Annotated in this window: 36 protein-coding genes and 1 other RNA gene (1 of these 37 running past the window's edge); 25 read left to right on the plus strand and 12 right to left on the minus strand. The window is 61.4% G+C overall.

Annotated elements, in window-relative coordinates; translation table 11 throughout:
* On the minus strand, nucleotides 1–489 hold the start of the coding sequence (locus tag AC3WKX_RS13745) for a methyltransferase (RefSeq protein ID WP_102604707.1). Its footprint begins 510 nt before the window's first position; only the first 489 of its 999 coding nucleotides appear in the window; it begins with the start codon at nucleotides 487–489; its stop codon lies off the left edge, out of view.
* Nucleotides 490–519: 30 nt separating this feature from the next.
* Nucleotides 520–1,485 carry a 2-hydroxyacid dehydrogenase gene (locus AC3WKX_RS13750; RefSeq protein ID WP_102604708.1) on the minus strand — a complete coding sequence of 322 codons (966 nt, stop codon included), beginning with the start codon at nucleotides 1,483–1,485 and terminating at the stop codon, nucleotides 520–522.
* 84 nt (nucleotides 1,486–1,569) lie between these two features.
* Here AC3WKX_RS13750 and AC3WKX_RS13755 point away from each other — a divergent pair, with 84 nt between their 5' ends.
* The 5 genes from AC3WKX_RS13755 to AC3WKX_RS13775 all read left to right on the plus strand — a co-directional run bounded on the left by AC3WKX_RS13755 (nucleotide 1,570) and on the right by AC3WKX_RS13775 (nucleotide 10,654).
* On the plus strand, nucleotides 1,570–2,202 hold the full coding sequence (locus tag AC3WKX_RS13755; protein ID WP_003216169.1) for a LysE family translocator: 633 nt from the start codon (nucleotides 1,570–1,572) through the stop codon (nucleotides 2,200–2,202).
* A 131-nt stretch (nucleotides 2,203–2,333) separates the two neighbouring features.
* Nucleotides 2,334–4,016, plus strand: coding sequence for a fatty acid--CoA ligase (locus tag AC3WKX_RS13760; RefSeq protein WP_003216170.1), 1,683 nt, complete (start codon nucleotides 2,334–2,336; stop codon nucleotides 4,014–4,016).
* Between the two features lie 331 nt (nucleotides 4,017–4,347).
* Nucleotides 4,348–6,207: a DUF1302 domain-containing protein gene (locus AC3WKX_RS13765; RefSeq protein ID WP_102604709.1), complete on the plus strand. Its 1,860-nt coding sequence runs from the start codon at nucleotides 4,348–4,350 to the stop codon at nucleotides 6,205–6,207.
* A gap of 43 nt (nucleotides 6,208–6,250) precedes the next feature.
* Complete coding sequence (locus tag AC3WKX_RS13770) at nucleotides 6,251–7,615, plus strand: DUF1329 domain-containing protein (protein WP_008434250.1); 1,365 nt, start codon at nucleotides 6,251–6,253, stop codon at nucleotides 7,613–7,615.
* A 309-nt stretch (nucleotides 7,616–7,924) separates the two neighbouring features.
* Nucleotides 7,925–10,654: a winged helix-turn-helix domain-containing protein gene (locus tag AC3WKX_RS13775; RefSeq protein WP_102604711.1), complete on the plus strand. Its 2,730-nt coding sequence runs from the start codon at nucleotides 7,925–7,927 to the stop codon at nucleotides 10,652–10,654.
* Between the two features lie 9 nt (nucleotides 10,655–10,663).
* Here the strand turns inward: AC3WKX_RS13775 and AC3WKX_RS13780 are convergent, their stop codons facing one another.
* The 5 genes from AC3WKX_RS13780 to AC3WKX_RS13800 are packed head-to-tail and all read right to left on the minus strand — an operon-like array spanning nucleotide 10,664 to nucleotide 14,477.
* A complete protein-coding gene (locus AC3WKX_RS13780) occupies nucleotides 10,664–11,008 on the minus strand; it encodes a hypothetical protein (RefSeq protein WP_003216175.1) in 345 nt (114 codons plus the stop codon).
* Nucleotides 11,009–11,031: 23 nt separating this feature from the next.
* Complete coding sequence (locus AC3WKX_RS13785) at nucleotides 11,032–11,586, minus strand: PqiC family protein (protein WP_008434246.1); 555 nt, start codon at nucleotides 11,584–11,586, stop codon at nucleotides 11,032–11,034.
* 17 nt (nucleotides 11,587–11,603) lie between these two features.
* A complete protein-coding gene (locus AC3WKX_RS13790; RefSeq protein WP_003216179.1) occupies nucleotides 11,604–13,259 on the minus strand; it encodes a PqiB family protein in 1,656 nt (551 codons plus the stop codon).
* Nucleotides 13,240–13,884, minus strand: coding sequence for a paraquat-inducible protein A (locus AC3WKX_RS13795; protein ID WP_003216181.1), 645 nt, complete (start codon nucleotides 13,882–13,884; stop codon nucleotides 13,240–13,242). The genes AC3WKX_RS13790 and AC3WKX_RS13795 overlap by 20 nt, the downstream gene beginning before the upstream one ends.
* Nucleotides 13,881–14,477, minus strand: a complete 597-nt coding sequence (locus AC3WKX_RS13800) for a paraquat-inducible protein A (RefSeq protein ID WP_008434242.1) — start codon at nucleotides 14,475–14,477, stop codon at nucleotides 13,881–13,883. The genes AC3WKX_RS13795 and AC3WKX_RS13800 overlap by 4 nt, the downstream gene beginning before the upstream one ends.
* 179 nt (nucleotides 14,478–14,656) lie before the next feature.
* On the opposite strand from AC3WKX_RS13800, the gene AC3WKX_RS13805 reads away from it, so the two are divergent.
* The gene (locus tag AC3WKX_RS13805) at nucleotides 14,657–15,301 is read left to right on the plus strand and encodes an MBL fold metallo-hydrolase (RefSeq protein ID WP_003216184.1); all 645 of its coding nucleotides are present in this window, start codon (nucleotides 14,657–14,659) and stop codon (nucleotides 15,299–15,301) included.
* Nucleotides 15,302–15,519: 218 nt separating this feature from the next.
* Nucleotides 15,520–16,290, plus strand: a complete 771-nt coding sequence (locus AC3WKX_RS13810) for a YiaD family glycine zipper/OmpA-like lipoprotein (protein ID WP_032899265.1) — start codon at nucleotides 15,520–15,522, stop codon at nucleotides 16,288–16,290.
* A 67-nt stretch (nucleotides 16,291–16,357) separates the two neighbouring features.
* Here AC3WKX_RS13810 and AC3WKX_RS13815 read toward each other — a convergent pair whose 3' ends face one another.
* The 4 genes from AC3WKX_RS13815 to AC3WKX_RS13830 all read right to left on the minus strand — a co-directional run bounded on the left by AC3WKX_RS13815 (nucleotide 16,358) and on the right by AC3WKX_RS13830 (nucleotide 19,804).
* Nucleotides 16,358–16,939, minus strand: a complete 582-nt coding sequence (locus AC3WKX_RS13815) for a BON domain-containing protein (protein ID WP_087692852.1) — start codon at nucleotides 16,937–16,939, stop codon at nucleotides 16,358–16,360.
* A complete protein-coding gene (locus tag AC3WKX_RS13820; protein WP_003216190.1) occupies nucleotides 16,936–17,529 on the minus strand; it encodes a phosphoheptose isomerase in 594 nt (197 codons plus the stop codon). The genes AC3WKX_RS13815 and AC3WKX_RS13820 overlap by 4 nt, the downstream gene beginning before the upstream one ends.
* 92 nt (nucleotides 17,530–17,621) lie before the next feature.
* Nucleotides 17,622–17,993: a YraN family protein gene (locus AC3WKX_RS13825; protein WP_003216193.1), complete on the minus strand. Its 372-nt coding sequence runs from the start codon at nucleotides 17,991–17,993 to the stop codon at nucleotides 17,622–17,624.
* Nucleotides 17,993–19,804 carry a penicillin-binding protein activator gene (locus tag AC3WKX_RS13830; RefSeq protein WP_102604712.1) on the minus strand — a complete coding sequence of 604 codons (1,812 nt, stop codon included), beginning with the start codon at nucleotides 19,802–19,804 and terminating at the stop codon, nucleotides 17,993–17,995. The genes AC3WKX_RS13825 and AC3WKX_RS13830 overlap by 1 nt, the downstream gene beginning before the upstream one ends.
* Before the next feature lie 176 nt (nucleotides 19,805–19,980).
* On the opposite strand from AC3WKX_RS13830, the gene rsmI reads away from it, so the two are divergent.
* The 18 genes from rsmI (at nucleotide 19,981) to lpxC (ending at nucleotide 39,489) form a co-directional block, all read left to right on the plus strand.
* A complete protein-coding gene (gene rsmI, locus AC3WKX_RS13835; RefSeq protein ID WP_161635740.1) occupies nucleotides 19,981–20,886 on the plus strand; it encodes a 16S rRNA (cytidine(1402)-2'-O)-methyltransferase in 906 nt (301 codons plus the stop codon).
* 95 nt (nucleotides 20,887–20,981) lie between these two features.
* An RNA gene (gene rnpB / locus AC3WKX_RS13840) (RNase P RNA component class A) lies at nucleotides 20,982–21,335 on the plus strand.
* Between the two features lie 355 nt (nucleotides 21,336–21,690).
* Nucleotides 21,691–22,146, plus strand: coding sequence for a division/cell wall cluster transcriptional repressor MraZ (gene mraZ / locus AC3WKX_RS13845; protein ID WP_003171868.1), 456 nt, complete (start codon nucleotides 21,691–21,693; stop codon nucleotides 22,144–22,146).
* Complete coding sequence (gene rsmH / locus AC3WKX_RS13850; RefSeq protein ID WP_003216201.1) at nucleotides 22,143–23,090, plus strand: 16S rRNA (cytosine(1402)-N(4))-methyltransferase RsmH; 948 nt, start codon at nucleotides 22,143–22,145, stop codon at nucleotides 23,088–23,090. Before mraZ ends, rsmH begins: the two co-directional genes overlap by 4 nt.
* Complete coding sequence (gene ftsL / locus AC3WKX_RS13855) at nucleotides 23,087–23,380, plus strand: cell division protein FtsL (RefSeq protein WP_003216203.1); 294 nt, start codon at nucleotides 23,087–23,089, stop codon at nucleotides 23,378–23,380. Before rsmH ends, ftsL begins: the two co-directional genes overlap by 4 nt.
* Nucleotides 23,380–25,122 carry a peptidoglycan D,D-transpeptidase FtsI family protein gene (locus AC3WKX_RS13860; RefSeq protein WP_166742205.1) on the plus strand — a complete coding sequence of 581 codons (1,743 nt, stop codon included), beginning with the start codon at nucleotides 23,380–23,382 and terminating at the stop codon, nucleotides 25,120–25,122. The genes ftsL and AC3WKX_RS13860 overlap by 1 nt, the downstream gene beginning before the upstream one ends.
* Nucleotides 25,122–26,585 (plus strand): UDP-N-acetylmuramoyl-L-alanyl-D-glutamate--2,6-diaminopimelate ligase, encoded by a 1,464-nt coding sequence (locus AC3WKX_RS13865; protein WP_003216207.1) that lies wholly within the window; start codon nucleotides 25,122–25,124, stop codon nucleotides 26,583–26,585. Before AC3WKX_RS13860 ends, AC3WKX_RS13865 begins: the two co-directional genes overlap by 1 nt.
* On the plus strand, nucleotides 26,578–27,948 hold the full coding sequence (locus AC3WKX_RS13870; protein WP_102604713.1) for a UDP-N-acetylmuramoyl-tripeptide--D-alanyl-D-alanine ligase: 1,371 nt from the start codon (nucleotides 26,578–26,580) through the stop codon (nucleotides 27,946–27,948). Before AC3WKX_RS13865 ends, AC3WKX_RS13870 begins: the two co-directional genes overlap by 8 nt.
* Entirely contained in the window at nucleotides 27,948–29,030 is a 1,083-nt protein-coding gene (mraY, locus tag AC3WKX_RS13875; RefSeq protein ID WP_008434230.1) for a phospho-N-acetylmuramoyl-pentapeptide-transferase, read from the plus strand. The genes AC3WKX_RS13870 and mraY overlap by 1 nt, the downstream gene beginning before the upstream one ends.
* 6 nt (nucleotides 29,031–29,036) lie before the next feature.
* The gene (gene murD, locus AC3WKX_RS13880; protein WP_076014386.1) at nucleotides 29,037–30,383 is read left to right on the plus strand and encodes a UDP-N-acetylmuramoyl-L-alanine--D-glutamate ligase; all 1,347 of its coding nucleotides are present in this window, start codon (nucleotides 29,037–29,039) and stop codon (nucleotides 30,381–30,383) included.
* Nucleotides 30,380–31,603 carry a putative lipid II flippase FtsW gene (gene ftsW, locus AC3WKX_RS13885; RefSeq protein ID WP_003216215.1) on the plus strand — a complete coding sequence of 408 codons (1,224 nt, stop codon included), beginning with the start codon at nucleotides 30,380–30,382 and terminating at the stop codon, nucleotides 31,601–31,603. The genes murD and ftsW overlap by 4 nt, the downstream gene beginning before the upstream one ends.
* On the plus strand, nucleotides 31,593–32,663 hold the full coding sequence (murG, locus tag AC3WKX_RS13890) for an undecaprenyldiphospho-muramoylpentapeptide beta-N-acetylglucosaminyltransferase (protein ID WP_003216217.1): 1,071 nt from the start codon (nucleotides 31,593–31,595) through the stop codon (nucleotides 32,661–32,663). Before ftsW ends, murG begins: the two co-directional genes overlap by 11 nt.
* A complete protein-coding gene (gene murC, locus AC3WKX_RS13895; RefSeq protein WP_102604714.1) occupies nucleotides 32,656–34,101 on the plus strand; it encodes a UDP-N-acetylmuramate--L-alanine ligase in 1,446 nt (481 codons plus the stop codon). Before murG ends, murC begins: the two co-directional genes overlap by 8 nt.
* Nucleotides 34,098–35,054, plus strand: a complete 957-nt coding sequence (locus AC3WKX_RS13900; protein WP_003216220.1) for a D-alanine--D-alanine ligase — start codon at nucleotides 34,098–34,100, stop codon at nucleotides 35,052–35,054. The genes murC and AC3WKX_RS13900 overlap by 4 nt, the downstream gene beginning before the upstream one ends.
* Before the next feature lie 4 nt (nucleotides 35,055–35,058).
* Nucleotides 35,059–35,925 carry a cell division protein FtsQ/DivIB gene (locus tag AC3WKX_RS13905; RefSeq protein ID WP_023659197.1) on the plus strand — a complete coding sequence of 289 codons (867 nt, stop codon included), beginning with the start codon at nucleotides 35,059–35,061 and terminating at the stop codon, nucleotides 35,923–35,925.
* Between the two features lie 15 nt (nucleotides 35,926–35,940).
* Nucleotides 35,941–37,203 carry a cell division protein FtsA gene (gene ftsA / locus AC3WKX_RS13910; RefSeq protein WP_003216224.1) on the plus strand — a complete coding sequence of 421 codons (1,263 nt, stop codon included), beginning with the start codon at nucleotides 35,941–35,943 and terminating at the stop codon, nucleotides 37,201–37,203.
* 65 nt (nucleotides 37,204–37,268) lie between these two features.
* Complete coding sequence (ftsZ, locus tag AC3WKX_RS13915; protein WP_003216225.1) at nucleotides 37,269–38,465, plus strand: cell division protein FtsZ; 1,197 nt, start codon at nucleotides 37,269–37,271, stop codon at nucleotides 38,463–38,465.
* 112 nt (nucleotides 38,466–38,577) lie between these two features.
* Nucleotides 38,578–39,489: a UDP-3-O-acyl-N-acetylglucosamine deacetylase gene (lpxC, locus tag AC3WKX_RS13920; RefSeq protein ID WP_003216227.1), complete on the plus strand. Its 912-nt coding sequence runs from the start codon at nucleotides 38,578–38,580 to the stop codon at nucleotides 39,487–39,489.
* A 103-nt stretch (nucleotides 39,490–39,592) separates the two neighbouring features.
* On the opposite strand, the gene AC3WKX_RS13925 is transcribed toward lpxC, so the two are convergent.
* Nucleotides 39,593–41,070, minus strand: a 1,478-nt coding sequence (locus AC3WKX_RS13925) for a diguanylate cyclase (RefSeq protein WP_102607471.1), incomplete at its 5' end; no start/stop codon positions are given.

A 41,070-nucleotide genomic window follows, 5' to 3' on the forward strand; every position in this document is an offset into this window, starting at 1 on the left:
CTTGAGCGGGCCCTCAGCCAGCGGCACCTCGAACACCTGCGCCAGGCTCTCCAGTTCTACCGGCTCGGGGGCGTTGGCCACCGTCACCAGCCACAACTGGCAGTGCCGCGCGTTGTCGAGCTTGCGCGGCTTGCCGAACGGATTCAGTTGCTTGGCCGCGCTTTCGATGCCGCCTTTCTTCTCCCCCACCAGGTACAACTCCTTGCCGGGCAAACGCGCCGCCACGGCATTGAGCAGGTAGTCGGTGAGGTCCTTGGACTTGGGCAGGAACACCACCGCGGTCTCGAACGAACGCTCGGGCACGTTCACACCGAACTGGCTGCGCTCGGCAAAACGTGCGTCCAGTGCGGCCTGGTCGCCGGCGTGCCAGCTCCAGCCATGGGCATTGGGCAGGCGGCCCAGCAGGTCGCCGGCGGGCAAGCCCACCAGCAGCACGTCGCCTTGAAAAAGTTCGGCCTGGCGAAGCAGTACTTCACTGCGCGGATCCATGGTCTGCTCCTTGAAAAGGGGCGCAGTTTATCAACTGACGACACGCAGCGGGGCGCCGCTGAAAAAGCCCTGAGTGTTTTCGATCAATTGGCCGACGATCCGCTGCCGGGCTTCGCGGCTGCCCCAGGCGTTGTGCGGGGTGACGATCAAGCGCGGGATGTCGCCGGCCAGCAATGGGTTGCCGTTCACCGGCGGTTCCACGCTCAATACATCGGTCGCCGCGCCGCCCAGGTGCCCACTGCGCAAGGCATCGGCCAGGGCCTGTTCGTTGATCAAGCCACCACGGGCCGTGTTGACGATAAACGCGCCGGGCTTGAGCAGCGCCAGTTCGCGGGCACCGATAAAGTCGCGGGTGTGTTCGTTGAGCGGGCAGTGCAGGGTCAGTGCGTCGACCTGCGCCAGCAACTCGTCCAGCGGCACGCGATCGGCACGGGCCGGGCGGCCTGGAATGGCGCCCAGGATCACGCGCATGCCAAAGGCTTCAGCCAGGCGCGCAACGGCACCGCCCAATTCACCATGGCCCAGCAGCCCGAGGGTTTTGCCTTCCAGTTCGACGATCGGGTAGTCCAGCAGGCAGAACTGCTTGGCTTGTTGCCAGTGCCCCGCCTGCACATCCCGTTGATAGTCGTTCAGGCGCGTCGCCAGGTTCAGCAGCAGCATGATCGTATGCTGCGCCACCGATGGCGTGCCGTAACCCTGGCAATTGCTCACGGTAACGCCGTGGGCGCGGGCGGCGGCGAGGTCGACGTTGTTGGTGCCGGTGGCGGTCACCAGGATCAGCTTCAGCTCGGGGCAGGCCGCCAGGGTCTCGGCATTCAGCGCGATCTTGTTGCTGATGGCCACCTGCGCGCCTTGCAGGCGTTCGATAATGTTTTCGGGTGTGGTCTGCTGGTGCAAGCTCAGCTCGCTGAAGAGTGCCTGCAACCCGCTGAGGTCCAGGTCCCCGAGGTCCAGGGAAGGGTGATCAAGGAAGACGGCGCGGCGATTGTTCGTCATCAACTGTACCTTTTGCGGCGGGATTCGAAGGCGTAATCTGCCGAGCCTATCAGATGAAATAATCAGTTACTTCCTGGAGTGTGCATGTACCTCACCGAGTTCTTGACCGTGGCACTGATTCACCTGTTGGCGGTGGCCAGCCCTGGCCCGGATTTCGCCGTGGTGGTACGTGAAAGCGTGACCCATGGCCGACGTGCCGGCACCTGGACGGCGTTGGGCGTCGGTTCGGCGATTTTCCTGCACGTGGGGTATTCGCTGCTGGGCATCGGCTTGATCGTGTCCCAGTCCATCGTGCTGTTCAATGCGCTGAAATGGGCGGCGGCGGCCTACCTGCTGTACATCGGCTTCAAGGCCCTGCGCGCCCAGCCGGCCAAGCCTGCCAGTGAAGAAGACCTGCACCTGGAAGCGGGCGAGCGCACTGCCCGTGGTGCGTTTACCTCAGGGTTTGTCACCAACGGCTTGAACCCCAAGGCCACGCTGTTCTTCCTGTCGCTGTTCACCGTGGTGATCAATCCCCACACGCCGTTGGCGGTCCAGGCCGGTTATGGCGTGTACCTGGCCGTGGCGACCGCGATCTGGTTTTGCCTGGTGGCCATGCTGTTCAGCCAGCAACGCGTACGCGCCGGTTTTGCACGCATGGGCCACTGGTTCGACCGCACCATGGGCGCGGTGCTGATTGCCATCGGTGTGAAGCTGGCCTTTACCAGCATGAAATAAGCCGGATGCTGGCTCAAAGCTAGCATTCATTGGGTTCTGCAAATCATTCCTTTGGCTGATTTGGCTGAAACATAAGCGCTCTAAAGTGCAGATGTTTCAGCCAAGACCGTGCAGTCAGATAAGGGATTCGTATGTTGCAGACTCGTGTTATCCCGCCCGCCGAAGGCGCCTACCAATACCCGCTGTTGATCAAACGCCTGTTGATGTCCGGGACACGCTACGAGAAGACCCGGGAAATCGTCTACCGCGACCAGTTGCGCTACACCTATCCGACGCTGATCGAGCGCGTCGCCCGCCTGGCCAATGTGCTGACCGAGGCCGGGGTCAAGGCCGGTGATACCGTGGCCGTGATGGACTGGGACAGCCACCGCTACCTGGAATGCATGTTTGCCATTCCGATGATTGGTGCGGTGATCCACACCATCAACGTGCGCCTGTCCCCGGAACAGATTCTGTACACCATGAACCACGCCGAGGACCGCTTTGTGCTGGTCAACAGCGAGTTCGTGGGGCTCTACCAGGCCATCGCCGGCCACCTCACCACCGTCGACAAAACCCTGCTGCTCACCGACGGCGCGGACAAAACCGCCGAGCTGCCGAACCTGGTGGGTGAGTACGAAACATTACTGGCGGCGGCGAGCCCCCGCTACGACTTCGAGGATTTCGACGAAAACTCCGTCGCCACCACCTTCTACACCACCGGCACCACGGGCAATCCCAAGGGCGTGTACTTCACCCACCGCCAACTGGTGCTGCACACCATGGGCGTGGCGACCATCATGGGCAGCGTCGACAGCGTGCGGCTGTTGGGCACCAACGACGTCTACATGCCGATCACTCCGATGTTCCACGTGCACGCCTGGGGCCTGCCGTATGTGGCGACCATGCTCGGCTTGAAGCAGGTTTATCCAGGCCGCTACGACCCCGAATACCTGGTGGAGCTGTGGCGCAAGGAGAAGGTCACCTTCTCCCATTGTGTGCCGACCATCTTGCAAATGGTGCTCAACGCCAAGGCCGGCCAGGGCGTGGATTTCGGCGGATGGAAAATCGTCATCGGTGGCAGCGCCCTCAATCGTTCGCTGTATGAAGCCTCCAAGGCCCGCGGGATTCAGCTGACCGCGGCGTACGGCATGTCCGAGACCGGGCCGCTGGTGTCCTGCGCCCACCTCAATGAAGAACTGATGGCGGGTACCGAAGACGAGCGCACCACCTACCGCATCAAGGCCGGCGTGCCCGGGCCATTGGTGGAAGCGGCGATCATCGATGGCGAGGGCAACTTCCTGCCCGCCGACGGTGAATCCCAGGGCGAGCTGGTGCTGCGCGCGCCATGGCTCAGCGAAGGCTATTTCAACGAGCCGCAGAAGGGCGCCGAGCTGTGGGCCGGCGGCTGGATGCACACCGGCGATGTGGCCACCCTCGATGCCTTCGGCGTGATCGATATTCGCGACCGCATCAAGGACGTGATCAAGACCGGCGGCGAGTGGATCTCCTCGCTGGCCCTTGAGGACCTGGTCAGCCGCCACCCGGCGGTACGCGAAGTAGCGGTGGTGGGGATTGCCGACCCGCAGTGGGGCGAGCGCCCGTTTGCGTTGCTGGTGGTGCGTGATGGCCATGTGATAGGGGCCAAGGAGCTCAAGGAACATCTCAAGCCATTCGTGGAGTTGGGCCACTTGAGCAAGTGGGCGATTCCAAGCCAGATCGCCGTTGTTACGGAAATTCCCAAGACCAGCGTCGGCAAGCTCGACAAAAAACGTATCCGTGTCGACATCATCGAATGGCAGGCCAACAACAGCACCTTCCTCTCTACTCTCTGACGCTGCTTGCCGTGCCCTCGTGGGCACGGCAGCGCTCTAGTCCAAGCCTTCACTTGTGATTTGCCAATTTTCAGCCATCCTTCCGTCGCTGACCTTCGTCAGCATGGCGAAAAGGACTGTGGCAGACGGGTTGGTGATGCAAATCACACTTTAGAGGGATCAAGCGGTACCCCCTGCTGGCTATAGTTCATCCCAGAGTTTTTCAAGGTGCGGTGCTGTGAGCCCGGCGGGTTCATGTGTTCGCCCGGCATTGGAATCGTTGTATTCCGGCCGTTACAAGCCCTTGGAAACGACTCACTGCCATAACAATAATGCACATGGAGTAGCGTCGATGATCTCAGCACACCAGTTCTGGCGCCGGGCAAAACTGCCCTTGGCCGTCAGCCTCGCCTCTACGCTCGCCGGGCCTGCATTCGGCGTCAGTTTCAACATCGGTGAAATCGAAGGCAGCTTTGACTCGTCCCTGTCGGTCGGGGCCAGTTGGTCGACGGCGGGTCGCAATAAAGACCTGATCGGTGCCAACAACGGTGGCAGGGGGTTGTCGCAAACCTCGGATGACGGTCACCTGAACTTCGACAAAGGTGATTCCTTCTCGAAGATCTTCAAAGGCATTCATGACCTTGAGTTGAAATACGGCGACACCGGCGTGTTTGTCCGGGGCAAGTACTGGTATGACTTCGCGCTGCAAAACGAAGACCTGGACTTCAAGAATGTCAGCAACAACAACCGCAAAGAGGGCGCCAAGTCTTCTGGCGGGCAGATTCTCGATGCCTTCATCTATCACAACTACACCATTGCCGATCTGCCAGGTAACGTGCGGTTCGGCAAGCAGGTGGTGAGTTGGGGTGAAAGTACCTTTATTGGTGGCGGTATCAACTCCATCAACCCGATCGACGTGTCCGCATTCCGTCGTCCCGGGGCCGAGATCAAGGAAGGCCTGATCCCGGTCAACATGTTCTATGTGTCGCAGACGCTGACCGATAACTTGTCGGCAGAAGCGTTCTATCAGTTGGAGTGGGACCAGACGGTGACCGACAACTGCGGGACGTTCTTCTCGCAGCCGGATGTGGTTTCCGATGGTTGTAACAACAACCTGCGGGTGTTGAACAAGCGCTCCACCATTCCTGGCGCTGCACTGCCTACCCTTGGCGCCCTGGGCGTGGACGTGAACGAAGAAGGCGTGCTGGTGCGCCGTGGTCCGGACCGTGACGCCCGCGACAGCGGCCAGTTCGGCGTGGCCATGCACTACAACTTCGAGCCGCTGGATACCGAGTTCGGCGCCTACTTCATGAACTACCACAGCCGTGCGCCGATCTTCAGCGCCCAAGGCGCTCCAGCTTCGGCCTACACGCGGCCTCTGGGGCCTTTGGGAGCACTGCGGCCGCTGATTGTTGCGGGCAGTTCCAATTACTTCATCGAATACCCTGAAGACATTCGTCTTTACGGCTTGAGCTTCTCCACCACGCTGCCTACCGGTACTGCCTGGAGCGGTGAGTTGAGCTATCGGCCAAATGCGCCAGTACAGTTAAGCACCACCGACATTCTTTATGCGGGTGTCACGCCGATTCCGGGCTACGGGAATGCCTCGGTGCTGAAGGGCACGCCAGGCCAGGATCTGCATGGCTACAATCGCAAGGAAGTGACGCAGTTCCAGACCACCTTTACGCACTTCTTTGATCAGGTCATGGGCGCCAGTCGTTTGACCACGGTCGGTGAAATTGGCGTGACCCACGTCGGTGGCCTGGAAAGCAAATCCGACGCACGTTATGGCCGAGATCCGGTCTTCGGTCCTGGCACGCTGCCAGGCGGGTTCTGTAACGCCCTTAACAACTCGACGGCCAACGGCGCCGGTCTGCCGAACGCCGCTGGCCTGAACACCAACTGCAACAACGACGGCTACACCACGGCCACCTCCTGGGGCTATCGCGCTCGTGCCATCTGGGAGTACCCGGACGTCTTCGCCGGTGTAAACCTCAAGCCCAACGTGGCGTGGTCCCATGACGTCAAAGGCTACTCGCCAGGTCCTGGCGGCAACTTTGAAGAGGGGCGCAAGGCCGTCAGCCTGGGTGTCGATGCCGAGTACCAGAACACCTACACCGTCAGCCTCAACTACACCAACTTCTTTGGCGGCAAATTCACCACGGTGGATGACCGTGACTTTATCGCCTTGAGCGCTGGCGTGAACTTCTAAGCACACTCTCTTTAAGCAGTATGTTTTAAGGAAGAACCAGAACATGAAAATAACTAAAAATCTGTTGCAGGTGGGTGTGCTGGGGCTGTCGATCATGGCGGGTAGCGTCATGGCGGCGGTCTCGGCGGATGAAGCCGCCAAGCTCGGCACGACTCTGACCCCGATGGGCGCCGAAATGGCCGGTAACGCGGCCGGCACCATCCCTAAATGGTCGCCGCTGCCCACCAACGCCGGTGCCGTGGATGCCCGTGGCTTCCTGGCCAACCCGTACGCCAGCGAACAGCCGCAATTCACCATCACCGCGCAGAACGTCGAGCAGTACAAGGACAAGCTGGCGCCGGGGCAGTACGCGATGTTCAAGCGCTACCCCGACACCTTCAAGATGCCGGTCTACCCGACCCATCGCGGCGCCACGGTGCCGGCTGATGTGTTCGCCGCCATCAAGAAAAACGCCACCAGCACCAACCTGGTGTCCGGCGGCAACGGCCTGGAAAACTTTGAAACCGCCGTACCGTTCCCGATTCCGAAAAGCGGCGTTGAAGTGATCTGGAACCACATCACCCGCTATCGCGGCGGCAGCGTGACCCGCCTGGTGACCCAGGCCACGCCGCAAACCAACGGCTCCTTCAGCCTGGTGTATTTCCGTGATCAGTTCGTGTTCCGCGACAAGATGAAGGACTACGACCCGAAAAACCCGGGCAACATCCTGTTCTACTTCAAGCAGCAAGTGACTGCGCCGGCACGTCTGGCCGGTGGTGTGCTGCTGGTGCACGAAACCCTCGACCAGGTGAAAGAGCCGCGTTCGGCGTGGGTCTACAACGCCGGCCAGCGTCGTGTGCGCCGGGCACCGCAAGTGTCGTATGACGGCCCGGGTACCGCCGCCGACGGCCTGCGTACCTCCGACAACCTCGACATGTTCAACGGTGCACCGGACCGCTACGACTGGAAACTGGAAGGCAAGAAGGAACTGTACATCGCCGAAAACAGCTACAAACTCGACGATCCGAAGCTCAAGTATGTCGACATCATCAAGGCCGGCCACATCAACCAGGACCTGGCGCGCTACGAGCTGCGCCGCGTGTGGCATGTGGTTGCAACCCTGAAGGAAGGCCAGCGCCATATCTACGCCAAGCGTGACTTCTTCATTGACGAAGACACTTGGCAAGCCGCGGTCATCGACCACTACGACGGTCGTGGCCAGCTGTGGCGCGTGGCTGAAGCCCATGCCGAGAACTACTACGACAAGCAAGTGCCGTGGTACGCCCTCGAAACCCTCTACGACCTGCAGTCCGGCCGCTACCTGGCCCTGGGCATGAAGAACGAAGAGAAACAGGCCTATGACTTCGGCTTCACCGCCACCACCAGCGACTTCACCCCGGCGGCCCTGCGCCAGGATGGTGTTCGCTAACTTGCTGTAAACGAGGCCGCATCCTCGAAGAAGCCCCGACTGGTTCGGGGCTTTTTTTTGCCGGACCACTGTGGCGAGGGAGCTTGCTCCCGCAGGGATGCGTAGCAGCCCCAAAAACGGGAGCGCTGCGCACTCCAGCGGGAGCAAGCTCCCTCGCCACAGAGTGTCGGTCGTTACAGAAGAAGTCCGGATATTTTTTGTTGTAGTCTTTTTCAGACAAATGTTGCAAAGATCTACAAAGCTGCCGCTTTTACCGCTAGTCTGCGGACATCTGCAATGCCGACAACAGCCTTCTACAAGAGCCCGGCGATGACTGATCTGTCCCGAATTCAAGGGCCTGCCAGCACGGTGATTCCGACCCTGGAAGGGCGCTTCTATCGACCCCCACTGCCTGACGGCTACGTGTTGCGACCGCGCCTGTGCGAACGGCTGAGCGAAGGGCTGGCCGGGCGTCTGTTGCTGGTCAGCGCCCCGGCCGGGTTCGGCAAGAGTTCGCTGGCGGTGGAGTTCTGCCAGAGCCTGCCGGCCCACTGGCAAAGCCTGTGGTTGGGGCTAAGTCCCCGGGACAACGACCCGGGACGTTTCCTTGAACGCCTGCTCGACGGCTTGCAGCAATACTTCCCGCAGTTGGGCGCCCAATCCCTGGGCCTGCTGAAAATGCGCCAGCGTCACCAACCCTTCGCCTTTGAAGAATGGCTCGACGGCCTGCTGGATGAGCTGACGGTGCACCTGTCGACCCAGGCGCCGCTGTTGCTGGTGCTGGATGACTACCATCTGGCCCAGGGCCCGGTACTCGACCGCTGCCTGCAATTTTTCCTCAATCATCTGCCCGACGGCCTGCTGGTGCTGGTCACCAGCCGCCAGCGTCCCGACTGGCACCTGGCCCGCCTGCGCCTGTCCCGGCATTTGCTGGAACTGCACGAGCAGGACCTGCGCCTGACTCACGGCGAATCCCTGGCGCTGCTGGATCGCCACAGCAGTTCATTGCGTGGTGAAGCCCTGGATAACCTGATCCGGCGCAGCGAAGGCTGGGTGGCCGGCCTGCGTTTCTGGCTGCTGGCGGCTTCCGAGGCCGGCAGCGAAGGTACGCTGCCCCAGGGTTTGCACGGCGGGGAAGGGCTGATCCGCGATTACCTGCTCGAAGAAGTCATCGACTGCCTGCCCTCGGAAGTCCAGGCGTTCCTCTACGACACCGCGTCCCAGGAGCGCTTTTGCAGCGAGCTGTGCGACGCCGTGCGCGAGGCCCACGACAGCACGGAAATCCTGCGCTACCTGCAAGCCCACCAGGTATTCCTGGTGCCGCTGGACGAGCAGGGCCATTGGTACCGTTATCACCATCTGTTTTCCGACCTGCTGCGCACCCGGCGCGCGAGCAATGCCGTGTTGCCGGCAGCCAGCCTGCACCTGCGGGCCTGCCGCTGGTTCAATGCCCAGGGCTTGATCGACGAGGCAGTGGAGCAGGCGCTGCGTGCGGGTCACCTGGATGTGGCGGCAAACCTGGTGCAGAACCTGTCCGAAGAGCAACTGCTGGCGGAGCAGAATGTCGGCATGCTGCTGCGCTGGAAAATGGACTTGCCCGACAGTTTGCTGATGAGTACGCCACGCCTGATCGTGCTCTACAGCTGGGCGTTGGGCCTGGCCTGCCAGCTGGATGCGGCGCAGGAACTGGCCAGCCACCTCAGCCGTTTTTTACCGGCCCCGTCGGCCACCGCGCAAAAGTCGATGCTGGCGCAATGGCTGGCCCTCAGCGGGATTATTGCCCGGGGCCGTGGTGATCGTGAGCTGACCCAGTCGTATTGCAGCGAGGCTCTGGAAAGCCTGCCGCACAAACGCTATGGCCAGCGGTTGATGTGCCTGTCGACCCTGTCCAACCTGGCCATTGTCGACGCCGACCTGTGGCGCGCCCGCGGCCTGAACCGCGAATCCCTGGAGTTGGCGCAGCGGGTCGGCAATCCATTGTTTGAAGCGCTGGCCCATTACGACCGAGCCCGTGTACTGCAGGCCCGTGGCGAGATCCTGCGGTCGCTGGATGAGGTGCGCCAGGGCCTGCAACGTTTGCAAGGCCTGGCGCCGCAACGCCTGTACGCAGTGCGCGCGCGCCTGGCGTTGTACGAAGGCTATTTGCTGCTGATGCGCTGCCAGCCTGAAGCCGGGCTCGCTCGGCTGCGTGCCGGGTTGACGGAGGCGCGAGCCTGTCGGGATATCAGCGTGTTGATCGGCCACTGTGTGATCGCCAGCTTCGAAGGTCGCCGTGGCGACTTCTCCGTGGCCTTTGCCGAACTGGCCGAGGCCGAGCGCCTGATGCATATCTGGGACGTGCCGCCGATTTTCTATCTGGCGATGATCACCCTGGTCAAATGCGAGCTATGGCTGGCTCAGGGGCGCACCGACCTGGCCGATGCCTGGCTGACGCGGCTGGGGCAAACCTACAACGGTGAACAGGCCGCTGCCGCACCGGAGTTCCACCCGCACCTGCCGCAACATATCGAGTTGCAACAGGCGGCACTCGACGCCATCCGTCATCAGCCGGCGACTTCACTGCAACGGCTCGACGAACTGGCACGCCAGGCCCATAACAGCGGCCGGCAGATGATCAGCCTGATGGCGCTGACCCAGCAGGCACTGTTACTGCTGGACGGTGGCCAGGAAGCCCAGGCCCGCCCGGTGTTTGCCCGCGCGCTTGAAGCGGCTGCCGGTGGCGCGATGCAACCTTTCCAGCGCCTGTTGGAACGCTATCCCGAGTGGACGCGGGAGCAGCTGTCTCGGGATCCCCATGGACTGTTGAACCAAGGCCTGCTGGCACTCTTGCCGGATGTTGCAGTAGTTGAAACCCCACACACACTGGAGACCCTGAGCACCCGTGAACTGGCGGTGCTGCACCTGATCGCACAGGGTTGTTCAAACCAGGAGATCAGCAATCAGCTGTTTATCTCCCTGCACACCGTGAAAACCCACGCCAGCCATATCAACAGCAAGCTCGGGGTGGAGCGGCGCACACAGGCGGTGGCGCGGGCGCAGGAGATGGGATTGCTGGGGTAGAAACCTGGATCAATGGGATCGAAAGCCCCAGACGATTTCCACCACGCGGGCTGCCACCAGCACATAGATCAGGATAAGCAGCAGCTGAAGGACCAGGTGATAACGCAGCTTGGCGAGCCGGCGGATGCCATCGCTCACATTCAGCACCATCAGCAAGCTTGAGACCACGATCAAGCCCCACCCGGCCACGCTTGACGCCAGGATGCCGAGGAACAGCTCATGTTTCCCGGCCAGTGCGTTGGTGCCCGCAGCAAACAACAGCGCGCATACCAGCAGGTTCTTCACATTGTCGAAGACCTGGGTGCTGAAGTCATTCTCCAGCAGTTGCTGATACCACTTCCAGAATGTGCGCATGGCTCGATCCCCTGGATCAATGTTTACCGCACGGCGGGGCACTCACTCGATGACTTGTCGGCGGCCTGGCTGAGCAGCGCGGCAAACCGCTTGACGTTGTTTTGCTGCGCGATCACCAGGTCGTCAATGGTCGGACCGGATGGCGACTGCACCACCGTGCGACACGTCAGCGGCGTGCGTTCGTCCGTGCCCGTCTGGCGAAGCCGCCATTTGACGTCGAGCAGGGCGTACTGCCCGGGGATCGAGTCAAAGCGCTGGACCTCAATGCGCACCGCCAGGTTTTTCCGGCTGCTGGCGAGTTGATCCACCAGCGCGCTGCGCAACTCATCCACCAGGCTGGCAGCCCACCATTGCGTCTCGAGAATGGCCACGCCGCTGTCACCCTGGCGGATGACAATCTGCGGCCGGTCGACCTGTGGCGGGACCGTGATGCTTTCAATCCGGATCTCGCCCCCCGCGGCCAATGACGCATTGCTGCGCTGCACCGGCGTCAGGGTATGAAATTGAATGGGCTCACTGCGGCACGCCGTCAGCAGCAGCAACCCGGTGAGCAGCGTGATCTTCAGCGGCAAAGCCATGGTGGTTGCTCCTGTGGTCATTTGCGCGGTGGCCCTTGCAGGTCGGAGGGCGCGGCGTTGTCGGGGCGACCGCGAATCAGCGATTCGGGATGGCGTGCCAGGTAGTCCGACAGCTCTCGCAGGGAGCGCGACATGCGGCTCAGTTCGTCCAGGGTCTGGGTCAACTGTTCCCGTTGCGGCGAATCCTCGGCCAGGGTCGAACTGGCGGATTGCAGGGTTTTACTCACGTCGGCCAGCGTGTTTTGCACCCCCGGCAGTGTCTTGGCGTTGAACTGGCCGAGACCCTTGCGCAGTTCCACCAGGCTGCCGTCGAGGTTGCCGGCAATTCGCTCGATCGGCAGCTGGTTGATCTTGTTGACGATGCCTTCGAGTTTTTCCTGCAGTTGTTCCAGGTTGCCGGGGATGGTCGGAATACTGACGGGGCGCAGGTTCGGGTCAAACACGACTTTGTCGGCCTTGGGGAAGAAGTCCAGGGCGATATAGAGCTGGCCAGTGAGCAGGTTGCCGCTGCGGGCCTGGGCGCGCAGGCCGTGTTCGATGAAGCTGCCTATCAGGCGCACACCGCCAGCTTCGTCGTTGGGGTCATGCTTCAAGACCGTGAGCATTTTGGTGTTGGCTTCGCCGAGACGCTGCGGGTAGATCACGATGCCGACGTTGACCGGGAAGCTGCGTTTTTTCTCGTCGAAATCCAGGTTGATCGACACCACTTTGCCGAATTCGATACCCAGGAACTCCACTGGCGCACCCACCGTAAGCCCGCGCAAGGCCTGGTCGAACCGCAGGTTCAGGTATTGCGCCTTGCCATTGGGCGGGGCCAGCGCGGTTTGCTGGTCGGCGAACAGTTCATAGGAGTGTTCTTCGTCGGCCGGCTTGTCGTTGGGGCTGTAGGGCGGGGCGAGGAAGGCGATGCCGCCCACCAGCATGGACGACAAGGATTCGGTTTTCAGCGCAAACCCGTTGGCGCCGACACTCACATCAATCCCGCTGGCGTTCCAGAACCGGGTGTTCTCGGTGACGTAGGCGTCATTGGGTGCATGCACGAACACGTCGATGTTCACGCCCTTGCCATCAGCGTCCAGGGCATAGGCCACCACCTGGCCAACGGGAATCTTGCGGTAGTACACGGGGGAGCCGATATCCAGCGAACCCAGATCCTGGGTGTGCAGCGTGAAGCGCTTGCCCGGTTCGCCATAGGTAATGGGCGGCGGGTTTTCCAGGCCGGTGAACCGGTTGGCGCGGGTATCGGACTGGCCGATATCGGCGCCGATGTAATCCCCGGAGAGCAGCGTGTCGATACCGGAAACGCCACCGGCGCCGATACGTGGGCGCACCACCCAGAACTGCGAGTCTTCACGGGTGAAGCTTTCAGCCTGTTTGGACAGTTTGATCGTGGCGTTGACGCTTTTCTGATCGTCGCTCAACTCCACATCAGTCACCTGGCCGATCACCACGTTGCGGTATTTCACGTCGGTCTTGTTGGCGGTCAGGCCGCTGCCGGTCTTGAAGGTAATGGTAATGCTCGGCCCTTGCTGAAGGATGCTGTGCACCACCAGCGAAATGCCCACCAGCACCGCGACAATCGGCACGATCCACACCAGCGAGACGCTGAAGCGCCGCGTCTTGATCGCAGGCGAGCCCGCAGGCTGCGGTTTGTCAGTGGTTTGCGACGCCATCCGGCATCTCCTCGTTGTGTGGGTTTTCCCAGATCAGGCGCGGGTCGAAACTCATTGCCGAGAGCATGGTGAAAACCACCACCAGGCCAAAGAACAGAATGCCCAGGCGCGGCTCGATGGTGCCCAGGGCCTGGAACCGCACCAGGGCGGCCACCAAGGCCACCACGATCACATCCAGCATCGACCAGTAGCCAATCACTTCGACGAAGCGAAACAGCTTCGAGCGCTCCTTGCGCGCCCACTGGTTATTGCGCTGCACGGTGACCAGCAGCAACGTCAATGCGACGAACTTGATACCCGGCACCGCGATGCTGGCGATGAAAATGATCAGGGCGATGTCCCAGGCGCCGTGCTGCCAGAACTCCAGCACGCCGCTCATGATGGTGCTGTCGGCGCCCGAGCCGAGCATCGAGGTGTTCATCACCGGCAGTAAGTTGGCGGGCACGTAAAACGCCAGCGCCGTCAGCATATAGGCCCAGGTACGGGTCAGCGAATGGACCTTGCGCCGGTGCAGCGGCGCGCCGCAACGCTCGCATTCGTCGGGCGCGGTGCTGACGTCGCAAGCCTGGCCGCAGCTGTGGCACAGGCACAGGTTCAGTTCGCTGGCGGTCGGTGGACGGCTCATAAAATGTCCCACAGGTCGCGAATATCACGCCCGGCAATGCGGATCAGCAACAGGCTGAGAGCGGCCAGGGCAAACAGGCCGGTGCCGGGCAACACATCCAGCATGCCGGCGAGTTTGAACACCGCCACCATGGCGCCCAGCAGGCAGACTTCGAGCATGCTCCAGGGCCGAAGCGCTTCGAGCCAGCGCATGCACAGCTTGAACGCCGGCGAGCGTTGGCCCTTCATCGCAAAGCCCAGCACCCAGATCAACAGCAGCAACTGGAACACCGGCGCGATGATGATGGAAATCGCCGCCACCAGCGCGATGAAGGTGATCGGGCCCTGGGCCAGTGCGACCACCGAATCCCATAACGTGGCGCTGCTTTTCAGGCCTTGCAGGCTGATGCTCATCACCGGGTAGAAGTTGGCGAAAATCCACAGCACGGTGGCGGTCAGGGTCAGGGCCAGGCGTTGTTCCACCGACAGCCCGTTATAACGCTGGAGTACGCCTGCGCAGCGGGTGCAAAGGGTCTTCTGATGTTTGGCGAGCGCGACTTTTTCGTACACGCAATCGCAGTGTTCGCAGATGATCAATGGGCTGAGGGTCGCCATAAGTCCCACTCCATGCGCTATACGTTGCGCGTTGTATGACTGGCGCCAGAGTAGCTTAGCAGTTGCCGGGTTTGACAGCCGTGCGCTCGCGAGCGCTTTCGGATCGGGTGCAGGGTCGAACATACTGTGCGCCGGAATGCAGTACAAAAGAGTTTGCCTTTGAATTTGCAGGAATACCCATGAATATTCAGTCTCCCGCGCTGATCCGCGAAACGTTCCCGGTAGGCCCGTTGCAGTGCAACTGCACGATCATCGGCGACCCCGTCACCAAAAAAGCCATCGTCGTCGACCCGGGCGGCAACCATGAGCTGATCCTGGCGCGCCTCGATGCGCTGGGCCTGAAAGTGGTCAGCATTATTCACACCCACGCCCATCTCGATCACTTCCTGGCCTCCGGGCAGTTGAAGGAAAAAACCGGCGCTACCCTGCACCTGCACAAGGAAGACCAGTTTCTGTGGGACAACCTGGAAATGCAGTGCCAGATGTTCCGCGTGCCTTACACGCCAGTGCCGTCGCCGGATCGTTGGCTGGAGGATGAAGAAGAGCTGGCCTGTGGTTGCGGGGTTGCCTTGCATACACCTGGACACACACCCGGCTCGATGAGTTTCTGGTTCGCCGATGCGAAGTTGCTGATTGCCGGCGACACCCTGTTTCGGCGCGGCGTGGGCCGTACGGATTTGTGGGGCGGTGACCAGGCGACCATCGTGCGCTCGATCAAGCAACGGCTCTACACCCTGGATGAGGCGGCGGTGGTGGTGACAGGGCACGGTCCGGACACGCGCCTGGGAGATGAAATGCGTGAGAATCCGTTTGTCCGCGCGTGAAGCAAAATGTGGGTAGTTTTTCGGATACCAAGTGGCAACTATCAGACGAAACATATAGAGAAAATGACAATCACCGTTCAGGAAGTCTCTGCTAGGGTTTGAGTGTGGCCGGGCTTGTGTGGAGATGGAATTTTTACCGTTTGTCGTGTTCCAAGCTCGGCACAGGTCCAATGCCAATGTCCTCTGCATCACCGAATGCAAAAGTAGGAGCTTCCTTCATGTTCACTTCTCGTCGTCTGCTTGTTGTTGCTACTGCCGTAGCCCTGTTGTCGGGCTGCGCTTCACCTAATCCTTATGACGGCAGCCAGGCACAGGGTGGTGGCTCTTCCGGTGTGAGCAACACCGCCAAGTATGGTGGCCTGGGCGCCCTGGCTGGTGCGTTGGCGGGTGCAGCCATCGACCACAACAACCGCGGCAAGGGTGCGTTGATCGGCGCTGCCGTCGCCGGTATCGGTGGTGCGGGCTACGGCTACTACGCCGACCAGCAGGAAAAGAAACTGCGTGCCAGCATGGCCAACACCGGTGTCGAAGTGCAGCGCCAGGGCGACCAGATCAAGCTGATCATGCCGGGTAACATCACCTTCGCCACCAACTCGGATGCGATTTCCAGCAGCTTCTACACGCCGCTGAACAACCTGGCGAACTCGCTGAAGCAGTTCAACCAGAACACCATCCAGATCGTTGGCTACACCGACAGCACCGGCAGCCGTCAGCTCAACATGGACCTGTCCCAGCGTCGTGCGCAGAGCGTGGCCAATTACCTGACCTCCCAAGGTGTCAGCCCGACCAACCTGAGTGCCCGCGGTGCCGGCCCGGATAACCCGATCGCCAGCAACGCCGACGTCAATGGTCGTGCCCAGAACCGTCGTGTAGAGGTCAACCTGGGTCCGATCCCAGGCCAGCAGTACGGTCAGCCGGCCGCCCAGCAGCAACAGGCGCCACAACAGAACAACCAGTTCCAGGGCAACCCGTACCAGCAGTACCAGTAACCTGTAGTCAATAAAAAGGGCGCCGTGCAATCAATGCACGGCGCCCTTTTTTGTGGCTGACGATAGATCAGTCGATGTATTCGAACAGCTTCACGATCTTCTGTACGCCGGACACACTTTGTACCAGGTTGGCGGCGCGGGTGGCTTCTGCCTGGGTCAGCAGGCCCATCATGTAGACGATGCCGTTGTCGGTGACGATCTTGATCCGAGAGCCGGGAATGGCGCTGTCGGTCAGCATCTGGGTCTTGATCTTGGTGGTCAGCAGGGCGTCGTTGCTGATTGCCAGCAGGGTGATCGGCTCCATCACCTGCAGTTCGTTGTGAACCTTCTTGACCCGCTGCACAGTGGCGGCAGCTTGTTCAGCCTGGGCCTTCAAGTCGGCGCGCGGGGTTTGGCCGGTGAGCAGCACCACGCCGTTGAAGCTGACGACCACGATGCGCGACGCGCCGTTGCCCAGGTCTGGAGCGGCCTTGGACACGTTGACGGAAACCTTGGTCTCGATCAGTGAGTCATCGATTTTGCTGCCGAAAGTGCGGGTGCCTTTATCGTCCTGGATGGGCGTGTCGCGGCTCGCTTCGATTACCGAGCTGCAGCCGCTGATGCCTAGGCACAGCGTGATTGCCAATAGGCTAAGGCGTTTAACGGTCATTCTTCACTCCCGAACAGTTGGCTGTCGATCAGATCGCACAGGCAGTGGATCGCCAGCAGGTGGACTTCCTGGATACGTGCGGTGACATTGGCCGGGACGCGGATTTCCACGTCTTCGGGCAACAGCAGCGAGGCCATGCCGCCGCCGTCGCGTCCGGTCAATGCTACGACAATCATTTCACGATCATGTGCGGCCTGGATCGCTTGAATAATATTCGCCGAGTTACCGCTGGTGGAGATCGCCAGCAGGACGTCCCCCGGCTGGCCAAGGGCGCGGATCTGTTTGGAGAAGATTTCGTTGTAGCTGTAGTCGTTGGCGATCGAGGTGATCGTCGAGGTGTCGGTGGTCAGGGCGATGGCCGGCAGGCTCGGGCGCTCACGCTCGAAGCGGTTGAGCAGCTCGGAGGAGAAATGCTGGGCATCGCCGGCCGAACCGCCGTTGCCGCACGAAAGCATTTTGCCTTCGTTGAGCAAGGCGTTGACCATGACCTGACTGGCTTGCTCGATGTGCGGTGCAAGTACGTCCATCGCCTGTTGCTTGGTATCGATACTGGCCTGGAAAAGCTGGCGAATTCGGGATTGCATGTCCATCTGTGTGACCTTAAGTAGCGCGGCTGTTTGGCACAGGAATGTGCAGCCCGCAAAGCAAAGAGCAAAAGAGTGCGGTGTAGATGTCCGGCGAATCAGCTGTCAAAGGCATCTTGCAGCCAGTTCAGATCGGCTGTTCCCCGGGGAGTGCTTTCTATGGCAACCACATCGAAACGGCAGGGATGATCGGCCCAGCGACGCTCCTTGAGCAGGAAAAACTGCGCGGCGAGTATCAGCTTCTGGCGCTTGCGCCCGTCGATACTGGCGAGCGCGCCACCCCATTGTGCGTGTTTTCTGTAGCGGACTTCGACAAATACTACTGTATCGCCGTCAAGCATGACCAGATCAAGCTCGCCGCGTTTGCATAACCAGTTCTGCGCCAGGAGGCGCAGACCTTGTCGTTGCAGGTACTCGAGAGCTTGAAGTTCGGCGTCCTTGCCGCTTTGTGCGCTTGACCGCTCGGGCATCAGCGCGGGGTGTCAGGCAGGCGCTGGATCTCGCCACCGACGAACTTCGCCCATGGCATCTGGCGGTCGACACGCTGGCTGGCGCTGACGCCCAGGTTGCCCGACAGGCCGTCGACACGAGTGTCCGGCAGTGCCTTGAGCTGCCCCAGGCGCGGCGCCAGGCGGTAGGCATCCACACCCATCGCGTACAGGCGGCCAAGGCTGCCGTTGGCTTGTGGCCATTGGGCAGCGACCTGGTTGCGCAGCGGGTCGGTGGTGTTCAGCAGCCAAGGGGTTTCGCAGAACATCACGTTGGTCATGTCCAGGTACTGGTTCTTGTCGCCACTGGCGCTGAACACGTGGGACGTCGCATACACCGGCACGTCGCCAGCGTATTGGAAGTTCAGGGTCGGCTTGATCTGCTGGGCCAGTTGCGGAGTCACGGCCAGGAAGATGAACTCGATGTCCTGGCGGCGCGATGGCTGGGCGGAAACATCCGAACCTACCGTGCTTTGCAGGCTCTTGGTGCGGCCTTCGCTCTTGCGCAGCTGGAACAGGTCGGCAATCTGCTGGGCCAGGGCTACCGGCTGGTCAACGTACTCGACGCCCACCACGGTGCCGCCATTGGCTTCCCAATCCTGACGGAATGCCTTGTAGACGCGCTCGCCCCATTCGCCTTTCGGCACCATGGCGGCGGCGCGGTGCAGGCCATCGGCGCGAGCACGACGGGACACTTCACGGGCTTCGTCTTCAGCGGCCAGGCCAAACTGGAACAGTTGCGCCGGGTTCTGGTCGGCTTCGCTGTAGTTCAGGGCCAGGGTGGTGATCGGCAATTGCGGGCGTGCGCTGAGTTGCTTGACCAGCGGTTTCTCCAGCGGGCCGACCACCAGTTGCACGCCGGCGGCCTGGGCCTTGGCGTAGAAGTCGTCGATGGAGGTCAGGCGCGAGCTGTCGTAGAACTCGATCACCGGCGGCTTCTGCCCGGCTTGTTCAGCCTGGTAGTGCGCGGCCATGAAGCCTTCGCGCAGCGCCTTGGCAACGCCGGCCAGAGGACCTTCCTGCGGCAGCAGCAGGGCGATCTTGTTCAGCGGCTGGCTGGCCAGTTCCTTGAGCTTGGTCAGCGGCTGCGGCAATTGCGAGGCTGCCGGGTGGCCAGGGTTCTGGGCGCGCCAGGTGTCGATGGCCGCCTGCTGTTGCTCCAGAGTGCCGGCGCCCTTGACTGCCTGGGCCAGGCTGATCCAGCCGTCCAGCGTCGGGTTGCCGCTGGCTTGCAGTTGATCGGCAGGCAAGGCGGCAATCAGTGCCCAGATGGCTTCGTGGTTGCTGTTGTAGGCATCGCCCGTCAGCAGCGGGGCCATGGCGACGCGCTCGCGGGCGGCGGCCAGGGTCTGGCCGTCGGCCTCATAGGCGCGGGCATGCACGGTGCCCGTGCGGATCTGCTGTTCAGGCGGCAGTTCCTTGAGGCTTTGCAGGCTCGGGTGATTCAAGGCCGTCAACGCTGCCTTGGGCTGGTTGCGGGCCATCGCCAGTTCAGCCGACAGGGTGCTGGCAAATACCTGCGCCGCCGGTTTCAGGACGTCCAGTGGCACCTGGGCAAGAATCTGCGCCGAGCGTCCCGGATTGTTTTGGTGAAACGCCAGGTCAGCCGCACTCAAGCGCAACAGCGCGGCTTTTTCCGGAGTCTTGGCCGAAGTCGCCTGTTCGAGCAGTTGCTCGATGCTGGCATCCGGAGTCCGGGGGAGGTCGCCAAGGCTGGACGAGGGCGAGCTGGCGCAAGCCGCCAACAGGGCAGCGAGGCAGAGGGCAGAGAACAGCCGCAGGCAAGCGATCATGTAAGTGTTCCTGATACCGATCAAATTAGCGTGGAATTGTACCCAAGCACTGGCCGGGGCGCGATGTTACTGGCGTGAAACCGTCTATTTAGGTCGTGTAAATGTTGCAGGAACCAATAGGCGGCTGAAATCGAACCCGCCCCGAGGGCATATATTCAAGGCGTCTACGCGCTACAATGTGGCTTTTGCCAACCATCGAGGTGTGCGTTTTGACTGCTCCAGGTCCTTTGAATTCCACTGCAGGCTCGCTTTTTGTCGTGGCGACGCCCATTGGCAACCTGGACGACATCAGTGCGCGTGCGCTGAAAGTGTTGCGCGACGTAAAACTGATCGCGGCTGAAGACACTCGGCACTCCCAGCGGTTGATGCAGCATTTCGGTATTCCGACCCCCTTGGCCGCCTGTCACGAACACAACGAGCGTGAAGAAGGCAGTCGTTTTATCACTCGTTTGCTGGCGGGTGATGACGTGGCGTTGATCTCGGATGCGGGTACGCCGCTGATTTCCGACCCTGGCTATCATCTGGTTCGCCAGGCGCGGGCGGCTGGTATCAATGTAGTGCCTGTTCCGGGAGCGTGCGCGCTGATTGCTGCATTGTCTGCTGCCGGCTTGCCGTCGGACCGGTTTATCTTCGAAGGCTTCCTGCCCGCCAAGGCCGTCGGGCGCCGGGCGCGCCTGGAACTGGTAAAGGAAGAGCCACGCACGCTGATCTTCTACGAAGCCCCGCACCGCATCCTTGAGTGCCTGCAAGATATGGAGCTGGTGTTCGGCGGCGATCGCCTGGCACTGCTGGCGCGGGAAATCACCAAGACCTTCGAAACCCTCAAGGGCTTGCCGCTGCAGGAACTGCGCGAATTTGTCGAGGGCGACAGCAATCAGCAGCGCGGAGAGTGCGTAGTGCTGGTAGCCGGCTGGTCGGCGCCGGAAAGCGAAGATGCCGTGGGCAGCGAGGCAATGCGCATTCTTGACCTGCTGCTCAAGGAGATGCCATTGAAGCGCGCCGCTGCATTGGCCGCGGAAATAACCGGCGTACGCAAGAACGTCCTGTATCAAGTGGCGCTGGATAAACAAAAGGGCGAATAGTTCCGGGTTCCAGCCTGCACTCCGTCTGAACATGATGGCATTAGTGTCTTTTAATACTTGTTCTAACGCCGCCGTGCCGTTAACCTGCGCGGCGGAGAGTCGATTGGACAGTCGCTGCCTTCTATGAAAATTAGAGGGGGGAGGAAAGTCCGGGCTCCATAGGGCGAAGTGCCAGGTAATGCCTGGGAGGCGTGAGCCTACGGAAAGTGCCACAGAAAATAACCGCCTAAGTACTTCGGTACCGGTAAGGGTGAAAAGGTGCGGTAAGAGCGCACCGCACGACTGGCAACAGTTCGTGGCTAGGTAAACCCCACTTGGAGCAAGACCAAATAGGGTCCCAAGGCGTGGCCCGCGCTGGGACCGGGTAGGTTGCTAAAGATGTCCAGTGATGGCCATCGTAGACGAATGACTGTTCAAGACAGAACCCGGCTTACAGATCGACTCTCCACCTTTTTTCCTTCTGTCCGAATCTCGGGCAGGAACCTGGTAGTAACGCGAGAATCCCTCCCTGCTGAATCGTCAGCAGATGCGTCTTCGTAATACCGAAAAAATCTTACTCTTAATAAATTACTTTAACTTTAAGCCTTAGCTCTTTGAGCTATTTGGTGTTGTTGAGTCAAAATCGCCGTCAAACTCTCGTTTCTCCTCCCTTTACCTTCCTAAATCTCCGTTCTGTAAGGCTTTTCCTTGAATCCGCGCCTTGACGGTGTGGTGGGCGCATTCCTATAGTGTGCGCAAGTGGCGGAAAGTGGCACAAAGTGGGTTTTTTGAACGTAAAACGCTAAAATTTGGAGAAACGCATCTGTGTTTCGCGGAGCTAACGCTATCAGTCTCGATGCAAAAGGCCGTCTCGCCATGCCGAGCCGGTATCGTGACGAGCTCATTTCGCGAAGTTCCGGGCAATTAATCATCACCATCGATGCCGTTGATCCCTGTTTATGTGTGTACCCGCTCGATGAGTGGGAGCTGATTGAAACCAAGTTGCGTGCACTGCCTTCACTGCGTGAAGAGAACCGCCGCCTGCAACGCTTGCTGATTGGTAATGCCGTCGACCTCGAACTCGATGGCAGTGGTCGTTTCCTGGTTCCACCGCGTCTGCGCGAATACGCCAAATTGGACAAGCGCGCGATGCTGGTAGGCCAACTGAACAAGTTCCAATTGTGGGACGAAGATGCCTGGGATGCTGTTTCTGCAGCTGACCTGGCTGCTATTCAACAACCGGGCGCCATGCCTGATGAACTGCGTGATTTGATCCTGTGACTATTGATAGCGGCTTTAACCACATCACCGTACTGCTTGACGAAGCCGTTGAGGCTCTCGCCGTACGCGCGGATGGCTGCTATTTGGATGGCACCTTCGGCAGGGGCGGGCACAGTCGGCTGATCCTCAGCCAGCTGGGTCCGGACGGTAAGCTCCTCGGGTTCGACAAAGACCCTCAAGCGATTGCCACCGGGCAAGCGCTAGCGGCCGAAGACGGCCGCTTTGTCGTTGTGCAGCGCAGCTTTGCCGAGCTCGGTGCAGAAGTCGCCGAACGTGGCATGGCGGGCAAGGTGGCCGGGGTTCTGCTGGACCTGGGCGTGTCTTCCCCACAGCTGGACGACCCTGAGCGTGGCTTCAGTTTCATGAACGACGGCCCGCTGGACATGCGCATGGACCCAAGCCGTGGCATCAGCGCCGCGCAGTTCATCGCTACCGCTCCCCACGAAGAAATCACCCGTGTGTTCAAGGAATACGGCGAAGAGCGCTTCGCTGGCCGCATGGCGCGTGCCGTGGTCGAACGCCGGGAAATCCAGCCGTTCGAGCGCACGGCCGACCTGGCTGAGGTGCTGAAAGTCGCCAACCCTGCATGGGAAAAGGGCAAGAACCCGGCAACCCGTGCGTTCCAGGGCCTGCGTATTCACGTCAACAACGAATTGGGCGACCTGGAAGCCGGCCTCGAAGCCGCCCTGGAAGCTCTGGAAGTGGGCGGTCGCCTGGTGGTGATCAGCTTCCACTCCCTGGAAGACCGCATCGTCAAATTGTTCATGCGTCGCCTGGTCAAGGGCGAGTCCGACAACCTGCCGCGCAACCTGCCGGTGCGTTACGAAGCTTTTGTGCCGAAAATCAAAATCCATGGCAAAGCGCAGTTCGCTTCCGAAGCCGAACTCAAGGCCAACCCACGTGCCCGTAGCGCTGTCATGCGCGTTGCGGAGAAGTTGCGGTGAGCAAGCTTTTCGCCAAGCCCCTTCCGGGCGGCAGCTTCTTTATGTTGCTGCTATTTGTTGGCGTGCTGGTGTCCGCGATTGCGGTGTCCTACAGCGCCCACTACAACCGTCAACTGCTCAATACCCTGTACGGGGAATTGAGCGTGCGCGACAAGGCGCAGGCGGAGTGGGGCCGATTGATCCTCGAGCAAAGTACCTGGACGGCCCACAGCCGCATCGAAGTGCTGGCCACTGAACAACTGAAGATGCACATCCCGGGCGCTGCAGAAGTTCGCATGGTGGCGCCATGATGAAACTCGAGGGCGCACTCTACCCGTGGCGTTTCCGCGTAGTGCTGGGGTTGCTGGCACTGATGGTGGGCGCGATTGCCTGGCGGATTATCGACCTGCAAGTGGTGGACCGTGACTTCCTGATCGGCCAGGGCGATGCCCGTAGCCTGCGGCATATCCCGATTCCTGCACACCGCGGCCTGATCACCGACCGTAATGGCGAGCCCCTGGCCGTCAGTACCCCGGTGACCACCCTGTGGGCCAACGCCAAGGAAATGCAGACCGCCAAGGACAAATGGCCGGAACTGGCTGCCGCCCTGGGCCAGGACCCGAAAGCCCTGAGCGAACGCCTCGAAGCCCAGGCCAATAAAGAATTCATCTACCTGGTTCGCGGGCTCACCCCCGAACAAGGCCAGCAAGTACTCGACCTTAAAGTCCCCGGTGTCTACGGCATCGAGGAATTTCGGCGTTTCTACCCGGCCGGCGAAACCACTGCCCATATGGTGGGTTTCACCGACATTGATGATCACGGTCGCGAAGGCGTGGAACTCGCCTACGACGAATGGCTGGCCGGGGTTCCCGGCAAACGACAGGTCATCAAGGATCGGCGCGGCAGACTGATCAAGGATGTCCAGGTCACCAAAAACGCCAAGGCCGGTAAGCCCTTGGCGTTGTCGATTGACCTGCGCCTGCAATACCTGGCCAACCGTGAGCTGCGTAACGCGATCATCGAGAACGGTGCGAAAGCCGGCAGCCTGGTGATCATGGACGTGAAGACCGGCGAGATTCTCGCCATGGTCAACCAGCCGACCTACAACCCCAACAACCGTCGCAACCTGCAACCGGCGATGATGCGCAACCGCGCCATGATCGACGTGTTCGAGCCGGGTTCGACCATGAAAGCCATTTCCATGAGTGCCGCCCTGGAAACCGGGCGCTGGAAACCGGCCGATAAGGTCGAGGTTTACCCGGGCACATTGCAGCTGGGCAAATACACCATTCGTGACGTGTCGCGCACCGAAGGTCCGGTGCTGGATTTGACAGGTATCCTGATCAACTCCAGTAACGTGGGCATGAGTAAAGTCGCCTTCGATATCGGCGGCGAAGCCATCTACCACCTCGCGCAGAAAGTCGGCCTGGGGCAACCCACCGGCCTGGACTTCCCGGGCGAACGTGTGGGCAACCTGCCGAACTACCGTGACTGGAAAAAAGCCGAGACCGCCACGCTTTCCTACGGTTATGGCCTGTCGGTAACAGCCATCCAGCTGGCCCACGCCTTCTCGGTGCTGGCCAACAACGGCCGCATGGTGCCGCTGAGCCTGATCCACCTGGACGAGGCGCCGCCTGCGACCCAGGTGATCCCGGAAAACGTCGCGAAGACCATGCAAGGCATGCTGCAACAAGTGATCGAAGCACCACGTGGCGTGTTCCGTGCCCAGGTGCCGGCGTATCACGTGGCAGGCAAGTCCGGTACCGCGCGTAAAACCGCCGTGGGTACCAAGGGCTACGCCGAAAACTCCTACCGCTCGCTGTTCGCAGGCTTCGGCCCGATGAGCGATCCGCGCTACGCCATCGTCGTGGTGATCGATGAGCCGAGCAAAGCCGGTTACTTCGGTGGCCTGGTATCGGCGCCGGTGTTCAGCAAGGTGATGTCCGGGACGTTGCGCCTGATGAACATCACGCCGGACAACCTGCCGGCTACCCAACAAGCGAACGCCGGCCCGCCGGCCGCTGCTGTAAAAGCCAATGGAGGGCGCGGCTGATGTCTCTGAGCCTGAACAAGATTTTTGCCCACGCCGGCCGCGATCTGCTGATTCGCGAGTTGACCCTGGACAGCCGTAATGTGCGTGCCGGCGACCTGTTCCTGGCAGTGCCGGGTGGCAAGTTCGACGGCCGTGACCATATCGCCGACGCGCTGCAACGCGGCGCTGCGGCAGTAGCCTATGAAGTGGAAGGCGCCACCGTGCTGCCGATCACCGACGTGCCTTTGATTCCGGTCAAGGGCCTGGCTGCGCAATTGTCGGACATCGCCGGGCGCTTTTATGGCGACCCGAGCCGCACCCTGAACCTGGTGGGCGTGACCGGTACCAACGGCAAGACCAGCGTGACCCAATTGGTTGCCCAGGCGCTTGACCTGCTGGGTCAGCATTGCGGCATCGTCGGCACCCTGGGCACCGGTTTCTACGGCGCGCTGCAAAGCGGGCTGCACACCACGCCTAACCCGATTGCCGTGCAAGCGACCCTGGCCGACCTGAAAAAGGCCGGTGCCAAGGCGGTTGCCATGGAAGTCTCGTCCCACGGTCTGGACCAGGGGCGCGTGACTGCCCTGGCGTTCGACGTGGCGGTGATGACCAACCTGTCCCGCGATCACCTGGATTACCACGGGACCATGGAGGCCTACGCCGCCACCAAGGCCCGGCTGTTTGCCTGGAATGACCTGAAGTGCCGGGTGGTCAACCTGGACGACGAATTCGGTCGCCAACTGGCCGCCGCCCAAGGCGACGGTCGCCTGATCAGCTACAGCCTGGAAGACTCCAGCGCCTACCTGTATTGCCGTGAAGCCACCTTTGATGACGAAGGCGTGCGCGCCACGCTGGTTACGCCACAGGGCGAGCACCATTTGCGCAGCACCTTGCTCGGGCGTTTCAACCTGAGCAACGTATTGGCCGCCGTCGGTGCCTTGCTTGGCCTGGATTACGCCCTCGACGAAATCCTGCGGGTGTTGCCGAAGCTGGAAGGCCCGGCCGGTCGCATGCAACGCCTCGGCGGCGGCACCCAGCCGCTGGTGGTGGTCGATTACGCCCACACGCCGGACGCCCTGGAAAAAATCCTGCAGGCCCTGCGCCCCCACGCCAAGGGTAAATTGCTGTGCCTGTTCGGCTGTGGCGGTGACCGCGATCGCGGCAAGCGCCCGCTGATGGCGGAAATCGTCGAGCGCCTGGCCGACGGTGTGCTAGTCACTGACGACAACCCGCGCAGCGAAGACCCAAGCCAGATTTTCGATGACATTCGTGTCGGCTTTAAAGATGCGTCCAAGGCGACGTTCGTCGCCGGTCGCGGTGCAGCCATCGCCCAATTGATCGCCGGCGCAAGTGCTGACGACGTGGTGGTGCTGGCCGGTAAAGGTCACGAGGACTATCAGGAAATCAACGGCGAACGCCACGCCTTCTCCGATCTGGTCGAGGCTGATCATGCCCTGACCGCGTGGGAGGTGGCTCATGCTTAAGCCGCTTAAATTCAGCGAACTGACCCAGGCCTTGTCGGCCCGTGTGCTGTCGGCTGATTGCAGCTTTGATGGCGTCAGCATCGACAGCCGGACGATCAAGCCCGGGCAACTGTTTGTCGCCTTGGCCGGCCCGAGTTTCGATGGCCATGACTACCTGAATGACGTCGCTGCCAAAGGCGCTGTCGGCGCTCTGGTGCAGCGCGAAGTCGCTGACTCGACGCTGCCACAATTGCTGGTCGCCGACACCCGCCTGGCCCTCGGCCAACTGGGGGCGCTGAACCGTGCCGCCTTCACCAAGCCTGTTGCGGCGATCACCGGTTCCAGCGGCAAGACCACGGTCAAGGAACTGCTGGCCGGCATCCTGCGCACGCGCGGCCCGGTCCTGGCGACCCGTGGCAACCTGAACAATGACTTCGGCGCTCCGCTGACCCTGCTCGAACTGGCCCCGGAACACACGGCGGCCGTCATTGAGCTGGGTGCTTCGCGCATCGGCGAAATCGCCTACACCGTGGCCATGACCAAGCCTCATGTCGCGGTGATCAGCAACGCCGGTACTGCCCACGTCGGCGAGTTTGGCGGCCCTGAAAAGATCGTCGAAGCCAAGGGCGAAATCATCGAAGGCCTCGACGCATCCGGCACTGCCGTGCTGAACCTCGATGACAAGGCCTTCGAAACCTGGCGTGTACGTGCCGCCGGTCGCAAGGTGTTGAGCTTCGCGGTGCACAACGCCGCTGCCGATTTCCATGCCTCGAATATCAAGGCCGACGCCCGTGGCTGCCCGTCCTTCACCCTGCATACCCCGCGAGGTGACGAGCACGTACAACTGAACCTGCTGGGCAACCACAACGTCGCCAATGCCCTGGCTGCCGCCGCCGCCGCCCACGTGCTGGGCGTGTCGTTGTTTGGCATCGCCACCGGCCTTGGCGCCGTGCAACCGGTCAAGGGCCGCACCGTCGCGCAACTGGCCAGCAACGGCATGCGCGTGATTGATGACACCTACAACGCCAACCAGTCCTCGATCTGTGCCGCCATCGACCTGCTGACCAGCTTCGACGGTCGCAAGGTGCTGGTGCTGGGAGATATCGCCGAGCTGGGCGAGTGGGCCGAACAGTCTCACCGTGAAGTCGGCGCGTACGCCGCCGGCAAGGTCGATGCCCTTTACGCCGTTGGCCCGAACATGCTGCACGCCGTGGACACCTTCGGGCCGGGCGCCAGGCATTTCGCCAGCCAGGCCGAACTGATCCAGGCACTGAGTGCGGCTGAACAAGACAAACACACCACTATTTTGATCAAGGGATCGCGCAGCGCGGTGATGGAAAACGTCGTCGCGGCCTTGTGTGGCTCAAGTACGGAGAAACATTAATGCTGCTGCTGCTGGCTGAGTATCTGCAACAGTTCCACAAAGGCTTCGCGGTCTTTCAGTACCTGACCCTGCGCGGGATCCTGGGTGTGCTGACCGCGCTGTCGTTGTCGCTGTTCCTCGGGCCATGGATGATCCGTACCCTGCAAAACCTGCAGATTGGCCAGTCGGTACGCAACGACGGCCCGCAGTCGCACCTGTCCAAATCCGGCACCCCGACCATGGGCGGTGCGTTGATCCTGTCGTCCATCGGCATCAGTACGCTGCTGTGGGCTGACCTGCATAACCGTTATGTCTGGACCGTGCTGCTGGTGACCCTGCTGTTCGGCGCCATCGGTTGGGTAGATGACTACCGCAAGGTGATCGAGAAGAACTCCAAGGGGCTGCCTAGCCGCTGGAAGTATTTCTGGCAGTCGGTGTTCGGCCTCGGCGCGGCGATCTTCCTGTTCATGACTGCGCCAAGCGCGGTGGAAACCACCCTGATCATCCCGATGCTCAAGGACGCCAGCATTCCACTGGGCGTCGGCTTCGTGGTGCTGACCTACTTCGTGATCGTCGGCTCCAGCAACGCGGTCAACCTGACGGACGGCCTCGACGGCCTGGCGATCATGCCGACGGTGATGGTGGGCGGCGCCCTCGGCATCTTCTGCTACCTGTCGGGTAACGTGAAATTCGCTGAATACCTGCTGATCCCGTATGTACCGGGCGCAGGCGAACTGATTGTGTTCTGCGGCGCGTTGATCGGTGCGGGCCTGGGCTTCCTGTGGTTCAACACCTACCCCGCACAAGTCTTCATGGGCGACGTCGGCGCACTGGCGCTGGGCGCGGCCCTGGGCACCATCGCGGTGATCGTCCGCCAGGAAATCGTCCTGTTCATCATGGGCGGTGTGTTCGTGATGGAAACCCTGTCGGTGGTGATCCAGGTTGCCTCCTTCAAATTGACCGGGCGCCGCGTATTCCGCATGGCGCCGATTCACCACCACTTTGAACTCAAGGGCTGGCCTGAGCCGCGGGTGATTGTCCGTTTCTGGATTATCACCGTGATTCTGGTTCTGTTCGGCCTTGCCACCCTGAAACTGAGGTAGAAACGAGTGTCCCTGATCGCTTCAGACCACTTCCGCATCGTTGTCGGCCTCGGCAAGAGCGGCATGTCCCTGGTTCGCTTCCTGGCGAACCGGGGCACGTCGTTTGCCGTGGCCGATACGCGGGAAAATCCACCGGAGCTGGTCACGCTGCGCCGTGACTACCCGCACGTGGAAGTGCGTTGTGGCGAGCTGGATGTCGAGTTTCTGTGCCGTGCCGATGAGCTCTACGTGAGCCCCGGCCTGGCCCTGGCGACCCCGGCCCTGCAAGCGGCGGCGGCCCGTGGCGTGAAGTTGTCCGGCGATATCGAGCTGTTCGCGCGTAACGCGAAGGCGCCGATCGTGGCCATCAGTGGTTCCAATGCCAAAAGCACCGTCACCACCCTGGTGGGCGAGATGGCGGCTGCGGCCGGCAAGCGCGTGGCCGTGGGCGGCAACCTCGGCACGCCGGCGCTGGACCTGCTCAACGACGACGTCGAGCTGTACGTGATGGAGCTGTCGAGCTTCCAGCTGGAAACCACTGACCAGCTCAACGCCGAAGTGGCCACCGTGCTCAACGTCAGCGAAGACCACATGGACCGCTACAGCGGTCTGCCGGCGTATCACCTGGCCAAGCACCGGATCTTCCGTGGCGCGCGGCAAGTGGTGGTGAACCGTCAGGATGCCCTGAGCCGTCCGCTGATCGGCGAAGGTCTGCCGTGCTGGACCTTCGGCCTGAACAAGCCTGACTTCAAGGCCTTCGGCCTTCGGGAAGAGAACGGCGAGAAATACCTGGCCTTCGAATTCCAGAACCTGATGCCGGTGCGCGAACTGAAAATCCGTGGTGCCCACAACCAGGCCAACGCCCTGGCGGCGCTGGCGCTCGGTCACGCAGTTGGCTTGCCGTTCGACGCCATGCTCTCGGCCCTGCGCAGCTTTGCCGGCCTTGAGCATCGCTGCCAGTGGGTTCGCGAGCTGGATGGCGTTGGCTATTACAACGATTCCAAGGCCACCAACGTCGGTGCGGCACTCGCTGCCATCGAAGGCTTGGGTGCCGACATTCAGGGCAAGGTCGTGCTGATTGCCGGTGGCGACGGCAAGGGTGCCGACTTCAAGGACCTTAAAGGCCCGGTCGCCGCCAACTGCCGCGCCGTGGTGTTGATGGGTCGTGATTCCGGCCTGATCGCCGATGCCCTGGGCGACGCCGTACCGCAGGTGCGCGCGCAGTCCCTGGACGATGCCATCGCCCAATCCAAAGCCTTGGCTCAGCCGGGCGACGTGGTGCTGCTGTCGCCTGCCTGCGCCAGTTTCGACATGTTCAAGAACTACGAAGAGCGCGGCCAGCTGTTCGCCCGCGCCGTGGAGGCCTTGGCATGAGTATCAATTTCCGTAACATCATCAAGCCGTACCCGTCGCCGATCATTACCGGGCGCGGTATCGACCTGGACTTCCCGATGCTCGCCGGTTGCCTCGCGCTGCTGGGCCTGGGCCTGGTGATGATCACCTCGGCCTCCTCGGAAGTGGCTGCGGTGCAATCGGGCAACACCCTGTACATGATGATCCGTCACCTGGTGTACCTGGTGATTGGCCTTGGCGCATGCATCGTCACCATGATGATCCCGATCGCCACCTGGCAGCGCCTGGGTTGGCTGATGCTGGTGGGCGCCTTCGGCCTGTTGGTGATGGTGATCCTGCCCGGCATCGGGCGTGAGGTGAACGGCTCGATGCGCTGGATCGGCTTCGGTGCGTTCAACGTGCAGCCCTCGGAAATCGCCAAGGTGTTCGTGGTGATCTACCTCGCCGGCTACCTGGTGCGGCGCCAGAAAGAAGTACGCGAAAGCTGGATGGGCTTCTTCAAGCCGTTCATCGTGCTGCTGCCCATGGCCGGCCTGTTGCTGATGGAGCCGGACTTCGGTGCCACCGTTGTAATGATGGGCGCGGCGGCGGCGATGCTGTTCCTCGGTGGCGTCGGCCTGTTCCGCTTCACCCTGATGGTGGTGCTGGCGGTGGCCGCCGTGACCATTCTGGTGCAGGCGCAACCCTACCGGATGGCCCGTCTGATTACCTTTACCGACCCGTGGTCCGATCAGTTCGGTTCCGGCTACCAACTGACCCAGGCGTTGATCGCCTTCGGTCGCGGTGAGTGGCTGGGCGTGGGCCTGGGCAATAGCGTGCAGAAGCAGTTCTACCTGCCGGAAGCCCACACCGACTTCGTGTTCTCGGTACTCGCCGAAGAGCTGGGTGTGGTCGGTTCGCTGTGCACCGTCGCGCTGTTCGTGTTCGTGTGTGTTCGCGGCATGTACATCGGCTTGTGGGCCGAAAAGGCCAAGCAATATTTCGCCGCCTACGTGGCGTACGGCTTGTCGTTCCTGTGGATCGGCCAGTTCCTGATCAACATCGGGGTGAACGTCGGCCTGCTGCCGACCAAGGGCCTGACCTTGCCGTTCCTCAGCTACGGCGGCAGCTCGTTGGTGATTTGCTGCGCCTGTCTCGGGTTGTTGCTGCGCATCGAGTGGGAGAGTCGGACCCACCTGGGCAGCGAAGAGATGGAGTTCAGCGAAAGCGACTTCGCCGAGGAGCCGAACCATGGGCGCTAACGTGCTGATCATGGCAGGCGGCACCGGTGGCCACGTGTTCCCGGCGCTGGCCTGTGCCCGTGAGTTCCAGAATCGTGGCTACACCGTGCATTGGCTCGGTACGCCGCGCGGCATCGAAAACGATCTGGTACCGAATGCCGGCTTGCCGCTGCATTTGATCAACGTCACCGGCTTGCGTGGCAAGGGCAAATTGTCCCTGCTGAAGGCGCCGTTCGTGTTGCTCAAGGCCGTGTGGCAAGCGCGCAAGGTGATCCGCGAAGTGAAGCCGGTATGCGTGCTGGGCTTTGGTGGCTACGTGACCGGCCCGGGCGGTGTTGCGGCAAGACTCGCCGGCGTGCCAGTGATCGTCCACGAGCAGAATGCCGTGGCCGGCACTGCCAACCGCCTGCTGGTGCCCTTGGCTGCACGGGTATGCGAGGCGTTTCCGAAGACCTTTGGTGCCGCGGACAAGTTGCGTACCACCGGCAACCCGGTGCGTACCGAACTGTTCATGGACATCGCCCGCCAGCCATTGGCCGGTCGCAAGGCGCACCTGTTGATCCTGGGCGGAAGCCTGGGCGCCGAACCGTTGAACAAATTGCTGCCTGAAGCGGTGTCGCAACTCCCCGTGGAGCTGCGCCCGGAGATCTTCCATCAGGCCGGCAAGAACCACGATGAAGTGACCGCGACGCGTTATCGCGATGCGGGTGTGGAGGCGAATGTGCAGCCCTTCATCAAAGACATGGCCCAAGCCTATGGCTGGGCCGACCTGGTGGTCTGTCGCGCAGGTGCGTTGACCGTCAGTGAACTGGCCGCCGCCGGTCTGCCGTCCTTGCTGGTGCCTTTGCCCCACGCGATCGACGATCACCAGACCCGCAACGCCGAATATTTGGCCGGGGAGGGCGCTGCCTTCCTGCTGCCGCAAAGAACGACTGGCGCCGCCGATTTGGCCGCACGCCTGACCGAGGTTTTGATGCAACCGGAACGACTGAACAGCATGGCGAGCACCGCAAGCCGCCTGGCCAAACCTGACGCAACCCGCACCGTGGTCGATATCTGCCTGGAGGTGGCCCATGGTTGAGAATCAGAAAGCCATGCCACAGCCGGAAATGCGCCGCATCCGTCGCATCCACTTCGTCGGTATCGGAGGCGTGGGCATGTGCGGGATCGCCGAAGTGTTGCTGAACCTGGGTTACCAGGTGTCCGGCTCCGATCTGAAAATGTCGCCGGTCACCGAGCGCCTGGAATCGTTTGGCGCAAAAATCTTTATCGGCCACCGCGCCGAGAACGCTGCCGAAGCCGACGTGCTGGTGGTCTCCAGCGCTGTGAACACCTCCAACCCGGAGGTGGCCACCGCCCTTGAACGCCGCATTCCCGTAGTGCCGCGTGCCGAAATGCTGGCTGAGCTGATGCGCTACCGCCACGGCATCGCCGTCGCCGGTACCCACGGCAAGACCACCACCACCAGCCTGATCGCCTCGGTGTTCGCCGCCGGTGGCCTGGACCCGACGTTCGTCATCGGTGGCCGCCTGAATGCAGCCGGCACCAATGCACAACTGGGGACCAGCCGTTACCTGATCGCCGAAGCCGATGAAAGCGACGCCAGCTTCCTGCACCTGCAACCGCTGGTGGCCGTGGTGACCAACATCGACGCCGACCACATGGCGACCTACGACGGTGACTTCAACAAACTGAAGAAAACCTTCGTCGAGTTCCTGCACAACCTGCCGTTCTACGGTCTGGCCGTGGTGTGCCTGGACGATCCGGTGGTGCGCGAAATCCTGCCGCTGGTGAAGCGTCCGACCGTGACCTACGGCTTCAGCGAAGACTGCGACGTGCGCGCGATCAATGTGCGCCAGCAAGGCATGCAGACTTTCTTCACCGTGCTGCGTCCTGACCGCGAGCCGCTGGATGTCTCGGTGAACATGCCGGGCAACCACAACGTACTCAACTCCCTGGCGACCATCTGCATCGCCTCCGACGAAGGCGTCAGCGATGAAGCCATCGTCGAAGGCCTGTCGGGTTTTGCCGGCGTGGGTCGTCGCTTCCAGGTCTACGGCGAACTGCCGGTGGACGGCGGCAACGTGATGCTGGTGGACGACTACGGTCACCACCCGACCGAAGTGGCAGCGGTGATCAAGGCCGTACGCGGTGGCTGGCCGGAACGCCGCCTGGTGATGGTGTACCAGCCGCACCGCTACAGCCGTACCCGCGACCTGTACGACGATTTCGTCAATGTACTGGCGGATGCCAACGTGTTGCTGCTGATGGAAGTCTACCCGGCCGGTGAAGAACCGATCCCGGGTGCCGACAGCCGCAAGCTGTGCAACAGCATCCGTCAACGCGGCCAGTTGGACCCGATCTACATCGAGCGTGGTGTGGACCTGGCGCCGATCGTCAAGCCGCTGCTGCGTGCCGGCGACATCCTGCTGTGCCAGGGTGCCGGTGACATCGGTGGCCTCGCCCCTAAATTGCTGGCAAGCCCGCTGTTTGCCACCGCACAGGGGAAGTCGAAATGACCACTGACTACGGCTCCCTGTTCTCGACCATTCAACCTGCCGACTTCGGCCGGGTTGCGGTGCTGTTCGGTGGCAAGAGCGCTGAGCGTGAAGTGTCGCTGAAGTCCGGCAATGCCGTGCTGGAAGCGCTGCAAAGTGCCGGTGTGAATGCGTTCGGCATCGACGTGGGTGATGACTTCCTGTCGCGCCTGCAGGCCGAGAAGATCGACCGCGCCTTCATCATTCTTCACGGCCGTGGCGGTGAAGACGGCAGCATGCAGGGCCTGCTGGAGTGCCTGGGCATTCCGTATACCGGCAGCGGCATCCTCGCTTCGGCCCTGGCCATGGACAAGTTGCGCACCAAGCAGGTGTGGCACAGCCTGGGTATTCCGACCCCGCGTCACAGCGTGCTGTGCAGCGAAGACGATTGTATTTCTGCAGCCAAGGAACTGGGCCTGCCTTTGATCGTCAAACCAGCCCATGAAGGCTCCAGTATCGGCATGGCTAAAGTGAACTCAGCCGCCGAATTGATTGACGCATGGAAAGCGGCCAGTACCTACGATTCGCAAGTGTTGGTGGAACAGTGGATTCAAGGTCCCGAGTTCACCATCGCTACTCTGCGTGGCCAGGTATTGCCGCCCATCGCATTGGGCACGCCCCACACCTTTTACGACTACGACGCCAAGTATGTGGCCTCCGATACCCAGTACCGGATCCCGTGCGGCCTCGACGCAGCCAAGGAACAGGAATTGATGGACCTCACGGCGAAAGCCTGTGAGGCGCTGGGTATCGCCGGTTGGGCGCGGGCAGACGTGATGCAGGATGACCAGGGGAACTTCTGGTTCCTGGAAGTCAACACTGCACCCGGGATGACCGACCACAGCCTGGTACCCATGGCCGCTCGTGCCGCCGGCCTGGATTTCCAGCAGTTGGTGCTGGCGATCCTGGCAGCAAGCATAGAGCCACGAGGCTAAGACCATGAACGGCGCATCGCTTCGTCATCAGCAACCCGCTCCCGGCCGCAAGCCGGTGCCGCGTGGTGCCAGCCGAATGGTGGCTAAAGAGCCGATGTCGGCGCGCATGCCGAAAGCCAACTTTGGTTTTCTCAAGGCGCTGTTCTGGCCGGTGATCCTGGTGGCCCTGGGGTTTGGTACGTATGAAGGCGCCCAGCGCCTGCTGCCGTATGCCGACCGGCCGATCACCAAGATCAGCGTGCAGGGTGACTTGAGCTACATCAGCCAGCAAGCCGTGCAGCAGCGAATCGCCCCGTTTGTGGCGTCGAGCTTCTTCACCATCGACCTGGCAGGCATGCGCTCCGAGCTGGAACAGATGCCATGGATTGCCCACGCCGAAGTACGTCGCGTGTGGCCGGATCAAGTGACGATCCGCCTGGAAGAACAACTGCCCGTGGCCCGTTGGGGTGATGGTGCGCTGTTGAACAACCAGGGCCAGGCGTTTGCACCTCGCGAAGTGGCGAATTACGAGCACCTGCCGCAGTTGTTCGGACCGCAGCGGGCGCAGCAGCAAGTGATGCAGCAGTACCAGGCGTTGAGCCAGATGCTGCGGCCGTTGGGCTTCTCGATTGCGCGACTGGAATTGCGCGAGCGGGGCAGCTGGTTTTTGACCACGGGTGCAGGCAGTTCCGGCCCGGGCATCGAGTTGTTGCTGGGACGCGGCAACCTGGTGGAAAAGATGCGCCGTTTTATCGCCATCTATGAAAAGACCTTGAAAGAACAGATTACGAACATTGCGAGCATCGACCTGCGTTACGCCAACGGCCTTGCCGTCGGCTGGCGGGCCCCTGCGGCGCCCACGGCAGCGCAACCTGCTGTCGCGAAGAATTAAGAAGAGGCAGGACCCATGGCAAACGTGCAAAGCGGCAAAATGATCGTCGGTCTGGATATCGGCACCTCCAAGGTGGTGGCGCTGGTAGGCGAGGTCGCGGACGACGGCACGCTGGAAATCGTCGGAATCGGCACGCATCCGTCCCGGGGCCTGAAGAAGGGCGTGGTGGTGAATATTGAATCCACCGTGCAATCGATCCAGCGCGCCATCGAAGAAGCGCAGCTGATGGCCGGTTGCCGGATTCACTCGGCATTTGTCGGCGTTGCCGGCAACCACATCCGCAGCCTGAATTCCCACGGCATCGTGGCGATTCGCGACCGCGAAGTCAGCTCGGCCGACCTGGAGCGGGTACTCGACGCAGCGCAAGCCGTGGCGATCCCGGCTGACCAGCGCGTGCTGCACACCCTGCCGCAGGACTACGTGATCGATAACCAGGAAGGCGTTCGCGAGCCCCTGGGCATGTCGGGCGTACGTCTGGAAGCCAAGGTTCACGTAGTGACCTGCGCCGTCAACGCAGCACAGAACATTGAAAAATGCGTGCGCCGCTGCGGCCTGGAAATCGACGACATCATTCTCGAGCAGTTGGCTTCGGCTTACTCGGTACTGACCGACGACGAAAAAGAACTGGGCGTGTGCCTGGTAGACATCGGCGGCGGCACCACGGACATCGCGATCTTCACCGAGGGTGCGATTCGTCACACCGCCGTGATCCCGATTGCCGGTGACCAGGTGACCAACGACATCGCCATGGCGTTGCGCACACCGACCCAGTACGCCGAAGAAATCAAGATCCGTTACGCCTGCGCCCTGGCCAAGCTGGCCGGTGCCGGTGAAACCATCAAGGTGCCAAGCGTGGGCGACCGTCCACCGCGCGAGCTGTCGCGCCAGGCATTGGCCGAAGTGGTCGAGCCGCGCTACGACGAACTGTTCACCCTGATCCAGGCTGAACTGCGTCGCAGCGGCTACGAAGATTTGATCCCGGCCGGCATCGTGCTGACCGGTGGCACCTCGAAGATGGAAGGCGCGGTCGAACTGGCCGAGGAAATCTTCCACATGCCGGTCCGCCTGGGCGTGCCCCATGGCGTGAAAGGCCTGGGCGACGTAGTGCGCAACCCGATTTATTCCACCGGTGTGGGCTTGCTGTTGTACGGGCTGCAAAAGCAGACCGACGGCATTTCCCTGTCGGGCCCGAGCAACCGCGACAGCTACAGAAGCGACGACGAAGCGAAAGCGCCGTTGTTCGAGCGGTTGCAGGCTTGGGTGAAAGGCAATTTCTAAAGATTTACCGCAACACCGTTTCAAGTAGTAGGCGAAAAAACTAGAGAAATGAAAGGAGAGGGAAAATGTTCGAACTCGTAGACAACATCCCCGCAAGCCCGGTCATCAAAGTGATCGGCGTCGGCGGTGGCGGCGGCAACGCTGTCAACCACATGGTCAAGAGCAACATTGAAGGCGTTGAATTCATCTGCGCTAACACTGACGCCCAGGCCCTCAAAAGCATCGGTGCACGCACCATCCTGCAATTGGGCACAGCCGTGACCAAGGGCCTGGGTGCCGGCGCGAATCCGGAAGTCGGCCGTCAAGCCGCCCTGGAAGACCGCGAGCGCATCGCTGAAGTGCTGCAAGGCACCAACATGGTGTTCATCACCACGGGCATGGGCGGTGGTACCGGTACCGGTGCTGCGCCGATCATTGCCGAAGTGGCCAAGGAAATGGGGATCCTGACGGTTGCCGTCGTGACTCGTCCATTCCCGTTCGAAGGTCGCAAGCGCATGCAGATCGCCGATGAAGGCATCCGTCTGCTGTCCGAAAGCGTCGACTCGTTGATCACCATTCCCAACGAGAAGCTGCTGACCATCCTCGGCAAGGACGCAAGCCTGCTGTCCGCGTTTGCCAAGGCTGACGATGTACTGGCCGGTGCCGTTCGCGGTATCTCCGACATCATCAAGCGTCCGGGCATGATCAACGTCGACTTTGCCGACGTACGTACCGTGATGAGCGAAATGGGCATGGCGATGATGGGCACTGGCTGCGCCAGCGGTCCGAACCGTGCACGTGAAGCTACCGAAGCGGCCATCCGCAACCCGTTGCTGGAAGACGTGAACCTGCAAGGCGCACGCGGCATCCTGGTGAACATCACCGCCGGTCCTGACCTGTCCCTGGGTGAGTACTCCGACGTGGGTAGCATCATCGAAGCCTTCGCTTCCGAGCACGCCATGGTCAAGGTCGGTACCGTTATCGATCCGGACATGCGCGACGAACTGCACGTGACCGTTGTTGCGACCGGCCTGGGTGCGAAAATCGAGAAGCCTGTAAAGGTCATCGACAACACCGTCCATACCAGCCACGCCAGCCAGCAAGCTGCCGCTCCAGCGCCTTCGCGCCAGGAACTGCCGTCTGTGAACTATCGTGACCTGGATCGTCCGACCGTGATGCGCAACCAGGCTCAGGCCGGTGCTGCTGCATCCCGCAGCCCGAATCCGCAAGATGACCTGGACTACCTGGACATCCCGGCTTTCCTGCGTCGTCAGGCCGATTAATGGAATGTATCAGGGCTATGAAGGTGATTGGTGTTCAGCAAAGGTCTGGTCTGCTATTATCGCCAGCCTTTGTTGATACCAGTTCGCAATTTGCGCTGAAGCGGTCCAAGCCATGATTAAACAACGCACCCTGAAGAATATTATCCGTGCCACAGGTGTAGGTCTGCACTCCGGGGAGAAGGTATACCTGACCCTCAAGCCCGCACCTGTCGACACCGGCATCGTGTTTGTTCGTGCCGACCTGGACCCTGTGGTGCAGATACCTGCTCGCGCGGAAAATGTTGGCGAAACCACGATGTCGACCACGTTGGTCAACGGTGACGTCAAAGTGGACACGGTGGAGCACTTGCTCTCGGCCATGGCCGGTCTGGGCATCGATAACGCCTACGTCGAGCTCTCCGCGTCCGAAGTCCCGATCATGGATGGCAGCGCCGGACCCTTCGTATTCTTGATTCAATCTGCCGGCCTGGAAGAACAGGACGCAGCCAAGAAGTTCATTCGCATTCTGCGGGAAGTGACAGTAGAAGACGGCGACAAGCGCGCCACCTTCGTCCCGTTCGAAGGCTTTAAAGTGAGCTTTGAGATCGATTTCGATCACCCGGTATTCCGTGACCGCACCCAAAGTGCAAGCGTGGATTTTTCCAGCACTTCGTTCGTAAAAGAAGTCAGCCGCGCCCGTACCTTTGGTTTCATGAGTGACATCGAGTACCTGCGCAAGCACAACCTCGCACTCGGCGGCAGCGTTGAAAACGCCATTGTGGTCGACGCGGATGGTGTACTGAACGAAGACGGCCTTCGCTATGAAGACGAATTCGTGAAGCACAAGATCCTCGATGCAATCGGTGACCTCTACCTGCTGGGCAATAGCCTGATAGGCGAGTTCAAAGGCTTCAAGTCTGGCCACGCCCTGAACAACCAACTGCTGCGCAAGCTGATTGCACAGACAGATGCCTGGGAAGTCGTGACCTTCGAAGATGCCAGCACCGCACCGATCTCTTACATGCGTCCCGTCGCGGCGGTGTAAGTAACAACTCTCTTTCCTTTTGTTTTTAAAGGCTGCCTTCGGGTGGCCTTTTTTTTGATCGTTCCCACGCTCTGCGTGGTAACGCCTCCTGTGACGCTTCGCGTCACGGCTTTAAAGCGCCGGCATCAACAACGCGATTACGCCCGGTATGCTTGGCCTCATACAGCGCCTGGTCGGCGTTGAGCAGTAATTCCTCCAGCGTGGTGCGGCTGTTTTTGGTCCAGGTACTGAGGCCGATGCTGACGGTAATCGGCACCGTATCCCCGCCCACTCGCGGCAGGTGTTCGACACTGCTGCGGATATGTTCAGCAATCACGCGCGCACCCTGGCTGTCGGTATGCGGCAGCACCACTGCAAATTCTTCCCCACCATAGCGAGCCGCGAGGTCAGCCGGGCGGCGGATATTGCCCTCGATCACCTGCGCCACCGTGCGCAGTGCCTCGTCGCCACCTTGATGGCCATGTCGGTCGTTGAACGCCTTGAAGTGGTCCACGTCAATCATCAGCACCGTCAACGGCTCGGCCGAACGCTGGGCGCGGTCCCATTCCAGGCGCAGTCGCTGGTCCAGGGTACGGCGGTTGGCCAGGCCGGTGAGCGCGTCGGTGGCTGCCAGTTCTGACAGCACCTGTTCGGCACGGTGGCGCCTGCGCAATTCCATGCAGAGCATCCAGGTCAGCCACAAAAGGCCGATGCACAAAATCCCGGTGGCGCCGCTGATCACCAGTGCTGCGCGCTTCCAGGGGGCGAATATGTCATTCGTGGACAGCCCCACGACGACGATCAGCGGTAAATCGCCCACCGTTGAGAAGGTATACAGGCGGTGCTCCTCATCCACACTGGAGGTGCCGCGAAAGTTGCCGTCGCGCTCGTGCAATATGCGCGCGACGTTGGGCCGCTGGCTGAGGTCCTTGTCGATCATGTCCCGTTCCAGCAACGGCTGCTGGGCCAGCAGGATGCCTTGTCGGTTGATCAGGTTGATGGTGCTGTCGCTGCCGATATTCAGGCTGCGGAACAGTTGCTGAAAGTACGACAGGCGCATGGTGGCCACGGCCACGCCGAGGAATCGCCCATCCGGCCCGGAAACCCGGCGGCTGAATGCGATACGCCATTGGTCGTCACACACGCAGCGCGCCGTGAAGGGCCGGCTGATGAACAGGCCCAGGTCGGGATTCTGCCGATGGGCCTGGAAGTAATCGCGGTCGGCGAAGTTGGCGGATTTGGGCGTCTGCAGGGCTGAGTCGGCGATCACGTTGCCATCCTTGTCCAGCAACAGGATGTCGCCTTTGTAGGGCGCCGCTTCCGAACGGTCGAACAGCACCAGGTGACGGATGCCGGCCGATACCCCAGCCAAATCAGTGCGTTCGGTGGCGGCGATCAGGCCTTTGATCGACAAGTCGTACAGCTCGACGTTGCGCAGCACGTCGGCGTCGATCAGTTGGGTGATGTTATTGGCCGTGCGCTGGGCCGCCTGCAACGTGTTGGCGTGTTCGCGAATCAGCAGCACCGCGACCACCGACATGATCAGCAGCACCGTGACGCAACTGCCGATGATCAGCAGCAGCTCCGGGCGGTGGGTGGGGC

It is taken from the genome of Pseudomonas sp. GP01-A4, from assembly GCF_058780865.1.

Coding starts and splice junctions, on each gene's coding strand:
- ftsA (WP_003216224.1), top strand. CDS start 35,941: ATGGCAAACGTGCAAAGCGGCAAAATGATCGTCGGTCTGGATATCGGC.
- AC3WKX_RS13830 (WP_102604712.1), bottom strand. CDS start 19,804: ATGATCGCTTGCCTGCGGCTGTTCTCTGCCCTCTGCCTCGCTGCCCTG.
- ftsZ (WP_003216225.1), top strand. CDS start 37,269: ATGTTCGAACTCGTAGACAACATCCCCGCAAGCCCGGTCATCAAAGTG.
- AC3WKX_RS13760 (WP_003216170.1), top strand. CDS start 2,334: ATGTTGCAGACTCGTGTTATCCCGCCCGCCGAAGGCGCCTACCAATAC.
- AC3WKX_RS13825 (WP_003216193.1), bottom strand. CDS start 17,993: ATGCCCGAGCGGTCAAGCGCACAAAGCGGCAAGGACGCCGAACTTCAA.
- AC3WKX_RS13820 (WP_003216190.1), bottom strand. CDS start 17,529: ATGGACATGCAATCCCGAATTCGCCAGCTTTTCCAGGCCAGTATCGAT.
- AC3WKX_RS13750 (WP_102604708.1), bottom strand. CDS start 1,485: ATGACGAACAATCGCCGCGCCGTCTTCCTTGATCACCCTTCCCTGGAC.
- AC3WKX_RS13805 (WP_003216184.1), top strand. CDS start 14,657: ATGAATATTCAGTCTCCCGCGCTGATCCGCGAAACGTTCCCGGTAGGC.
- AC3WKX_RS13775 (WP_102604711.1), top strand. CDS start 7,925: ATGACTGATCTGTCCCGAATTCAAGGGCCTGCCAGCACGGTGATTCCG.
- murC (WP_102604714.1), top strand. CDS start 32,656: ATGGTTGAGAATCAGAAAGCCATGCCACAGCCGGAAATGCGCCGCATC.
- ftsW (WP_003216215.1), top strand. CDS start 30,380: ATGAGTATCAATTTCCGTAACATCATCAAGCCGTACCCGTCGCCGATC.
- AC3WKX_RS13790 (WP_003216179.1), bottom strand. CDS start 13,259: ATGGCGTCGCAAACCACTGACAAACCGCAGCCTGCGGGCTCGCCTGCG.
- AC3WKX_RS13785 (WP_008434246.1), bottom strand. CDS start 11,586: ATGGCTTTGCCGCTGAAGATCACGCTGCTCACCGGGTTGCTGCTGCTG.
- lpxC (WP_003216227.1), top strand. CDS start 38,578: ATGATTAAACAACGCACCCTGAAGAATATTATCCGTGCCACAGGTGTA.
- rsmI (WP_161635740.1), top strand. CDS start 19,981: ATGTGGCTTTTGCCAACCATCGAGGTGTGCGTTTTGACTGCTCCAGGT.
- AC3WKX_RS13800 (WP_008434242.1), bottom strand. CDS start 14,477: ATGGCGACCCTCAGCCCATTGATCATCTGCGAACACTGCGATTGCGTG.
- AC3WKX_RS13900 (WP_003216220.1), top strand. CDS start 34,098: ATGACCACTGACTACGGCTCCCTGTTCTCGACCATTCAACCTGCCGAC.
- AC3WKX_RS13770 (WP_008434250.1), top strand. CDS start 6,251: ATGAAAATAACTAAAAATCTGTTGCAGGTGGGTGTGCTGGGGCTGTCG.
- AC3WKX_RS13865 (WP_003216207.1), top strand. CDS start 25,122: ATGTCTCTGAGCCTGAACAAGATTTTTGCCCACGCCGGCCGCGATCTG.
- AC3WKX_RS13765 (WP_102604709.1), top strand. CDS start 4,348: ATGATCTCAGCACACCAGTTCTGGCGCCGGGCAAAACTGCCCTTGGCC.
- AC3WKX_RS13795 (WP_003216181.1), bottom strand. CDS start 13,884: ATGAGCCGTCCACCGACCGCCAGCGAACTGAACCTGTGCCTGTGCCAC.
- AC3WKX_RS13905 (WP_023659197.1), top strand. CDS start 35,059: ATGAACGGCGCATCGCTTCGTCATCAGCAACCCGCTCCCGGCCGCAAG.
- AC3WKX_RS13780 (WP_003216175.1), bottom strand. CDS start 11,008: ATGCGCACATTCTGGAAGTGGTATCAGCAACTGCTGGAGAATGACTTC.
- AC3WKX_RS13810 (WP_032899265.1), top strand. CDS start 15,520: ATGTTCACTTCTCGTCGTCTGCTTGTTGTTGCTACTGCCGTAGCCCTG.
- AC3WKX_RS13815 (WP_087692852.1), bottom strand. CDS start 16,939: ATGACCGTTAAACGCCTTAGCCTATTGGCAATCACGCTGTGCCTAGGC.
- murG (WP_003216217.1), top strand. CDS start 31,593: ATGGGCGCTAACGTGCTGATCATGGCAGGCGGCACCGGTGGCCACGTG.
- mraY (WP_008434230.1), top strand. CDS start 27,948: ATGCTGCTGCTGCTGGCTGAGTATCTGCAACAGTTCCACAAAGGCTTC.
- AC3WKX_RS13870 (WP_102604713.1), top strand. CDS start 26,578: ATGCTTAAGCCGCTTAAATTCAGCGAACTGACCCAGGCCTTGTCGGCC.
- AC3WKX_RS13755 (WP_003216169.1), top strand. CDS start 1,570: ATGTACCTCACCGAGTTCTTGACCGTGGCACTGATTCACCTGTTGGCG.
- AC3WKX_RS13860 (WP_166742205.1), top strand. CDS start 23,380: ATGAAACTCGAGGGCGCACTCTACCCGTGGCGTTTCCGCGTAGTGCTG.